Origin of the sequence: Paenibacillus nasutitermitis, from assembly GCF_014641075.1 — a bacterium.
Classification (GTDB): domain Bacteria; phylum Bacillota; class Bacilli; order Paenibacillales; family Paenibacillaceae; genus Paenibacillus_Z; species Paenibacillus_Z nasutitermitis.
The window spans coordinates 1268105-1325775 of the sequence record NZ_BMHP01000002.1; the positions used below are offsets into that span (position 1 = coordinate 1268105).

Sequence of the window (57671 nt, forward strand, 5' to 3'; positions counted from 1 at the left end):
CCTATGCAAGCGAAGTCAGCGAGCTCGACAGCCTCGAGAAATTGAATATCGACCGGTTAATGGCCTGTATCGCCAGCAACCCCGGCACGATTAAAGGAATCAAGCTTAGGGCAAGCGGTGTCATTCTGCGCGGCCTCGGAATCGAAATCGTTAAATTAGCCAAACGCGCAGCCGAAGAGGCGCAGCTCCCGCTGATGATTCATGTCGGAGAGCCTCTGCCGCTGCTGGAAGATATTCTGCCCGTTCTGGGCAAAGGCGATATCGTGACCCACTGCTATCATGGGAAGCGCTGGGGGTTGTTCAACCATCAAGGCATGATTCCGCAAGCGGAGCAAGCCTGGGACCGCGGAGTCTTGTTCGACGTCGGCCATGGAGCGGCGAGCTTCAGCTTTGACGTGGCGGAACGGGCGATAGCCCTTGGCCGCAAGCCATTTTCAATCAGCACCGACCTCCATGCCCGCAATGTCAATGGTCCGGTCTGGGATCTGGCAACCACGATGTCCAAAATGCTGGCTGTGGGACTCTCACTGGAAGAAGTCATCGATTGCGTGTCCAGTCATCCGGCAGAATTATTGGGACTTGATACATACAGGGACGGCATGATCGGCAGGCAAGCGCGTTTCACTGCTTTTACTCTCGAAAGCGAACCTGTCACCATGAAGGACTCCCAAGGCGTAAGCCGCGAGCTAAATCCCGTATTCCGCCCCTGCTATGCAGTCATCGGCTCAGAAGCTGTCCCCGCTGTCAGCCGCAGCAGCTGCCCGTCCTCGTAACAGGGCGGCTGCACTGCCTCCCTGTCCTCTCGCAATCACAAGCATCAGCAAACCTCTAATTAATAGGGTGCGGCCCGGGTTAAGGCGCGGAACTGCTAATCCACATCCGGTCGATCCCTAAGTATTTCTCCACCAAAGGCTTCACTTCATCAGAGCAGGAGCTGATAAACCGTCCTGCCGACTCGGGAAGCGGCCACACTTGCCCCGGCTGATAGTTTGTATTCCGGAAGCTCATCGCACAGCTCAACCGCGTTACGGAGCCGCAGTGTTTATAAACGCCATGATAGGTTCGTTCCGCGAAAATAATCAGATCCCCGGGCTCTGCAATAACCGGCATCGCTCCGGGCACATCGTCCATCCTGTCATGCGCGGGCAGCTCGCTGCCGATCCGGCGGAACGAGCCTTTCCTGGCCGTAAACTCGAACCCCTCGGGAGCCTCCCAATCCTCCTTATGCGAATCGGGAATAATGGCAAGTCCACCACGCTTGGCATCAATACCATTCAAATAGAACCACATCGACGAAGCCCCGGAATTGTTCAGAACCGCATCCGCCCCGTAAGGATGCGCAAGCGGCACCCAGTCGGTATGCCATGACATTGGGCGGGCTCCCGGCTTCTTATAGATCGCCGCCGACCTGTTCAAGGTGATCGGCTCGTGTCCATGAAGCTCACGGGCAATGCACATGAGCGGTTCATACGTCAATAGTGTAGCGAACACAGGCGATACCTCCATGAAATTAACGGAAACCTGCGTGTCGTCAGGCGATGAACGGGCATTATCCTCCAGAACACGACGCACCTCCGCCTTCAGCATCTCCACCATGCCTGGCGGGAGCATGTTCTTGACAATCGCAAACCCATGCTGCTCGTTACAAGCTCGTATCTCTGCCAGCTCTTCCTGATCAAACTCAAAACGGTAAGGCAGCCCATGCGCAGCGGTCATATGGATAACTCCTTTCGGATTCCTGGAATACCCTTATGTTACGAGCAATCTGCCGTTGAAACAATAACAGTAATGTCCGTTTTTTTCCCATAAACGGCTATATCATGGTTTCCCTGTTTCCTTCCGCCTATTATAATGAAAACGAGAAAGAGAAGGCAGGTGGATGCATGAATATTATTCAGACCGTCGAGGCGATCCAAATCAACCACAACACGAATCCGGAAACCGGAATCGCCTTGGTTCCCTGGACGCTCTCCACAATTCCGGAAATCCCGCACTGGCATCAAGCCTTGGAAATCTGTTACTGTCTCTCCGGCAGAGGCGTATTCTATTTTAAGGAACGGCAGTATGACATATCCCCGGGTGATCTGATCATCGTAAACAATGTGGAAAGACATACCTCCAAATCCTATCGAGGGGAAACCTGCTCCAATCTGTTTCTGTTCTTTCAAGCCTCTACCCTGGAGCAAATGGATTTTCATCTCCTTCGTCCTTTTTTCTTCGACCGCCGCCACTTTATTCACCGCATCGCTGCGGATTTGCCCGCTGCCCGGAAAATCGGAGCGTTCATTATGGAGATACAGGAAGAATTGGCAGGCAAACAGGCAGCCTATGGTCAAATGACAAAAAGCTTGTTGTATCAAATTGCCTCCCTCCTGCTGCGTCATTACCACACCGAAAGCGATAAAACATGGCAGAGCTTGTACAGTAAATATACCATCCTCCAAGCAGGACTGGCTTATATCCAGTCCCGCTACCAGGAAGACATCCGCCTGGCTGATGTTGCCCAATCCATGTCTCTGAGCGCCTCGCGGGCGCGCCATTTGTTCAAGGAGGTGATGGGCGAAGGCTTCAAAACATATCTGACGCAGTACCGTGTACAGGCTGCCCAGCGTCTATTGGCTCAAACCGACCTGACCGTCACGGAAATTTATGAGCAGTGCGGGTTCCAGAGCGCTTCTTCCTTCTACCGGGAATTCAGCAAAATAACGAATCTATCCCCGGTCTCTTATGCCAAAAAACACCCTCTTATCACTTGGGAAACGTCATAGCCGCCACTCTTGTTGCCTATAGGACAAAAGAAAGACCCGCGTGGTATCGCGGGTCTTCAAACTTTATATTCATCTATATACTGGGAACGCCATTTGGTATTTCCTTTTATTTCGCGGTTACGCCGCCATCCACGGGCAACTCGACGCCTGTAATATATGCGGACTCATCGGAAGCCAGGAACAAGACGGCTTCAGCTACTTCAGATGGACGGCCAACTCTTGGCAGTGCCGTCTGCGACAGGAACCATTGCAGCATTTGTTTGTTGTTCACAAATTCGGAGCTCATCGGTGTTTCGATAAAGCCCGGGTGAACCGAATTGACGCGGATATGATCCTTGCCGAAATCGACGGCCGCCGCTTTGCTCAGCATGCGTACTCCGCCTTTGGATGCGGTATAGGCGCCGGCACCGCTGCTGCCCGTCAGACCCGCGATGGAGGATATATTGACGATTGAGCCGCCGTTATTGGCCTGCATAGATGGAATAACGCTTTTCATTCCGAGAAAGGTACTGGTCAAATTGATGTTGATAACTTTATTCCATTGTTCAATCGTCGTATCAAGAAGCCCTGTGGCGAGAGAAATCCCTGCATTATTGACAAGAACATCGATTTTGCCGTAAGACTGAATCGTTCCCTCCACGACCTTGTTCCATTCTTCCTCCGAAACGACATTGTGCGCAAATGAGATCGCCTGCCCACCGCCTGCCTCGATTTCCTTTACCACTGCCTGAACGGCCGCCTCATTAATATCGGTTGCGACAACCTTGGCTCCTTCTCTCGCAAATAAAAGAGCTTCTTCTCGTCCCATGCCGCTTCCTGCTCCAGTAATAATGGCTACTTTATCCGTAAGACGGGTCATATTAAAATCTCCTTTGAGGTCAATTTTTTATAGATGTGATAGTGCCACTATCACTACGGTATTTATTATATCACCTCCATTCAAAAAGCTCAATCCGTCTTGATTAAAGGATAACCTGCCGATATAATATTTATGATCGCAATACCGATTTCTGAAAGGTCAATTCCCAATGGATCCGAAAACAAGATACGAGAAAGAACGGTCTGACGGCAAGCAGCAGCGGCTGCTGGTCATTCTCGATGCCGCCGAGCTTATTTTTACGGACAAAGGCATTGAGAAAACCACGATGCAGGACATCGCCGGCGAAGCGAATATCGGAATCGCCACCTTGTTCCGCTATTTCCCCAAAAAAGAAAAGCTGATTGTCGCAGTCGCGGCCAAGCTGCTGGAACCGATGCTTCATCATTTTCAATATGTCGCTGATCTGCCGCTGACCTGTCTGGAAAAACTGGAACAATTATTCGATTTTTTTATCGACGACCATCTCAATTCGAGCATCAAATTCATGGTCGACTTTGAAAGTTATGCTTCTCACTCCAAGGAACCTCTGGAAGATATCGCGCATTTCAATTCCCTGAACCGTAAGATATCCCAACAATATTCGAAAATTATCAGAAACGGCATGGAAGACGGATCGATCCGCTCCGATATTCCGGTCATGGAGACGTTAACCACAGTTATCAACACCTTCGGATTATTTTCCAAAAAACTGTCCCTGCAAAAAAACATCCTCCTCCTGGAGTCGGATCTGGATGCCGGTCTGCAGCTGTCCATTCTCAAAAAAACACTCCTTGATTATTTGCGACCCCAATAAACATGAGCAAAGGACGGCTGGAAGCCGTCCTTTGCTCATGTTTATTGGATAATCAGAAAAGTAATGCAGCGTTGTTAGCCAGTTTCTCGTATTGCGCATATATGGATTGATACCGGTCACAGTTCGCCTTATTGGGAATCACAGGGCTGTCCATCGGGATGTTCCGTTTGATATCCTCAAAGGAATGCACCTGCCCCAAAGCAACCAAAGCTGTCCACGCTGCACCCCAGGCGGCGCTATGATGGTTCTCCGAAACATAAATCTCCGCATCGAATATATCGGCCATCATTTGCAGCCATAACGGCGATCTCGCCAAACCGCCATTCACATAGATTTTGGCGGAGCTGCCGGCCAGTTTCTCCAAGGCTCTGCCGATCTGGTAGAGATTAAACGTGATCCCTTCCAGAACAGCACGTACAAAATGCGCTTTCTTATGGGTGATCGCAATGCCATGGAAATTCCCGCGGGCCCGCTGATTCCACAGGGGTGCTCTTTCGCCGTTAAGATAAGGCAGGAAGAACAGGCCCTCAGCGCCCGGGCCAACCTGCTCCGCTGCAGCAAGGAATGACTCAAAGCTTCCTTCATCCTGAAGCAGGTTCTTTAACCACTGCAGCGCAATCCCCCCATTGTTCGTGGGTCCCCCGACAATAAAAGTCTCCCCGGTAAACGAATAGCAGAACGTTTCCTGGCTGGGACTGACCCTGGCGTGATCCGTAAATTGTCTGATCGCTCCGCTTGTCCCTACCGAAACCGCAACCTCGCCCGGCAGAATGGCGCCAATGCCTAAATTCGACAACTGCCCGTCCGCCGCCCCGATGACAAAAGGAAGCTCGCCGGGAATGCCCATTTGCTGCGCAATATCCGGCCGGATTTCATATAATTTCGTGGTTGGAGGAACAATAGCGGATAGCTGCTTGGCGGATATCCCTGCCAGACTTAAGAGTTCCGGCTCCCAATCAAGCGTGGCCGGATTAAATAAACCTGTTGCCGATGCCATCGAATAATCAATCTTCCGCTCGCCAAACCAGCAGTAAATCAAATACTCCTTAATGGACATAAAAGAATCGGCATTAAGATAAGGCTCATAGCCGGTTTCTTTCATCCACAGCAGCTTTACGAAAGGCGTCATCGGATGGACCGGGGTCCCTGTTTTTTCATAAAGATGAACCCGCACAGATTTCGTTAGCTGCTCGGCTTGGTCGGAACTTCTGCCATCGGCCCATATAAGCGCAGGCGACAGCGGTCGGCCTCCTTTATCCATCACGATCAGCGAGTGCATGGCGGCCGAGAATCCAATCGAGATCAGCTCATCCACATCAATCCCCGCTTGCCGTATGGCTTCGCTGACAGCGAGAACGGCGGACCGTTCAATTTCGGCGGGATTCTGCTCGGCCCAGCCCTGATGGGGATAATAGGATGCAATCAATTCTTCCGCCGCGGCGATCAGTTTGCCTTTTGTATGAAATACACAAGCTTTCACGCTGGTCGTTCCAATATCAAGTCCAATTACATACTCTTTTGGCATTTACGAATTTTCCTTTTCCGGGGATTATATAGTCATGCTTCCAAAGCCGCCGTCCACCCGAATCAATGTGCCGGTTACAAAGCTTGAGGCTTTGTCTGAAGCCAGCCAGACCGCTGCTCCTTGCAGCTCCTCCGGCGAACCGAACCGGTTCATCGGCGTATGCTTCATAATAGAATCGATTCGTTCCGGATTCAAGATTTTGCGGTTCTGTTCCGCAGGGAAGAACCCAGGGATGATGGCATTGACCCGAATGCCGTCCGGTGCAAATTCACGCGCCAGAAACTGGGTCATACTGTTCAGGGCCGCTTTTGATGCGGAATAAGTAAACACTCTGGACAGCGGAGTGGTTGATGAAACAGATGAAATATTAATGATGCTGCCTTTTCGCTGCTGTTCGATCATTTTCTTGGCAAAGATTTGACAGACCAGCACAACTCCTTTTGCATTCACATTCATAATATCATCCCATTCTTCCATTTCAAGCTCAAAGAACGGTGTCGTGCTGTTTTTGCCGGGAGCGTTCAACAGGATATCCCAGCCTCCGGCCCAGGCTTCTATTTCAGAGGCGGCACGGATTAAAGAATCACGCGAGCTGACGTCGGCCTGGAACGCTTTTGCGCTGCCTCCCTTGCCGGATATGGCATTCGCCACATCTTCCGCTTTTTGAAGATTACGGCCCACGATCGCTACCTGGGCGCCATGCTCGGCCAATCCTGCAGCAATTGAGGATCCCAGCACGCTGTTCCCGCCAAAGGCGACAGCGGTTTTCCCTGTCAAATCAAATAAATGCGACATGTCTTATCGCTCCCTGTTTTATATTAAATTACCTTGATTATCAAAAGAAAGAGGATACAAATCGGAAATCAGCTCCATTTGCGGATGCTGCTTTACATGCTCGACCAATGCCGCTGAAACTTCCAGCTCGCTCAGCTCCAGCGTATTTTTGATGCGCACCATTTTGACCTTGTGAAAATCAAGTATATTGCTCGTTTTAATTGCCGCCTGAATCGTTTCCCGGTCGTTTGGCAAAGTGGTGGCTATCTTCGTAGGCGCGACCACCGTTGATGTCAAACCGTTGGCATAGGTCACTTCCCGATCCATCTTGTCTACCAGGCGCTGGGTCGTAAAATCCGCCGTTCCCACGCCATTGGCATTCCCTTCGGTTTGCGGGGTCAAATCCAGCACCGCGATCTTGTTGACATCCGGTCCGCCATAGGCGTAAGGAGTAGGATAACGTCCTGTAATATTCGGATCCATACCGTCTCCGCTTATGTTTTTGCCGATCTCATCAATAACGAGAACCTCCAGCTGCTCAAAATAAAGCTTGGGCAGCAGTTCCTTCGCTTTCACTTGCAGACCCTCTTCCTCTGCGAGAATTTCCCCAGGTGTAAGCACCTCGATAATCGCGACTTTGTCGAACGCATTTTCCAGCGAAGCCACGCCAAATAGCACCGGCTTCTGGTCCATAATCATCTTCGCCATGGCCGGCACATTTTCAGCCATATATTTGAACCCAAGCTGATGGCAGGCTTCTGCTCCTTTTTGCTTGCCGAGTCCTATGCTGATCATCTTCATGACTCCACTTTCAACCGGTCCTCTGAATGCTGTATGGGGCTTCACGCGGTTGATGACAACGATGCCGTCAGCCTGGGCAGCGAATTGATCCAAATAAACCGGCAGTCCGTTAGGAAGCTCCCCCAGCTTCACAACCTCCATCGACGAGCGGATCTCGCAGCCGGCGCTTTGCTCCGTTACGCCAAGATGCGCCAACACTTCGCGCTGTCCCTCCGCCGTTGCTCCGCCATGGCTTCCCATGCTGGGTACAATGAACGGCTTAGCCCCGGCTTCTTGCAGAAATTGAACCGTAACGGCCGTCATTTCCACAAGTCGGTCAAGCCCCCGGCTGCCCACGGCAATCGCGATTTCCATCCCCGGTTTAATTGCGCTGCGGATCTTGTCCCGCTGCAGCTTCTTCATTAATTCGCTTCCCAAATCTTCAATTCTATTATTTTCAAAATTCACTTTTACTCTTGCCATTTGCGGAATTGGAATATTCTTTAATAATTCCTGAAGAATCCCCATGTTTTGCTTCGCTCCTTTAATTTGTTTAGTCAGTAAACAAATTACTCACCTGTATCTTATCATTATGGCTGTTTACCGTCAATATGCCGCAGAATGCTTGAGGAAAGTTGGACGCGAAGAACGCACAGGCAGCCAGCCGCCGCACATTCCCGGTTACTGGCAGCCGCGAATGAAAAGCTTGAGCAGCTTATCTTTGCAAAAAATAACGACGGGCATTTTCGTAGCCGATATTTTTCACCATTTGCTCCAGGAAAACCATATCAGAGGGAACAAGGCCTTCTTCTGCCCAGGCTCCCAGAATATTGCATAGGATCCGGCGGAAATATTCATGACGGGCATAAGAAAGAAAACTTCGGGAATCTGTAAGCATGCCGATAAAGTGGCTGAGCAAGCCGACATTCGCCAAATCTTTCATTTGCTTCTCCATGCCGTCAATATGGTCATTAAACCACCAGCCGGAACCAAACTGAATCTTGCCCGGTATGCCTTCTTCATAGAAATTGCCCATCATTCCCGCCAGGACGGCATTATCCTTCGGGTTCAAATTAAACAGCACGGTTCTTGGCAGCGCGTTTTCCTGATCCAGCGCATCAAGAAAGCTTGACAGCCCTTCCGCCAAACTGGTCTCCCCTACGGAATCAAATCCGGTGTCCTTGCCGATAAACTGTTTCATCTTCGTATTATTATTGCGCATGGCGCCCATATGAAGCTGCATGACCCATTGCTTGGAGGCATACATTTTCCCAAGCTCTTTCAACAGGAATGAGCGGTAGGCAATCCCTTCGGCGGCAGACAGAGGCTCATTGCGCAATCTTTTCTCAAAGATAGTTGAGGCCTCTTCGATTGTAGTGGTTACATACTCCATTTTTTGGATATCATGATCAGACGCGCGGCCTCCATGGTCATGGAAGAAATCAACGCGTTGTTTCAATGCCAGCAGGAAGCTTTCCAGCGAATCGATGGTCCTGCCCGTTATTTTCATTAATTGGGCGACCCAATCTCCAAATGAAGGCGCTTCGATCACAAGTGCTCCATCAGGACGGAAAGTCGGTGCAATCGCAGCCGTAAAGGACTTGTCCTGATTCAATTGACGGTGGTATTCGAGCGTAGACAGCGGATCATCGGTTGTACCAATGAAAGCAACACGCGATTTTTCAATAAAAGCTCTTGGGCGGTATTCCGGCTGCTGCAACTTGGTGTTGCATTCCTCCCATATTTCAAGCGCCGTTTCCGGACTAAGCAGCTTATCGATTCCAAAGAAGGTTTTCAGCTCCAGATGCGTCCAGTGGTAAAGCGGATTTCCTATAAGAAAAGGAACGGTTTGCGCCCATGCTTGAAATTTGTCCCAATCCTCCGCATCGCCGGTAATCAATCGTTCCCCGATGCCATGCATGCGCATGACGCGCCATTTGTAATGATCGCCGGCGAGCCACACTTGGGTGAGATTGGCATAAGGCTTGTTTTCCCACACCTCCTGCGGGCTGAGATGACAATGAAAATCAAAGATCGGCAATTGATCGGCCGCATTTTCGTATAACCGGATTGCCGTATCGCTGTTCAGCAAAAAATCGCGGTCCAGAAAGTTTTTCATCCTTTTCTCCTCCAAATCGAATAAGATTAAGTATGTCGACGTTTCACGAAAAATTGTACCGCTATTTAATTTGTTTAGTGAACAAATTAAATATCAGAGTTAATTTATCAGTAAGCCCCTGTTTTGTCAATCTGTCGTTCGGGTTTCTTTCACGTCTGGAACATCAGAAAATGATATACTATGACTTGCCAACTATACACGCGCAAATTGGAGGATATGGATGATTACCGGAGATGCTGCATATATCAAAAAAATTAACCGATCTGTCATCATGAAGGAAATATTAAAGGCAGGCATGATTTCCCGGGCAGATCTCTCTAAAGTTACAGCATTGACAAGAGCCACGATATCCGCGCAAGCAGCGGATCTACTGGATAAGGGTCTCATCGTCGAGACACAGCTGGAGCATCACCTGGTTGGCCGTAAACCCACGATGATCTCCATTAATGCCAAAGCCGGTTACGCGCTCGGGATCGATCTTGAATTTGGCCGGATTACGTTCATGCTGACCGATCTGCTGGGCCGCCGCGTATCCTCAAAAATCATCCCCATCGAAACGACAGGCTATGCCGAAATTCTGGCCCTGCTGATAGACCATATTGCAAATTACAAGAAGGACTATACAGACAGCCGCTATGGCATTGTCGGGATTGTCATTGCGGTGCATGGCCTCGTCTCCACCGATGAAATGATTCACTATATTCCCCGATTGAAATGGAAGCAGGCTAATTTGAAGCAGGATTTGGAGCAAGCGCTTGGGATCGACATTCATCTTGAAAACAATGCGAATCTGAGCGCTTTCGCCGAACGGGTATTTATTCATCACGAAACCGATAACCTCTTATGCGCGACCCTTTATTCTGGTATTGGCATGGGGATGATTTTAAATAATAAATTTTTCCGGGGACATAACGGTTTTGCCGGTGAGATCGGCCATATGATTGTGGTTCCAGGAGGAAAACCTTGCGGGTGCGGGAATCAGGGCTGTTGGGAGAAATACGCGTCGGAAACCAGTATTTTTGAAACATTGTCGGCAAAGAAGCAGATTCCCAATGTTACCTATGAACAGATTGGGCAGTGGATAAACGAAGGCGATACAGAGGTACATGAGATCATGGAGCAGTTTATTTATTATTTGTCCATCGGCCTCAATAACATGATTAATATTTATAATCCGGACGTTGTCGTACTCGAAAGCAATTTGCTGCGGATCTATCCGGATTCCTTCCAAAAAATCAAAAAGAATCTGAATTCCCAGATCAGTCATTACCGGGACCTGTTCATATCATCGCTGGAAGAGAAATCCAGTATAATGGGGGCCTGCGCGCTGGCTATCAGGGATTTTCTGGACGTGCCGATTTTAAATTTGCCCTATAAGGATTAGCTGTTGGTAAAATATTTCCATATTTTCCGTAAAGGCGATCTTACGTTTGTCTGAAAATTGCTTAAAAAATGAACCAATCGGTGTGAGCTCATACCGATTGGTTCATTCCTCTTTTACAATGTCCATTGAGTGGGTACCATGTCACTTTTACTTCAATTCCAATTTGGTGATGCTTCATACCCTTGACGGAAGCGGTTCATTATCCGAAAACAAATCAGGGTTATGCTTTAACAGGCCTGATATAATGTCCGTCATTTTCACAGCATCGCACACCCGCATAGTGGCATCCCCGAATTGCGATTTATAGATCGCTCCTTGTTGTTCAAGCAGGTCCTCTACCTTCCAGTAATGCTCTGACCATGACAAACCGTGATGTCTGCGAGAAGGCACAGCTATTTCAGTTCCATCTGGCAGGACTGTATATAACCTCTCATGAGTATCGGTTAATCTTCCTGGAATATCAGCCCACTCTTCTATACCATGAATGAACGTATTTTTGCGCAGATCCACCCCGACTAGAAGGATCGTTGCCTTACGCTCAAGCAGCTTGCCCCAAGCAGATTTCCTATGACAAGGAGTATCGAAACGTTCATCCCCATCTACGAATAAAGCCGCATCCTTTCCCAAAGCAGCCACTGAATGGGTCGGATGGTAAGAACGAAGGACTCCTGTCCGTTTACGAAACAGCTCCGGCAGAATACCCACACAAACAGGTGAAGACTCCACATTAAATCTAGGATTTTCAGCGTTGATGTAAGACCAAGTATGTGTCGGCAAAACAAGCAGACCTTCTTGCATATACTCCGTTATGGCATCGAGAACAGTGTCAGCTCCATTCTCTACTTCTCCTATGCTTTTCATAGATGAATGCATGAGTACAGTGCCCATCCTGTTAATTCCTGCACAATCAAGATGATGGATTAAGTCCATTTTACTATACATATCTGAACCTCCTTTGCTTGTTCTCCCTATTATAAAGCTAATATTTACAGATTGTATAAGCAAGCACAACCTAACAGCTTCGATATATCCGGAGCTGGCATCCGACATTCGCGTCACAAGAAAAATCTAACCTGCAAACTGAGACTTAATTCGTCTCAGTCTTACAGATTAGATTAATAGAACATGTTTCTGGATTAAATAATACTTACTTCACATAGTCCATCATAGCCAAAATCAAAGTAACTGCCTCGGCTCTAGTTGAAGTTGTATTCGGACTAAATTTGCCATTCCCTCTCCCCTTAATTAGGCCCGCTTCTTCTGCTGCTGCAATATAAGGTCTAGCCCACGCTGGAATTTGGTTTGCATCATCAAACCCTATTGTCGCATTCGGATTTACTTCAAGCCCCAGAGCGCGGACAATGATAACAACTAACTCACTTCTGGTCAGTTCATTATTCGTACGGAATGAGCCATCCTCATATCCCGATACGAATCCGGCGTTGGCAATCGCTTGAATGAATGGCTGTGCCCATACCGGGGTTTGGTCTTGATCGGCAAAACTAAACTCAGTATTGCCAAGCTCCAATTTCAGCGCTCGGGCCAACATCGTTGAAAACTCTCCACGAGTTACTTTGCGGTCCGCTCTGAAAGTTCCATCTTCATATCCATTTACAAAACCAAGCGCAACCGCTTTTTCAATGGTTCTCTTTGCCCAATGATCACCAATATCGGAAAGCTCTACAGTTGGAGCCTCAGGCTCATCAGTCTCCACTGGTTCTGTTGGCTCAATATCCTCTTCCTGCGTCGGCGTCGGTGTTGGCGTCGGTGTTGGCGTTGGTGTTGGTGTTGGAATGCCGCCACCGCCAACATAGGTAAATGTTGCTGTAATGGTTGTTTCGTTCGCCGGCATGGTAAAGGTTGTGCTAGCGCTGTTTGCATTAGCGAATTCTCCACTGCCTGCAGATGTCCATCCGTTGAAGCTATAATACGAATTAGCTTGGGCTGCTATCGTGATGACTTGGCCTGCTTCATAATCGCCGCTTGCGCCTGCTGTAATGCGTCCGCCCGTTCCGGCCGTTATCGCTAATGTGTATGTCTCTTCGACCGGCTCTAACTTTGTTAGAACGAGATTGACTGATGTTGATTCATTCTCGATGACGTTCACATCCGTTGCGCTTGCGCTTGTGTATCCTGCTTTGGATGCCGTTACTACATAACCCGTTCCTGCCGGCACATCAGCAATGCTGTAGGTTCCGTCTTCAGCCGTTGTTGCCTGATAGCCCACTCCATCCACCATCACGCTAACACTAGCTCCTTCGACTGCACCCACGCTATCGCTTACTGTTCCGCTGATTGTGCCTGCATTTTCCACTGGCGGAATTGCAATCAACGTCACGTTTACGGTTGTTGTCTCATTCGCCTCTACGACAATATCCGTTGCGCTTGCGCTTCTGTACCCGGCTTTGGATGCCGTTACTACATAACCCGTTCCTACCGGCACATCAGCAATGCTGTAGGTTCCGTCTTCAGCCGTTGTTGCCTGATAGCCCACTCCATCCACCATCACGCTAACACTAGCTCCTTCGACTGCACCCACGCTATCGCTTACTGTTCCGCTGATTGTGCCTGCATTTTCCACTGGCGGAATTGCCGTCAACTTCACGTTTACAGTTGTTGTCTCATTCGCCTCTACGACAATATCCGTTGCGCTTGCGCTTGTGTATCCGGCTTTGGATGCCGTTACTACATAACCCGTTCCTGCCGGCACATCGGCAATGCTGTAGGTTCCGTCTTCTGCCGTTGTTGCCTGATAGCCCACTCCATCCACCATCACGCTAACACTAGCTCCTTCGACTGCATCCACGCTATCGCTTACTGTTCCGCTGATTGTGCCTTTGCCTACCGCTTCATCGTCTCGTGTAAATCGTACTTCACTTAGTCCATAATATTCTCCACTATAAGTGCCTTGCCCAACTTCCGGATCTGCCTTGATCCTTATAAACTGCGCTTCTTTATGGAAGGCCACAGGCTGGCCATTCTCCAGGTTAGTTGCGGCTTGATCCGGTTTACCGCTTGCTTTCGCCAAGGTATACGGATACGCTTTGTCTTCCGCTGCACCAGAACCTTTCAATTCAATCCACGCGTCATCCCGGTTAACCTTGTATTCAAATTTGACATCCTTCAAGCCTCTATTGGAATTTAAATTCTGGTTCAAGTTCCAAATCCACATTTCTCCAATAGGACTCACCGTGCCAAAATCAAATTCAACCCATGCATTCGCCCCGGGATATGCGGCAGTATGCCACATCGTATTCGCCGACCCCTGGTTATCATGGACGTCAAATACAGTTCCCATCGTACTCATACCAGAACCATTAATCAGATTCTGTGCAGACTTCGATTCTGCATAAGTGCTGCCCGCTATAACGCTTGCCACTGTCAGCAACTGTTTCTGTCCTGTAATTTCAACGGTATAATCATTCGAGATATCAGGATTATCAGTTGCAGTGGCAACTGCTTTAACGACACCATTGCGGCTGGCAATCAGCTTGCCGGTCTCTGTAATCACAGCCAAATTCGTAGGATTGCCGCCCTCGTCAGTGACAGACCATATCACATCCTGATAAGTGGCGTCAGATGGCTCCACCTTCGCCGACAATTGAAGACTGCCGCCATACACGGATATTTCGTTCGCGTCGTTCTCCGCGGAGATGGCAATACTCTCAACCGGAACAAGCTCAGTCAATTCCAATTGACGGGTGAATCGAAGCTCGGCCAGTCCGAAATAGCTGTCTCCCCATGAACCAATTCCTTTGGTCGGATGCGCAGTGATGCGAACATAACGCGCCTCCTTGCCGCCGAAGCTTACAGGACTGCTCTTGTCATCGTTCAGATTGGTTGCCTTCATCGCATCCAGCGCTGTACCTTGTTTCAACTGGAACGGATAATCGGGATCCGTAGCACCATTGAATATCAGACCATCAGGCGGCGATAAAGCCTTCCAGTCACTTTTGTCCGTTGAATACTCAATCTTTACATTCTTTAGCCCGCGTTGAATATTGGTGGAGCCGGATTGATTCAAATTCCAAATCCACATTTCATCCAATGGGTACACGTTGCCCAGATCAACTTCTACCCAGGCATTACCGCCAGGATTATTCGCCGTATGCCACATATCGTTAGCGCTCCCATCCACCCTATGGGTGTCCTCGAGCGAAGAAATACCCGACATGCCGCTGTTATTAATGAGATTCGCTGCAGCTTTGGTCCCGTTATATTCACTGCCCGCACTGGCAAGAGCAGCAGGGATAATAGGGGTCTGACTGGTAGCAGTAACATCATAAACCTTGGTTTTCCCATCTTTATACACTCTGATTACAATTGTGTCGCCCTCTGCTCGAATCGGAATCGGATCGGATTGGGCACCGCTCTCAACCTCAACGCCATTCACGGTGATAACGGCATCCTGATCCGCTTCACTTAAGCTTGGCGTCACGCTAACGCCTTCCAGCAGAGCAAAATTGTTGCCGAATTTCAGAGAATAATTCGTGTTATTACCGTCGAATTTTGGCGATAGTACGCCATTCGATACTTCCAAACCGGATAACGCCGTAAGCACATTCTCCGTCTTAATAGTCACTTCATTGCTTGTTGCCACATTACCACTGGTGTCCACTGCTTGCACGGTATACTTATAGGTTTGACCCGGTTTCACCGTTCGATCACGATAAGTTGTAACATGGTTATCGTCCAATCCACCAAGCTTCATACCGTCACGATAGACCACATAATTTTGGATCATCACATCGTCTGCAACCGGTGTCCAGAACAGATCAATTCTTGATACCGATCTAACCTCGGCTCCCAGAACAGGTTTCGCCGGGTCAGTTGTATCCAGAATTTGAGCTTCAGCAGGAGTTGCTGCATCGGATGCAGTACCTTTGGCTCCTGCTCCTGCCGCACGAACACGATAGTAATACGTATTCTCGGTATCGCCCGTAACTTGTGCATCGAACCAAACCGTTTGACTGGATGTACCCAAGTAATTACCGCTACCCGCTGTAAACTCAGGGGCCTTGCCACGGAAAATCTCGTAGTACAAAGCGCCATCTACGGAGTCCCAATGAAGCTGAGTACCCTGCGTTGTATTTGTCGGAACGACATCCGTCGAATGCACTTCCAGGCCTAGCAATCCGACATTCGCAGTGCTGCTGCCGCCTACGATATCAATTTTGAGCGACGTGATTGTTTTCGGTTCAGGAAGAACATACACTTGTTTCTTGCCGTCTATTGGAAGATTGTTAATCCCGTTAAACGTCGTGCCGTCATCAAAGGTGATGGTAGCGGACACGATGTTATCGTTAGTGTTGGGTCTGTCGGCAATATGAATACTCTTAACGGTAACGGGCTCTGCCCAATTATATTGAAGCCAGGCGTTCTTCTGGCCTTTAGAGGCCCACTCCAGTCCATTATCTATACTTTTTGCGTTTCCTGGTACATGACTGCTACTGAACTCGCTGGAAGCTGTCACAGCGGCAGTCATAGACAGATTCGTTTTGGCTCTGCTCATTGTCGTAACCGCTTCCAGGTTCGTTACCGCTGCCGGCGCTACACCATATCTGACACGGAACGTCTTCACCCCATAGGCTGGCAAATCAAACGAGAATGTACCGGATTCGGATACCTGAATCAAATCGTTTTCAATGATATCCGTCTCGGTCACGGAGCTTACATTCGCGAAAGGCAATGTTACTGTAACATTGGATGCTTCGCTGCCCGTAATCTCGTGGAAACGAATAATCATGCCGTCCGAATTTGCTTCTGCCGATTTCATTGTTGTCAGTTGAACATTCTCATTGTCCACTTGGATGAGATTGTCCGACATCGGCCCCGATTTGGCGTCCTGTGCCCCTGTTATTACAGTTGCTTGAAGCGGAGTGCTGGTCTCCCAGCCAAACCGGGCAATTTCGCCTGTATCAGCATCCTGATTCGTTAAGATCGAATACTTAAAGTCCACCTCGCCAGGCTGATCTCCCTGGAAGTTGGTATGCCACATATTGTTCATCACATAGCTGTAGATATATGGCTTCTCCGATTGATAGTCGAACGACCAATTTCCCGTTCTTCTCTCTCCAAACTGTAATAACGACGTGTTGGGGATGGCCAATATCATATTGTAATTGTCGTTTTTATCTTTTACGTTGACCCATTTATTAGCCGTATACCAATCGGTGGAGGTGCCATATACCTGCTCTCCCTCGGTTGTGTTGCCGATTGGCAGATCATAACGGATTTCATAGTTGCTTCCCGATGTCTTGAATGGGAAGGTATAGAAAACTTCCTCTTTCGTTTGCAGCGTTGGCAGAGATTCTCTCAAGACTTCATTCAAGATATCAATTCTTGGAATATCATTATACAGCGTGACATGCTGCCGGATATTGCTCGAGCGGAGCGTGGAGGTATTCAGACTCGCAACGGCACTGTAGCCATTAGCCTGGATGTCTAATTTGCCTGCTTCCGCTTTCGGCGTATACAGCTTCCACTTATCCGGGGAGAAGTTTGCCCCTTCATTGGAATTAGGAATGCCGTAATCATCATAGTACTGGTATTGATTAAAGCTTACAGGCGCTTGATGGTCTACAATTTCTCGATTGCCATTCTGCTTGTCGATAATGCTCGCGATCGTACCATCTTTAGCAAAAGTAACTTTATAGTAAGCATTCTCTATAAAATCATCCCCGGTAAGCACTTGAGGCGTGAAAGTCGGCGCTTCGTCCACCGCTTCAATCTCAAACGTTTTGTAGCCTAGCGCCGGCACATCGTCCGCAATAAACGTTAATACGCCGTCCTTGACGGTATAAGGAACGGAGACAGTTCCGTCTTTGATATTAAAATATTCAGGAAACTCGGTTAGATCTGTGATGGTAACAATATCATCCCTGACCCAGTTTAACGGATTATACACATAGATGCCTTTGCCTGTTGTCTGAACTTGTGATGATAACTGCTTCAAGGAATCGGCAAGCACCTTGTTCGCCAGCGATCGAGCCGCAAATGCATTGCTGCGCTTCCACTCGAACTGATTATGGTAATTGCTGTTGCCACTAAAGCTTGAAGCTCCCCATGTATGCTCGTTATAAAGCATGCTGCCCTGAACTGCATTAGACAAATCCACAAACGGATAAGCGGATCCAAGCAATGCCGATGCTAAGGAAGCAGTCGTCTCGGCGACCGGGATGATCTTCTCTCCTTCTTTGGCAATACCGGATTCATAGGCTGTCGTTCCCCATCCGTCATTCCACCAGTTCTCCTCTGTGCCTGTTTCGGTTGGTATCAGATGTCCGTATTCTTTCTCCACATCCTCAAAGAACTCTTGTGGAAAAGCGGTTTTGATCTTCGGATAAATATATTTGCCATCCTCATGCCATTTCGCATTCAATTCATTGGCCGTTATAATATGCTTCTCGTCAGGCGGACGATTATCTCCTGCGGGAACGAGCGCCATCGCAAACTTATCATACGGGAATACCGGATTGGCTCCTCTTCCTTTGCGATTCTCCAGGTCACGGATCAGATTCATAATGGTGGTGTACGCCTGGTCTACGCCTGCTCCGAGCCCGTAATCCGCCGTATACTTCTGACCATTGAAGATCAGCATCTTATTATTGGGATCCATTCCTTGCATATAATATAGATCAAACTGCCTCACCTTGTAGTACGGCGATCGGGCGAAGTTCATGGAGTGAAGCCCGTACTTGATTCCCGCTTTCACGGCCATATCCACATAACCTTTGCTAATGGAAGGGTTATCGAAGAAATACTCCGTCGTTGTCGGATCGATGCCCAGCATATCGACCATATGTCGATTCGTGTAATAAGTCGCCCTTGCCGCGCCTTCTGTACTATAGTTTTCGGGCGTATAATTAAATTGCCCGGCGCCGATAATCATTCGATCCCCTTCAATCAAGCCCTTAAGTTCCTCAATCTGATCGGCAGTCCGGTTCTTCATGTAGGCTTCACCCATCATGAATGCGCTCTCAATCGCGTATTTGAATTTCTCCAGGTCAGATTCTCGATTATCTGAGTTGGCCACATATTGCTTAACCGTATCCAAATAACCGGAAAACGATTTCTTAAGATTCTCTTGATAGTCGGTATAACCCAAGTCCGTGTGCATTTGTTGAGAAAGATAGAACTCCCAATGGCGCGTTCTCTCCCATTTGCTATTCTCATAAACCGCCTTGGCAGGTCCTTCTCCTGGCTCATTATCATACAGCTCAAGCTTCATGGTCGTCGTTTCGCCTGGCTTCAGCATTTCATTCGTATCCGTAACCGGTACAATGACATCGCTAGCTCCAGCGTTTATTGCCCCAACAGATGTTACATATGCCGGCTCACTGCCGACTGTAATCTTGGCCCATCCCGTAAATCCGTCCCCATTGTTTACTATGGAGGCTTTCGTTTCCTGCGTACCATCAGCTCTTACCATTGGTGTTTGCTCTACCTTGCCGATGGTGACATCCCCCTCAGCCGCATTTGCCGTCAATGGCGAAAAAAAAGGAAATGCCATACAAAAGCATAGCAGCAGAGGTAATATTCTTGAGATTTGCGTCGGTCGGCCGGCTCTTTTTTTCAACATGTTCTCCTCCTTAAAATTGGAAATACTAGTCAAATCTATAATATAAGACCATTAAGCTCTCCTTAATAGAATATCTATAGATTTTATGAAAGATATATAGAACTTTTAGTGGACCGATCCATTATCCGTGCTGTCAAATAAGGAGGACAAACCTAGTAGTACTGATGCATCCGGATCGCTGGCTACTGCTATTTCCACTTCTCCCCAAGGGGTCCAGCTCATCCTATTCACGTTGTCATAAAGCGCAGCGAGGAGGAATTGTTGCGATTTCATCAACCCCCCGCTCAGGATGACGATTTCCGGGTCATACGCATGGATCATATTCACGATACCGGCACTCCAATGAGCTACCAGTTCGTCCAATACGTCTATGCCTGCAACGTCCTTATTATGGGCTGCATGGATGATATCGCCGTAACCCAGGATGCCTAATTTGGACAATTCGCTATGCAGGTAATCGGGATGTCGTTTCACGGCATACGACAACGCCCAATGACCGGCTTGCGCCTCCAGGCAGCCTTTATTTCCACAATTGCATACGTTGCCGTTAATATCCGTTGAGAAATGCCCTCCCAGGATGCCTGCCTGGAAATGTTTACCTCTTATGACTTGACCATTCATCATGGCCGATGTTCCAATCCCTGTTCCAAAGGTCAAAAGTACGGCATCCTTCGCTCCGCGCGCAATCCCGTAATGAACTTCTCCAAGCAACGCTGCACGTGCATCATTTTCTATCAATAGAGGCAGTGCAAACGTCTCTTGAGCCCACTTCTCAAAATCGAAACCAACAGCATCTGCATATTTGTTATTAATCGATAAAATCGTGCGTCGTGTTGTGTCCACTATGCCAGGCGTGGCTATGCCTATTCCCGAGCATCCGGGCAGAGCCGCGTTTTGCCGTTGCAGCAGTGTATATATTTCTTGCTCAACAACGACTAATCTTGCTCTTAACCCTCGTTCGGAATACGAAGGAAGATGCGTCTGCGCCAACATCTTCCCCTCGTCTACCAATCCTATTTTAATATTTGTTCCTCCGAAATCGATAGCGATTATCATATGGCATCGCCCCCTGTATTATCGAACAAAAGCCTTAATGGTCCCATGTCTCCCCTTGCGGCTTGAATCACTCGGACGAATCGTATATTCACCTACCGAAGCAGGTATGATAAAAGTTTCCGCATAATGGACAACAAAGGGTTCAAAGGCTCCAGTTGGACTTTCAATGACCGCTTCTTCACCTTCGACGAGGTTCAGCATTTGGAAGCCGCCATGCGTATGATGCGGTGTTGTATCGCTGAACCAGTGTCGGCGGGTTTCGATAAACTGGTACTCGTGGAGCCCCGTCTTCTCTTCAATCCAATGATCGCCCGCTGCAATCTGAACGATCGGATTAATTAACTCTTGCTTCACCCATTCGGTTGTCCGATCCCATTGGATATTGCGAGCACCATGCTCGAGATGTACAGGCCGAGGCTTTCCATCTAATCCGAGGCGATCCCAATCCCATAATTTGAAGGTGAAAATGTAGGGAGTTGCGCTAATTTCCAGCACCATCCCATTTGTGCCCGAGCAATGGATAGTTCCAGCCGGGATACTAAAGTGGTCATGCTTGTCCGCAGGAAACACATTGATATATTGCTCTGCAGGGAATGAGAATCCGCCCGCTTGGGCCTTCTCCAAATCATCCAGCATGTCCTGGGGATTAATCCCTTCCTTCGTTCCTAAATATACGGTTGCTCCAGGCTCGACATCCAGCATATAATAGCTTTCATCCTGCGTATAATGCATACCGAACTTGTCGCGAATATATCCGGCAAGCGGATGGACCTGCAGGCTGAGAGGCTGTCCTCCAACGGTGTCCAGGAAGTCAAACCGGATCGGAAACTCCGCTCCGAAACGGGCATATACTTTGTTCCCTAGCAATGCTTTCGGTTCAAAAAAGACCAAGTTAACAGAAGGCATTTCTAACCGGATGCTGCCAAATTGCAAATACACGCTATTCTCTTCAGGCACACCGTCAAAGCTCCATGCGTACGGATTTTTTTGTTTTTCAAGCCCGATATTTCGCTCCATCCAAGTGCCGCCCCATACCCCCGGGTCGAAATAGGGCACTAAGCGGAACGGTTGATGAACAGCCTGCTTGATGCCATCAAATAAAGCTTCCCGGCTAACCATCTTAGGCGCATCCTTGAGATTGGTGTCCAAATAATAATGGGCCGTCGGCAGAATGGAACGCTTCAAACGGTCAGCAGCCCTCCATTCAATAAAAAATCCCCGTTTATATTTCCTAAGAATATCTTCGTCAAAGTTATCCTCCAGCCAATTCCCGAATTCGTGGCTTCGATACCTCTTTTGTATTTCCCACCGGGCCAGATCTGCGTATATAGTACAGTCCCCCTTGCCAATCAAGGAAGCTCCCGTTCCGATCATGACAACAGTGCCCTCGGTTACAGCATCCAGTTCAGCCCGAAGTTGTTCGATTCTGGACGAATGATAAAAATCTTCTATCTGAAACGGAGCCATATACCCGAATACTCGATCCTCTGTGACAAAACGCTCGATCATATCATGAATTTCAGTTTTCGATTTTGCAGCCCGTTCCGCTTTAATGACTTTAACGATGCCGCCGTTCCGCTTCAACCCGTTAACGATCTCTTGAATACGGACCGTCGTATAACATTCAACGATAATGACTGTTTTCAGCCGATTTTGGGCGAATCTATTTAATTCTTGGCCAATAGACTCATAGTTTTCCCAGCAATGATCATCCCAACCATTGATGTTAATGCGAGGTTCTTTATCATAATTTGACATCGTGCAGTTCTCCTCTATTTTGTATTTAAATTTTACGATTTCACCGTCAACAGCATGCCTTTAATGAAATTACGCTGCAGAACAAAAAATAAGATAATGGTCGGCAAGGATGTCAACACAATGCCAGCCATCAACGTAGTGACACCGGAGCGAAAGAACATGCCCTGCATGGTCGCGAGCCCTGCCATAACGGGTCGCACCGCTTCAGAGCGGCTTAATGTCATACCAAAGACCAAGTCATTCCAGATCCATGTAAACTGAAAAAGCAATAAAACAGAAATCGGCGGAAGCAGCAGCGGGAAAATGATTCTCGTAAAGATGCCGAAGCTTTTAAATCCGTCCAACTGAGCGGACTCTACGATTTCATAAGGGATTGTCGACATATAATTGCGAAGCAAGAACAGGCAGAACGGTATTGAAATCGCAACATAGAACAGAAGCATCCCACCGAATGTATCGTAAATACCAAAGCTTTGGTAAGCCTTGAACAACGGAACCAAATACATTTGGAAAGGAAAGATCGTGCCGCTATAAATGAGCAAAAACCAATAAAATCCGCCTTTTACACGCAGGATCACAATACCAAAAGCGGCAAGCGCAGCAGCGAAAATGCTTAATCCCGCACCTAAAAAGCTATACAAAAAGCTGTTAAGCATCCCCCGACCCAAGGCTCCCATCTGTAAAGCCTCACTCATATTCTTAAATAAGTGAAAGGTTGCAGGTAATTTCCATATATTCCCATACGTAAAGTCTTCCAAAGATTTTGTAGCGTTCATCAGCACTAAAATAATAGGAAGCAGCCATAACACCGCAAGAACGGCAATAAAGGTGTAAGATAAAATACGCATCGTTTGTTTCATATTAGCCCTCTTTCACCATTGTTTTTCTTAGATAGAACCACGATACAGCGATTGACGTGATCGTCAATATGATGGATATGGCAGCACCCTGTCCGAGATTGAACAGCACAAAGGACTCACGGAACATGGTGACAGCCAGCGTCTCCGAGGAGCGATAAGGCCCGCCCATCGTCATAACCCAAATAATATCGAAGATCTTAAAGCTGTTAACGAGCGCCATCCCCATAACAACAATCGTAATGGGTTTCAATAAGGGCAGTGTAATATTCCAAAATGTGCGGAAACGACCCGCTCCATCGATCGCAGCAGCTTCAAATGGGTCTTTAGGAAGAGCCCCAAGGCCGATTAAAAACAATAGCATATTGGTTCCGGTTCCTTGCCAGACTGAAGCAATGATCATCGCATAAGTATTGTATGGAGGTTTATTCAACCAATCTAACGCCAACCAATCCATACCTATATTCGTCAATATGAAATTAACCCCATTTCGAGAAAAAAACAGGACCCAGATGACCCCGACAACGGTTAGCGACATCGCATAGGGCAGATAAAATATATTTTTAAAAATGCGCTGTCCTTTCATATGCTGCAGCAGCACACTAAATAGCAAACCAAGTCCTACGGGAAAAACGAGTGTGGCAATAACCCATATTAAAGTGTTCTTCAATGAGGTAATGTACGTTAAATCTTGAAAAACTTTTACATAATTTTTAAGACCTACGAACTGCGGAGCCTTCAATCCATCATAGCTGGTGAAGCTTAAATAAAAGGTGTAAACGATCGAGGTTATAAAAAACAAAGTAATTAATAATGCGGCGGGAAGTATATAACTCAAAGCAACCCCATTTTTCCTGAAATAACTCATTTGCCTTTCCTCCTGTCATCATGATGATCTCTATACCTTATTGTAAAGTTAGGAGGTGACAGGGATAATAGACGATCTATTGATTTCTTGTAACATTTATAGCTGCCGTATTTCTATATTCATGAGGCGTTATACCACACTGACGTTTAAAAATATTGGAAAAATAGGCAGGGTCATTATAACCGACTAGTTCAGCGATTTGATACGTTTTTAATTCCGTTTCAACAAGCAATTTCTTGGCTTTTTCCATTCGAACTTCGGTAAGAAATTCGATGACGCCAATGCCGGACTTTTTCTTAAACATGACGCTGAAATAAGCCGGATTCATATGCACATGCTCTGAGATCGATACTAAATTAATCGAACGATTGTAATACTTCTGTATGTAAGCGGTTGCTTTTTCGACAGTTTGGTTTTGATGCGGACCTGCTTTCTGCTGCCTAGCTAATTGTTCGATCATTTGATGAATAGGTTCAAGTTGATCTGAATAGGAATCGGCATGACCAAGCTGTTCAAGCCATTGGGAGGAAAAAAAACCGCTCTCATGTTCAATTTGCTTCATTGGCGGTTTTTGTGTGAGGGTAAGCAATGCCACTCGCAGCTCTTGCTTGAGTTTTTCCAAAGCCTGCGGTGTATAGGCAGCTATCTTCACGGTCTCCAACCAGTGATTTAATTTCATCTGAATCTCGCTTAGTGAGTCAGAGTCTTGAAGCTCGCCTAATTGCTTTAGATGGTGGGTAACATCCTCGTTGACATAATGGATCAGTTCCTTTGAAGTGACTAGAACACTTTTCTCGCGTAATAATCGCACGCTTAATAACCGATTTGCTTCCACATAAGCTTCGGCTATTGCATGGAAAGGATAAGATGCGGATAGCGCCACTGAGAAAGACAAATGCAGGTAATGTGACAGATTCATGCGTGTTTCCTGCAGCTTTTCACAACTTTCCTCGAATGAATAGCGATTAGGCAGCAAGATCACCAATTGTTCTTGTTCATCATAAAAGCTGAGCGCGCCATCTACGATTTCACCCGTAATGTTTAAGCAGGCATATTTAAACAGCTCCCAATCCGCAGTAGAGTATTTTTGGGTTCTTTCAAATCGCTTTTCACTCCTGAGAATGGCTACTGCATAGGTGTCAGAGCCCAGGTTGATGCCCAGGCGATCCCCTTGTTCTATCCATCTTTTAGTCGATACATTATTTTTTTTAACAAGGAGTGTCCTCAGGAAATCCGTTTTCAGGAGTACTTGACTTCGATGTAGGATTTCATTTTTTTTGCTCTCTTCTATAAGCTTTTCCAACTCCAGTGAGAATTCCAGGTAGATCGAATGGAGCAATTCACTCAATTCAGTAAAGATGGGCGGTTTGACCAAATAGTCGCTGCAGCCTGATCGAAGCGCTTTTCTTGCATAATCAAAATCATCATACCCACTCAGAATGATCGTGCGGATATGATGTTGATTTTTGGCAAGATTTTCGATCAGTTCCAATCCGTCCATGTTCGGCATGCGAATGTCTGTCAGAAGGACATGAGGTTCATGTACAGCTATCATATCCAGCGCTTGTAATCCATCGCTTGCCGTACCTACCACAACGACCGGCAGCTCCATCCGCTCGATCATTTTAGTTAATCCGGTACGCAGGAGTTCCTCATCATCTGCGATCAACACTTTCATCGTCCATTTTGGGAATTTTGATGTTAAAGGTTGTTCCATTGCCAACTTGGCTTTCGATATCAAAGCTAATCCCGCCTTTCGTGTAAGTGAGGAGAATTCTTTCATAAACATTCCTAATGCCCATACTATCTTTATCCTGTTCCTCTATAGTAAATGCTTTGAGTTTCTTAAGCTGCTCTGGTTCCATACCGATTCCATTGTCATGAATTTGAATGAAGAGCATATTTCCTCCCATCTCCTGGATGCTCTTAATTTCAATTCGAATGGTTCCTTCCTGGCCGCTGGGTACAATCCCATGAATGATTGAATTCTCCACAATGGGTTGAAGCAATAATTTGATGATTCGCCATTCCATGACTCGATCTTCAATTTGCAAGTCTAGTTTTAATCCTGGATACCGATACTTCATAACCTCAATGTACAATTTTATATATTCGCATTCTTTCTGGACATTGACCCATTCCTTCTCCCTGCCGATCGAATAACGAAGTAATTTGCCTAATTTAGCAGCCATGGTAGCAATGTTGTAATTTCCATCTATTTCAGCTTGCATCACAATCGCGCTTAAGGAGTTATACAAAAAATGAGGATTAATCTGTGCCTGTAAGGATGCTATTTCTGATTTTTTTCGTCGTTGTTCTATGGACAGGATTTCATCAATCAATGTATGGATATGTCCTATCATATTTCTAAAGCTGGTCGTTATGATGCCAATTTCATCTGTCCGTTTAGTCTCAGGTATGTCAATATGAAATTGATACTTCGGTGCAGTGAGCATCATTCGGCTTAAACGTTTTAAAGGGGATGAAATACGATAACTGACCATTACAACGATCATGATCGCAATAACGAAGAATAATAAATTGATAAACAGGAACGACCGTAGAATTTCATTAATTTTTAGAAATAACTGTTCTTGCGGCATTGCCGTAATGAGAGTCCAGTTCGTTATATCTGATTTGAAATGGCTTTGAAATTTTTGGGCACCAGCGCACTGGGACCATTGTTTATTTAGGCATTGTTGCAGGACGTCGAAGATGACTTGTCCTTGCTCGTTCACCAGAAACAAATTTCCATCACGGCTTAATAATTCTTTTCCCGTTTCCAGGGCAAAATCCAGACGATAAAACAGCCGAACAATACTAATCTCATGGAAGGTCTGCGGGTTATACAACAAGCGCGAAACGGCAAACAGCGGTCGGCCGTCGTCTCCAATCATTGGAGGCAGCAAATAAGCCGCACCTTTGGCAGCTTCCGTTTTCTCTATCCAATTCATATCGATGTATGTAATGGATTCGCCAAGTTTAAATTGATTGCCGTTGCGATCGAATAATTCAACCGATACAATATTTTTCCGATTGGTTGCAAGCATCATAGATAACCATCCGTTGATTTGAGCCGTTTCCTCAAAGGAGTAACCCAATATCCCTTCACGGTTGTCGAGATGATTTTCCAATATATTATTAAGCGTATAATCATAAGCTGGATTTTTGGTAATCCCATTCAATAATTGAATATAGCTGTCCATTGTTTCCCCGGTATTCTGGGTTAGACCGCTGAGCCAGGACGAGGCATCCGCTTGCATTTCTTTTTTGATATAACTAAAGGTGACCAGGTTAATGACAAGGGTAGGCAGCAGATAGGTCAGCATAAAGATGATGATGAGTCGATTGGGAAATGAAATGGACATATACGCCTCCAAAAAATAGAGAACTGTGCCTGGCTTGGCCAGGCGCGCAGAAGGGAACCCTCCGAAGACGGCTCCCTGTCTATCATCTTTATATTAATGCTCCGCCCAGTATTGATCGGCTTTCTTTTGAATATTCTCTAACACGAGCTGAAGCTGATCCGGATTAAGCATGAACCGGACAAACTCACTAGATGCATATTCGGCCAGCTCGGAAGGCGTAGCTTCCCAGAAGCGAGTTATTGTGGTGTAGCCATTGGTATTGATTTCGGAAGCCAAATCTTTAATGATCGGATCTTGGGATTCAATATCCTTACGGATCGGAACACCTCCATAGAGTGAAAGCACTTTTTCATTCGCTTCTTTCTTTGTTAATGCCACCAATGCTTTAATCGAACTTTCCTTATCTTTAGATTTCTCGGAAACCAGGAAAGGAGTAACCTCGGAAATCACTACATTTCCTGCTTTCGAATTAATGGCTGGCAGGACAAATGCTCCAAAGTCTTTTCCCCCCTCCATGCCGGCACCTTTGAAGTAATCGGCAAACCAACTTCCTTTCATGTACATCGCAAATTCGCCCTTGGCAAATGCAGGCGCAATTTCATTATTCCAATCCAGCGGTTGTGAGAAATAACCTTTTTCATAAAACGACGCCCAAACTTTCATAATTTCAACCATTTCGGGATCGGTATATTTGGCGTCGCCCACTACCAGCTTGCTGTAGAATTCAGGATAGGAATGAATCATAAACTCCTCGAACCAAATGAAGCCATTCCATACATCCGTCGTTGTAGTTCCTATAGGTGTAATACCTTTGGATTTTAATGTCTCATTAATCTTCATGAATTCATCCCATGTTGTTGGAGGCTGCAATCCGTTTTCTTCAAATATTTTTTTGTTATAAAACATGACCCAATAATGAACACCTGCTGGAATACCGTAAGTCTTCCCGTCAAAGGTCAATGTATCAGCCATAGAGGGGTCTACGCCGTCTGCGACCATGTCCTTCCACTGCTCTGTCATATCGGCTAGATGACCTGCATCAACAAGCTCCTTCATTTGGTATCCATTCCACCACTTGAATATATCTGCAGCATCATCTGTTGTAAATCCTACACGAACAGCCGTCTGATAGGAAGTGGGTTCATTGTATGGCACACCTTGCAGTTCCGTATTGCTATTCTTCAAAGTGATAGGGTTGATTTCCTTCAGATAGTCTGTCCATGATGCATTATCAAAGAAGAAATCAGCCCTTACAACTTCCTCTTGTGCATTCTCTGAATTTTTTTCGGTTGCGCCCTTTTCATTTTGAGTTTTGGTACCCTCTCCTGTATTATTGCCGCCACAAGCAGCAAGTACAGATACAAACAAAGCGATAATTACTATTAATAACCCACTTTTTCTCATAAGCAACCTCCTCGTTATATGCAGGTAAATGTTTTGTTAACGCTTACCTTGCTATAAGTATAAAAAAGATAAAAGGGGTGAGATATAGATTATCTATGGAAATCTTGTAGATTATTTAGATCATCCTAATTTACGAAAACCCATAAAAACAAGCACATGAAATGAGGGAATCAGGAAACTATGAGAAGGTTGGAGGATATTAGCCCGGAGCTTCGTACAAGCGAAGAACTGAAACTAGAGCTGGAGTTGGAATCGATCAGCGAGTTCACCGGGAATCCGGCTTCCAGAAGGGAACGGCAGCTACGGGGCGGGATTTATCACAGCTTCCGTCTCGTGAGCACATCCATTAGTCGAGTGGCGTTATATCTGAAATAGCGGGAGCAACAGAAAAGCTGTCGCCAACTGGAACAAAGATCGAAAACATACTCCCTTTGCCCATTTCCGAGCTTACCTTCATATAGCCACCTTGCTCCGTAATGATTTTCCTGGCCAAATATAGACCAACTCCCACTCCGTGTGTATCAATCGCATCGGCTCCGCGATAGAATCGTTTGAAGATTTGGCTTAATTCATGCTCCGGTATGCCCTTACCATTATCTTCAATATCAATTCTCGCGAACATCTCGTATTTGTGAATCGAAACTTTGATGACACCCGCTTCATCCGTATATTTCACAGCGTTGTCCAGCACATTTAGGATTGCTTCTCCGGTCCATTTTACATCATGCTGCAGCTCGATACTCTGCTCACCGCTAAATTGAATTTCTACGTTCTTCCTCTCTGCGTGAGGGTACATTTGCTTGATCGCGGTAAAAACCGTTTTTCCAATATCGTGCTTCCCCGTTTGGATCATAATAATGCCGCTCTCAAGCCGGGACATCTTGATCAGATTATCCATTAGCCACGTCAGTTTTTCCGTCTGGCTTAGCAGAATACGAGTAAATTCCTGACGCTTATCCGTAGTTAACCCGCTGTCCATTAACAAGCCATTATAGATGGTCAGGTTGGCTAGCGGTGTTTTCAACTGGTGGGCGATATCTGAGATGAGCGATTTCACTTCTTCGCTTTCCTCTTTATACCGCTGCTTCTGCATCCTTAAGATTCCCGATAACTTAAGTACTTGCTCCTGCAGCTTGGACAGCATGTTGTCCTCTGAAACGGAGAACCATTCACTGCCTTGTCTATCGATAATAGATTGAATAGTCAACGAGAGCTTAGATAAGATCGAGGACATTTGATTTCGAATAGCCAGCATAAAGCCAGTAAATATCCCAGCCGCCGCCACAGCGAATAGAACCGAAATCGTAATCACGGTCCGACTAGCTTCATATTGAATTAAGAAAAAAATAAATAAGCCGCATGTGATTGCATACAGCGCCGCGCTAACAAGGATAATTCGAGTAAAGGAGCTTCTCACCCTTCACTCCCCCAGGTATATCCGATGCCAAAAACGGTCTTAATATAGACGTTTTGTTTCGGATCGTCTTCAATTTTATTTCGTAATCTCTTGATATTTACGCTTAATGTATTCTCATCCACGAAGATCCCATCCAAATCCCATAGCTTTTCGAGAATCATCTGCCGGGTCAGCACCATCTTATTATTTCGAGTAAGGATCGTTAATAGCTTGAATTCCGTAGTCGTTAACTTAATCTCTTGGTTATGCTTATATACCTTCATCTTATCATAGTGAACAGTTAAATCCTTATAGGAAAACAACTGCGGGCTATCATCTCCCCCACCTCTGCGGAGAATCGCCTTAAGACGCTGGCTTAACACCGCCATGCTGAATGGCTTGGCCATATAATCATCCGCCCCTGATTCGAAGCCCACGACCATATCCTGCTCCGTATCTTTGGCCGTCAGGAATAGAATGGGGACATCCGAGACTTGGCGAATTTCCTTACACAGCTCAATCCCGCTTCTGTCAGGCAGGTTAATATCAAGAATAATGAGGTGAACCTCATGGCTTCGAAATGCGATTAGCCCCTCTTCACTCGAGAAGGCAGATACAATATCGTAATTTTCATTCCCAAGTGCATAAGAAAGCCCCTCGTTTAATAGCCGATCATCCTCGACAATGAGAATCCTAGCCATGATGTACACCTCCCCATCCTTTGTCCCTAATCCTCCAACCTATAACTAACCCCGATAGCCGCTTTAAACCGCTTCTCTCAAACGTTCCACAATACTCATCTTCTTCGATCTATTATAAGCGATAATTGGAACACTTAGACAAGAAGCGAACACAAGCACGAATGCGATCAGTAAAGGAATGGTTGGAAACGTGTAGATCGCATAATCGGCTTCCTGACTAAACACATGGTACGCGCCATAGCTGATCAGAGTTCCAAGCGAGGAGATCAGCAAAGTCGATATGACGGCATATCCCATACCCTCAAGCAGTAGCATTTTGCGCAATTGACGCCTCGTCATGCCGATGCTTTCCATCACTGCAAACTCATGCTTGCGCACCACAACACTTGTAAACATCGTGCTAATGAAGTTGAGAATACCAATAGCGGCAAGAATAAGCGTAATGGCACCACCCAGAAGGTAGAAAATGATCTTGGCAGACTCCAATTTCTCCGCCCATTGCAGCTTGGACGTCAGCTCAATCTCACGGTCACCTGCAATCAACGTCTCCAACTGCTCCTGAATCCGCGGTTGATCCTTCTTATTTGCTTGAATGTTCATTTTATACAAAATCGGATCCTTAATGATTTGCTTCATAGCATTATGACTGACATACACATTAGGTGCCATCCCGCCGAATGAAACCTGGAATTGCGGGCTCACAAAGCCTCCAATCTCAAGCTCCCGGTCAACGCCACCCTCCTTAAAGTTAAACTGGAAACGATCCCCCCTGTTAACAACCTCTTCGCTTGAGCTCAGTAAGGCAATCTCGCCTTTCTCGAATCGCTCTACGTCAATTGGTGTTTCAAGACTCTTGTTCATCTCGGTTACATATTTGGTGTCAATCCCAATTAGCACTGACCAGAACATACCCGAATCCTTCAATTGCTCGTCCGTGGGTCGTTCCATATTGTATCTTGTAACCCTATCATCGACGTACTTTCCAAACACTTCATTTGTATAACCGATGCTTCCCTCCTTATCGATATACGTTTTCCTGACGTCCGTTACCCCGCTCATTTGCTGAACGGCCTCCGCCATCTCCTCCGTCAATTTCTGTTTTTGTTCCCCTTGATAGCCGAAATCGACCGTCTTGTTCATTAAATCAAAATCATTATCAATATAGCTGGCTATAAAATTATCTGTGTTCATGCTTAGAACAAGTGTATTGATCGTCAGGAAAGTAGTGAGACCTATGAACAGCGATAGGAATACGGTTAATGCCCGCTTCTTATCTCGAAACATATTACGTAATGCCATTCGATAAAGCTTGGAGCCATGTCTACTCTTCTTCGTTGTCGTCCTCACATACTTCGCAGCTTCAACTGGGGAAATCTTCGCTGCAATTCGGGCTGGCTTCCTGCATCCTGCCATTGTCGTCAACCAGGCAAATAACACCGCTCCCGCATAGATAATGGGGTGAAAAGAAATCTCAACATCCGTATCCAAAGTGAATGCTTCAATTGCTAACGGCACAGCAACTAATGATGTGATCACACCTGCTGCAACACCTATCGGTATCCCGATCCCCGCCAATCGGACAGCTTGGCCATTCACCATTCTTATAATCTGTTTCCTCGTCATACCAATCGTCTTTAATAACCCGTAAAATTTAGTATCTGTAGCTACGGAAATATAAAGCACATTATAAATGAGCAAATATCCACTAAACATGACAAATACAATAATTCCAGCGATACCCAACATGGTTGTCATTTTCGAGCTGTTCTGGTCTTCTATTGTTGAGTAACTCGTCAATTTCTGATCCTCATTCAGCTTCAGATCCTGTTCTAGCTGGCTCATGTTTTGATCTATGCTGCTTCCACCTTTGAATGCAATGGATGCTACTGTACTCTTGCCGCTAGAGTCCGCGCCCACGGATTCCGCAAATTCACGTGATACAATAATCACCCCAGCATTACCTGAGCGCAATTGAGAATAATCCGTATACCAGCCGCTTAGAATGAAGGATTCCTTGCGCTCCCCCGCTTCACTTTGATACGTTAGAGGCAAAGTCATCCCGATTGCCGGCTCCGTGATATTTAGCTTGTCCAATATCCATGTCGGGACAATCACTTCGTTGCGCTTCTCAGGATAAGCATTGACTTTGTTTCCTAGGAGAGGCGCTCTCATATTATCCCATTCAGACGCATCGTACCCGTGCATACTGACTTCCAGATCACCCATCTCTTGGGTTGGGATCACTTGCGCCACTTGAGTATCGAGTCCTACATGACTCACATACGGAAGCTGTTTCAGCCTTTCAATCTGTTCTTGAGAGGGATTGTATAGTGCCACATCCGCTGTCGTACCAATCATTCTTATCTGCTGCATGTCGAAGGTTTTCATAAAACTCATTCCAATAGTAAATACAGATGTTAGCAACCAGGTAGTTAAAATGACGGCTAAGATGACATAACGGTTCCTTGTCCGGTTTGCTCTCAAGCTTCTGCGAATCAGTTTTTTAATGATTCCTTTATTCGAATTGGGAAACATCATCATTGTTTCCCTCCAACAACCTTACCATCACCAATGCGGATGATCGTATCGGCAAGTTGAGCAATTTCTTCGCTATGCGTGATCATCACCATCGTCTGATTGAATTGTTTACTCGTTACTTTGAGTAGTCCGATGACCTCCTGGCCTGTACGACTATCCAAGTTACCAGTAGGCTCGTCCGCGAGAATAATAGAGGGCTTCGTGGCCAGTGCCCGGGCAATAGCAACCCTCTGCTGCTGTCCGCCGGACAAATGACTAGGCAAGTTATCTAGCTTCTCCGCCAAACCTAACGTTTTAACAATATGCTCCACATACGATTTATCGATTGTATTCCCGTCCAGTTCAATCGGCAGCACAATATTCTCATATACATTAAGGATCGGAACAAGGTTATAATGTTGAAAAACAAACCCGATCTTCCTTCTTCTGAATACCGTTAGCTCGTCGTCATTCATATCGAATATAGACTTCCCGTCTACGATAACCTGTCCACTAGTCGCCCGATCCAGACCACCAAGCATGTGCAATAACGTGGATTTGCCGCTCCCGGAAGTACCAACGATAGCCGCGAACTCGCCCTCTTTGATTTCTATATTCACACCATCCAGTGCCTTCACCTGATTAGGCCCCTTGCCATATATCTTCCTTAAATCAACCGTTCGCAATATACACATCATGATCCGCTCCATCCTGCATGTTGAAACTACAGTCTGAATTATACTCGCCACTTCTTACATTCTCGTGACAGTGATTTATTCGCACAAGAACAGATCAAGAAGAATACCCTTCCTTCAAAGGAGGGATATTCTTCTTGATCAATAGGTTCCTTCCCCACATCAGGCACCACCCCATTAAGCACAATTCGGGTGAAGAAGGCGGGCTGGAGGATTGGACCGTTTGAAAAAGTAGAGAAGACTGAGAAACCGCAGCAAAAGAAAGATGCGGACTATCAAATCCGTGTCTTTGAAACATAAGTGAGCTAACTTCTGACTAAGGACTTTTTTTGAAACCGCCCGCGTCTCTTGCCATTATGATGGCTTCGGCACGGCTAGCAACCTGGAGTTTGCTGAAGATCGACGAAACATGATTTCTAACCGTCTTCGGACTGAGCACAAAACGCTCAGCAATCGTTGAGTTGGTATACCCTTGTGCAATCAGCGTCAGAACCTCCCTCTCTCGTGGCGTTAGATCGGGGAATGGCTCCACCGAACGAGAAAAAAGCTTTTGTTTCGTTGAGTCAAAGTATCCGAATAAACGGCTCGCGATCGACGGGCTGAATATAGCTTCTCCCTTGCTCACTGCTGTGATGGCCCGTATCGCTTCATCACCTTCCGCACCTTTGAGCAGATACCCTCTCGCTCCAGCTTTCATAGCGGCAAGAACGGATTCATCGTCCTCAAACATGGTCAGCACCAAAATTCCTGTATGCGGGGATTTCGCAAGTATTTGGCGAGTTGCCTCAATCCCATTCAACCCCGGCATGTTCAAATCCATAAGGACGACATCCGGTACACATTCGAATGTTAAGGAGACCGCTTCCGTTCCCGTAGCGGCCTCGCCGACAACCTCAATCATGGTTGCCTCCGCCAGCAACAGGGCGCGAAGCCCATATCGAAATACCGGATGATCATCCGCAATAAGGACACGAATACGGCTCATAGTAATTTTCCTGCTTTCCTGAATGGATGGGGGCTTTCATGCTGGTCTTGGGGTAGCGGGATGTTGGCGATCACCCTTGTTCCCCTGTCCGATATATTCTCAATGCGGCATGTCCCTCCTAATTCCTCCGCACGTTCATGCATGGATGAAAAGCCGACACCGCCGCGGGTGCTTGGCGGCAGTCCTTGCCCGTTATCGGTCACTTCCAACGTCACACCATCCTTCACACGCAGTCGAATATTCGCTGAGGTAGCATGAGCGTGATTCACGATATTAGTCAGCGCCTCCTGAACGATTCGGTAACATGCCATTTCTGCTGCCGCAGGCAAAGGGGGAAGCGTTTCCGGTACGTCCACCATGATTTTTATGCCGCTTGCATGATACCGTGACACTTGCTCCCGTAAAACTGCAAGCAGACCCAGGTCATCAAGTGCAGGCGGGCGGAGTGCATACACAAGCCGGCGAATATCCGTTATAGCCTCTTTCGCATGATCGATGGCATCCGCAAGCAGTTTTTCCGCAGTGTCCGGATCCTGCCGCAATTGCTTTTTGACCGCGGACAGTGTCAAAGTCTGACTGGACAAAAGCGGCCCAAGACCATCATGCAAGTCTCTGCGCATGCGGCGCCGTTCTTCCTCACGTGCTGTCACCAAACGCTCGCGTGATCGTTGCAGGTCGATCGTCATCCGCTGCAAATCCGCGGTCAACCGGACTGAATGGACCGCAATACTGATCTGGGGCGCAAGATCCCGCACCAATCGCAAATCGGCTGGCGTTAGCTCTTCCCCCTGTTGACGCGGCGAAAGAACAAGATCGCCGACACGCTCTCCTTGATGGATTAGCGGAAGCCTCACCTTGTCTCCGCTATTTAGGGGACTGCCATACGTTACTTCCATCTGCGAATGTTCGCCGCCAACTAACCTTTGTTCCCTGTCCCATACAATGGCTGCATAAGGCAGTCGAAGCGCTTGGGCAACACTTTTAACGATTGTCTGCAATAAATTATCAGCAGGTAACGACTCTTCGAGCCGCCTCCCCAGATTGGCAAGAGCGCGGTAAGGATCGATCCGATCACCGAACATAAGGCGATTGACCCCTCGTTGTAAACGAAGGCGCAGCGGTTGTATGATGACAGCGGTCAGCGCGGTAGCGAACAGGGAGATAAACAAGCTGTTATATACTTGGAAAAGTGCACTCATCCCGAATACGACAAGCACATACACAACCAGAATATTGGTCGACAATGCTAAGTAGACGAGAGCACGATTGATAACGATATCTATATCCCATAACCGGTAACGAAGCAAAGCAATTCCGATCCCCACCGGAATCGGAAGATAAGATAGCGCCGTGCTCACCGGACCTAACAAATGGTAGAAAGATTCCGGTCTGTCGAAGCTAGAGAAAAACAAAGGGAGTAAATTGATTGTAATGACCAGTAACAGGGTTGTACCGAACCCGAATGCCAGCCATTTGATCTGTTGTTTTTGCAGCGGCGTGGCTACAGCAAAAAAGCGATACAAAAGCGCGGCAGTCACGCTGCCATACACCAAAAGCATTTCCAATATAGCAAAATGCGACGGCCAGTTCTCAATATTATAGGGGTGAGGCAGCATAAAGAGGACCAACTGGATGACAAAAAGCAAAATGAGCATCCAAGACCAGCGTGGAACAAACTTGCCATCCGGGAACGTGCAGAACAGGAAACCGAGAGCCGGCCACTTCAGAATGACGAACATTAAATAGACCAGTTCAAACCAGCGAGACGGGGTCAGTATTGCGTGTGATTCGTTCATTCCGAATGCTCCGAAGACAATCAGCAGCAACGATACGAATTGGCACATCCGATCGGCTGGTTTTCGCCAAACGATGAGTATACCTACCCCGATCATGAATATCGTGACGATCATATCGCTACTGATGGCATAGAGCGCATACCCTTGAAGCGAGACACCATACCTCTCAAGCGCCGGCATCTGATCAACATGAATTTGCAAACGGTTGCAGCCTACGCCGGAAGGTTCCGAGCATGGGCTATACAGGGAGGACACAAACCCCGGATACCCGGAAATCAAAACATACACAGCGAAGAGTACACCCAGAAGCCACAATGTACGTAATCCTATGGATTTCCATTGAAGTTGATCCGTCCCCACCCTCACAAGATCCCCCTCTTCGGACCGCTGCTATTTACCAGGCTCCATCTCGGTTGAGCCATCCATTGTTTTCCAGTACTGCGATAATAATAACCCACGATATAAACTTAGTAAAGGTAATCGAATAAGATTCACCCGCGACGTTCGAAGGAAGAAGCACTAGACCAGATGGCATATCCGTGCAGAATCCATGTGACGCTCCAGAACCCGAGTAGTATTGGCGAAGGTTCTCCGTTAGGGATAATAAAGAAGACGATTTGGAACGGAATCATCGCTACGTAGTACAGCCCAACGAAAAGCGGTGCCATCCGACGCCATCCCGCCATCCATCGCGCAACGAACACCGCAATCCCCAGCGTTATCATACCGACTCCAACCAGTAATGCACCTATGGGATAAAAAAACTCCACCTCATCCCCTACAACGTATTGTGACAAGGTAGCTGCCAGGTAAGAACATACCCCCAGTAGGCTGATAGATGTGCCGATGAATCCGACCCGCCTCATCCGGCCACTCCCGCTGGCACGGAGAATGAGCAGGCCCAGCGGCCCGCACGCCATGCCCAGCAACATGGGAATGGGTATCAGTAAATCGCTGACTAGTGAAGGTACCGCCTTAAATTGTTCGACACTAACAAGCACTACCCACAGCAACCCGCCGATGAAGCACGCCAGGCCAGTGAAGCGAATGCGCCCCGCCGATACTGCCAGACTTGCTTGGTTGGATGGCTGTACCTTACTAATCATAAAAATCACTCCTTCGTTTTGTTGTGGGGAAACGTATCGGTTATGCCATTATTATATCGAGCGGTCAGAATATAATCATGTGATCGGTGCCCTAACTTTGCCAGGACGAAAAATCACGACCACAACGCAGTATCAGGGACATTTAGTCCCGATAAATGGGCTGCGAATGACCTGTTATTTCTGATACTACTTAGGTCCCCAAATAATTTGGGGACCTAAGTAGTATCAGCTTTTTCAGCCTATTCATTTTGAGCAATACTGTCACATCTTACACAACGGATAGAATCAACTCAATTTCTTAATCAGTTTCTCCACTCGCTTTCGTTTTGTGTCCTTTTCAATTTCATTGAGTCGTGAGGAAAGCGTCTTTATGAAAAGGGCTTTGTTTTTATCGTTAACGATGGATATTGCATTCTCCGCATACATTGGAAGTTGATTTGTCGGACATTTCTTAAGCTGTTCGATGAGTAATCTGAATGCATGATCAGCATATTGTTTGAAAGAACAAAGTTTAATCAGAATATTTACCCCGTGATCTTTGGTGATTACCGAACCTTTGTCAGTAATAACTACAATTTTTTCAAGTGCTAAATATATGACTTCCGGACTTTCAAGAGTTATCGCATCTAGTGCGGTCATAGCCCCCCAAACAAGTCGATTGTTTCCATGATCAAGCAATGTTACGAACTCTTTGCTGTATTCAGCAATTAAAGACGGCTTGAGATCTCCAATCTCATAGAGAACTTTAATGCAATCGCTTTGAATGTTCTTGTCATTGTTATGCAAGTTATCAACAAGTTCTATCACAGCACCTTTATCATCTCGATCGGCAATATATTTCGCCAACTCCTGAATAGGACCTTCGTCTTTGCGGTTAAGTGAAGTTGCTAATTTGTCGATTATGGTCATCTGTTTTTCTCCTTGAAACGATTCGATGTGAGCGTTCTTATTTGGCGTCTTTGGGGGTATGCGCACGTGTTTGAGCTGCGGGATCTCAACCGTATGACGGAACACTGTGAAGACGTAAGTATGTGGAGTCGGTTGGTTTGTCCTATCACCCCTTTTTATTCAAATTCCGCATAAGCCTTTGTTCCTTTTCCTGCAGGACCCGCTAGATTGAGTTGACCTAAACCGTATACCGCTTCGTGAGTGCCGTCTAGGGCAGGATCGACATAATGGACAAACCAGTTCTCCAGTTTAGACTTCATTTCCATCCTTATTTCACTGCAAGCAGGATCATCGAATACATTGTTCTTCTCATCGGGGTCAATCGCCACATGATAGAGCTCATGAGGACCATATGGATAACGGTGAATATATTTCCATTCCCTCGTTCGAATCATTCTAACAGGACCATATTCGTCATAAATCACAACGTGATCATGCACATTCTTTTCCTTACCCAGCAGCAGCGGAAGGAAGCTTCTCCCCGGCAAATTGTCCATTACCGGATGGTGCAGGCCCGCATATTCAAGAATGGTCGGCATAAAATCATAGCCGCTTACCAGCTCATCGCATACTTGACCTTGGGGAATGCGCCCAGGCTGAGAAAAAATAGCCGGCACCTTTACAGAGGTATCAAACATGTTGAGTGGAAACGTCCCATTGCCCTTGCCCCATATTCCATGATGTCCGCAGTTAAAACCGTTATCGCTAAGAAAGCAAATCAATGTTTGTTCGCGTACACCCATCTCCTCTAATTTGTCGATGATTCTGCCGATATTCTGATCCATTGCAGTAACAGCTGCATAATATCCTTTTAAATTTTCCTTGCGATTGTCCCAATATGGCTCATTTCGAAGCTGCCAAGGGTGTAAGGGCTCCTGTGGACAAGACTCAAATAAACAATCGTCATAGGAATCCACAATTTCTTGCGGATGGCTATCGATCCAAGGTGTATGTGGCGATGTATAATGTACACTTAAATAAAAGGGCTCTTCATGCTTTTGTTTATCTAAGAAATTCAATGCATCATCCGTAATGACATCCGTCAAATAGCCCGATTCCGTAACGAGCTCGCCTTCTCTAATCATTGGAGCATTATAATAATAACCGCCGCCTGATTGGTGTGTATACCAATGGGTCAATCCTTTTTGAGGGTTGATGCTATCGCCCAAATGCCACTTGCCGCTTATCCCGCAATTATAGTCGTGATTAGCCAAAACTTCGGTATAGGAGGTTTGGCCCTGCAAATATTCAATGGCGTTTTCTCCAACGTTGCCCTCGCGGATCCAGTCATGAACACCATGCTGTGAAGGCATTCTTCCCGTTAATAAGGATGCTCTGGCAGGAGAGCAAACAGGCGATGTGCAGAAAAAGCTGGAGTACCGCATTCCTTCGGCTGCCAGTCGATCCAAATTCGGTGTACGAATTTCTTTATTGCCTGCACATCCCATCGCCCAAGCACCCTGATCATCACTCAAAATAACAATGATATTTGGTTTATCCGTATCATGCTCTCGCAAATGTATGCACTCCCACTATAAGTTAATGTTTACACCCTGCTCGATCTCCTGTTCACGGGCTCGCTGCGTTCCATGTCATTCAGAAGCTCCATCATCAGCTCTAATTTTATGGACTGATATTCCGGCAAGTGGAATAAGTTGTGCTTCTCGCCTGGATCTTCCTGCAAATGGTAAAGCTCTCCGAATATTTCTCCCAAATATACAGCCAGCTTCCACTCAGCCTTTACCCAGCATTTATAGCGAATCCGGTCTGGCTCCTCCTTATACTCGATACGGACCCCACTTCGCGATAACAGCTCTCCATCCGCTAAACGGGGCTTTAAGCTAATCCCGTCTCGCTTCACATGATCCTCAATGGCTGCAAAATCCAGAATCGTAGGCAATAGATCGACCAGTGATACCACCTCCTCCACCTCGCAAGGAGCGAATCCATTGGGATATCGGACCAACAGTGGAATATGAGTAACGCCTTCGTATACGAGAGGTCCCTTTTGGCCAATCCTGTGATCGCCCAGCATTTCACCGTGGTCGCTTGTGAAGATGATTAGAGTATCATCAGCCAAGCCCAGTGAATCCAAAGCGTCCAGTATACGGCCCAGCTGCTCATCTATCAGCTGTACCATCGAATAATAATAAGCACGGGTTAACCTGGTTTTCTCTTCATCTTCAAAATAAGTCTTCCAGGCAACAGCTCCATTGCCAGCTATCACGTGAGGTCCGTTAAATCGACTCTCCACAATTCGGCCATTATGAAATAACGGAATATGATCTGCGTAGTCCGTCTCTGTGTCATTCGTATTATCCGGCAATGGAATTGCTGCGGGATCAACTCGATTGGTAAATTGTACAGGCAGCACATGAGGGTGATGCGGATCTTGAATGCCCAAATTAAGAAAGAATGGGCGATCTCCCTCCTGACTTTTCATAAAATCTATCGCGGATTCAGCAATCCAATTTCCCTGATGAACCTCGAGTGGTATATTCCAATCACCGGTATCATTGGCATCCTCATCGAACATACGGCTATTCGCAAAACTCTTCGGATCAAAGCCTTTTTGGTTCACCCAATGAGCATAATGACTGGTTACGCCATACGTATTGTGGCCTAAGCTTAGCTCTGCCGTTTCAAACCCGCTGAAATCATAAAATGGTGTTCCGCGATCATCCACTTCCATCGTCTCTGGACTCTCCGATCCCCATGGATGCCAATGCGCTTTGCCTACATGATGTGTCCGATAGCCATGCTCTCGTAAAATTGTACTTATCCATGTGGAATAATGACTCGTAGTCGTTCCAATGTTATAGGATCCATGTCGTGAAAGATGCATACCGCTCATTATCGAAACTCTCGACGGTGTACAAATCGTATTCGGACAATAGGCTCTGCGAAATGAAACCCCTTCCTTCGCAAGACGATCCATATGGGGTGTATTCATAAACGAGCTGCCATTCGCCTTAATACTGTCATAGCGCTGCTGATCTGTCGTAATCAGAATGATGTTTGGCTGCTTGGTATCCATAAGCTTTAACCTCTTTTCTGATCAATGCATATAGGCTAATTCATAGGGCTCGGCTTATTATCGCAAGAGGCCGCCCCACCTGCAGAAGAACACTCTGTTTTGGGGACAGCCTCAAGCCTCGTTTACCCTTTACTTTGCTTGAGCCTCATAGGCTTTGCTAACAGCCTCCAACACTTTAGTTCCACCTTGATCGCGCCATTTTTTGGCGAGCTCTGCTAAACCGGAATCGATGTCTCTCTTACCTGAAATCATTTCGAGGTAATACTGATTCGTTAATTCTCCTAATACGCCGCCACTGAATACGCCACCCAATTCAATCTCTTCGGCAGTCGTAGCATTCACAAGATTTGGCACCATATTTGCTGTTCCAATCTCAACCGATTCCTTGGCACGATCGACCTGAGCCTCTGTTTGAGGCAAGAAGTTTCTAGTCAGCGGCCAAACGACGTTCCCCCATGCCAGAGCATGAGACCAGCCGTTAGATGCGAAACCATCTTTCTCCCGCTCTACTTCGTTATAGGTAATTTTATCGCCATCTTTTGTGTAATGAATGCCTTCAATACCTAACTCCAAAAGCTCGCGTCCTTCCGGAGAGAGCATGAACTCAATAAATTGAGCTGCTTTTGCCGGGTCCTTCGCTTCTTTCGTAACCGCTGTAAACATGCCACCCTTGTTAGATGCAGATAAGCCGTGTTTACCTTCAGGCCCAACTGGTGGAGCTGAAAACCCAAGCTTACCAGCCGGATTTACTTTCTGCAAACTAGTCTCTAGACGGTTCACGTGACGGAATAGCGGTGTAACCATAAAGCCGATTCGGCCTTGGAAAAACTTGTTTTCCCGCTGTTGGTTATCATTGATCAAGAACTCTGTATCAATGAGCTTTTCTTCCCATAGTGAACGTAAATATTGCAAGCCCTGCTTAAACGCAGGATGTTCAAAGGCAGGCGCTACTTTTCCTGCATCATCCAGCACCCAATCGCCATGAGGCAAGCCGTATGCATAAAAGACAAAGTTAAAGGAGCCATTAAAGCCTGTACTTTTGGAAGCAGACAATCCTTGTGTATCCGCTTTTCCGTTTTTATCCGGATCCTGCGTCACTATTGCTTTCAGCGCCGCATGGAATTCCTCCAGTGTTTTTGGAGGCTCGATACCGAGCGTTTCCAGCCAGTCGGCACGGAAAGCCATCCCCATATTTGATTTCTCTTCAATGAACGGATACCCGTAAAATTTACCATCCACAGCAGTCCATGACAAGCTATTTTCCAGCTTTTCTTTTACCGTTGGCATGTCTGGCAAGTAATCATTCAAAGGTACAAGCAAGTCTTCCTCGATCCATTGGCTTAATGAAGGAGAAGGGAATTGTGCGGTAACGACATCTGGAAAATCTCCCGTCGCCATAGCAACGTTAATCTTCTCAAATCCACCTTCTGGAACGAGCTTCACCTCCAGGTCAATCCCCAGCCTTTTATTGATCTCAGCAATAATTCTGTCCCCTGCTACAATCGGCTTGGCGGCAGAATCACCAGGCGTTAGATAGACCACCTTAACAGGCGCACTATCTTTTTCGCCAGTATTCCCTCCAGCAGGTTCATTTTTTTTGTTATTCGAGCATCCGACCATTGTAGTGGCTGCAATTACAATACTAAGTAAAAGTGTAATCCCTTTTTTTTGAATCATCATAGATAGACCTCCCATTTTTAGGCAAACCTTATTCTTTGACTGCTCCAAGCGTAGCCCCTTGCACGAAATAACGTTGGAAGAAGGGGTAGATCATCATAACTGGAATCGTAGAAATCATAATCGCTGCCATCTTGATCGCGGGCCCGAGCAGAAACGGGCTGTCTCCACCCGATTGGTATACGGCTTCATTATCAAGAAGCATAGCGCGAAGAAACAACTGCAGCGGCCAGATATCTTTATCGGTCACATACATAACAGCTGTAAAAAACTCATTCCATTTGGCAACAGCGTAAAATAAAGAAATCGTAGCAATTGCAGGCATGGATAAAGGTATAACGATACGCATAAGAATCCCGACATCGTTGCATCCGTCAATTCGCGCGGACTCCTCTAAACTTTCTGGAACGGAACTAAAGAAGGTGCGCATAATAATTAAATTATAGGTCTGGACCATAAGTGGCACCATCATCGCCCAAACTGAATTCATCAAGCCTAAATCTTTTACAACCAAATAGGTTGGAATTATGCCGCCGCTGAACATCATCGTAAAAACGACTAGAAACATCATGATCCTTGAGCCTGGGAGATAACTTTTGGATAGCGCGTAAGCCGCTAAAGTCGTTACGACCATACTCATCAAGGTTCCAACTACCGTGACGAAGATACTGACACCGTAGGATTGCCAAAGCTGTTTCATTTTGAAAATATAGTCATACGCCTCGAATGTAATCGTTCTCGGAAACAGATGTAAGTTAGAAGCAAGACTATCCTGGAGAGGCATAACCGAGACAACAAGTGAATCCCAGAATGGGTAAAGCGTGATCAAAGTGATCAAAGTTAGTAATAAATAATTACATGCATTGAATAGTTTTCCACCTAAATCGGTATGATGCATCACTCTTACCTCCTGCATTTCTTAGAAGATACCTCGCTCGCCCATCCTTCGAGCCAGACGGTTAGCGAAGACCAGCAAAGTGAAGTTAATGGCGGATTTAAACAACCCTACCGTAGCAGCAAGACTGAATCGACCATCGACCAAACCGATTCGATAAACATAGGTATCGATAATGTCCGAAGTCCGGTAGACTCCCGGGTGGTATAGCACAAAAATTTGTTCAAAGCCTGCTTCCATCATATTTCCGATTCTTAAAATCAAGAGAATAATAATGGTTGTTCGAATACATGGAATAGTTACATGCCAGATACGCTTCCAGCGATTGGCTCCGTCCATCCATGCTGCTTCATATAACTGTGGATTCACTCCAGCTAGAGCAGCCATATAAATAATCGTGTTCCAACCAAATTCCTTCCAGATCATCGAACCGACAAGCGTACTGCGAAAGTAGGACTCATCCGTTAAAAATCCAATGGGCTCTCCACCAAGTGCTGCAATGGCCTGATTGACTACTCCGTTCTCCATCGATAACAAGTTAATCAGTAAGCCGCCCATGATGACCCACGAAATAAAATGAGGCAGGTAAATAACGGTTTGAACAAAACGCTTAAATACGATTTTTCGCACTTCATTCAATAGAATGGCCGCAATTAACGGCAATGGGAAACCAAATATAAGTCTGTAGAAGCTGATCACAATCGTGTTCCAAAACACCTGCCAAAACTTATCGAGCTTAAATAATGTCTCGAAATGCTGAAATCCGACCCATGGACTTCCGTTGATCCCCTTCATAATGCTGAACTGTTTGAACGCGATCATGGCTCCGTACATGGGGTAATAATGAAACACGGCATAATATACGGCTGCAGGCAGAAGCATCAGATATAGATAACGGAATCGAATGATGCGCCTGAACAGACCAGCTCTATTACGACTTGCCTTCGGTCTTAACAACGATGTGGGTACTTCCAATCGTTCTTCCTCCCTTCCCGATTTCAATGCCATTGCTTGTGTGAAAGCACTTTCATCGTAGCCGCCAGCAATCGGTGCCTTCAAGCTTCAATCGGTAACAATGGCGTCACTATGCGGTTTGGGAGGGTATCAATTATTCATATTGTAATCATTTGTTCGTATTTAATAGATCCAGACGTTTTTGAACCTCCTGACTGCGATATTCCGTAGGCGTTAAACCTGTCATTTTTTTGAAGGTACGATTCAAATTTTGTTTGTTTCCAAACCCCGTCATCTCAGCGATATCATTCATGGTATGATCCGTTTCTTTTAATAACCGGCTTGCTTCCCGGTAGCGAATATCCGTTAAGAAATCAATAAATGTCGTTCCGGTTGTATTTTTGAATAGCTTGGATACATAGTGGCTGTTCATAAACACCATATCGGAAATCATCTGCAGACTGAGTGGTTCCCTATAATGCTCACGCACATACTGGGCCAGCTTCATCATGACTTCTGAGTTCTTATAATGGCGACGGCTTTCCATATTTCTAGCAATATCCATCATAAGGCGATCGAATAAAGCACTGATTTGTTCAAAATTTTGCAGCTTCGCAAATTCGTGATGCCAGTTATTCTCTTTCTCGTCCTGTTCCTCCTCAGTTGAAGCCGCAAGCTCCATCCGAACGGTCACCAGCGCATTTAATAAATGAAACAAAATGACGTTTTTAAAATAGATGCCAAATTGGTTGTCGTGCTGAACTTGATTCAACATCTGATTTTTAGTACCCACTGCTTTATCCGTATGTCCTGACTTGAGCTCCCCAATCAGCTTATCCACTTGTTGCTGGCAAATAATAAAGAGACTTCTATTTGTATGATTAACGTCCAGATCATAAATGGATAAAATACTTCCTACCCCAGCGATCCTCTCAAGCAGTAAGACTTCCATAGACTCATTATAGGAAAGATGGATATCGGTCAAATGCTTATAATGTCCGCCGATGCCAAAGGTAACCGCTACATGATCCAGCTCCTCAGCTAATTTATGTTTAATTTGGAAAGCAAGCTGTTTGGCACTGGCGATGACCGGAGTGCTTGTATCCCAATTTTTCGTATTAAGAATAAGCACATCGTGTTTATGAAACCCGCTGACATAAGCAATTTTGCTGTCAGAACCAACTACCTCTTCACAAATGGTACGAATACGGAAATAGATCAGATGTCTAAGCTTTTCGTCAATTGGCGGTAGAATCAGCTCAACAAAATGAACCCTCATGCTCATAACTAAAAAGTTATCCGTATCCAAATCAAGATTGAAATACGTTAATTGATTCAGGGTTTCTTGATCATCGATTAATTTTCCGGATAATAAGTTCAGAAGCAAATGATCCCGGAGAACGATTTCTTGCCCTTGAAATTTAGACTTAAAGGTTTCATTTTCAAGCTGCATCCGGTCGATAGACGCGCTAATGAAGCTAAATTCATCCTGATTTTTTTGGGGAAACGGATTCTCCATTTGAGCAGTTAGAGCCTGCACCATATCGCGAACCGGACGATAATGCCTTCTGGAAATGATAATAATCAGCAATAATCCAACAACCAGTCCGATCCCGGATATGATTAACGTCATAATGATGACTTCATAGGATCGTTGAAACAGCTCATTGTAGGAGTTCGTTGTAATGTAAATCCAATTATTGAACGGTGATTTCAGAAAAGAAACAAACATCTTTTGACCTGAAATCTCTTGTACAAAATAACCCTCTTTCTGCTCTTTGATTTTTGCAATGTCAGCCCGCACAAATGGTGTGAGCAGCAAGCTTTTATCCTTGTAAGAAAGCACGTCACCATCCTTATTAAGAATGGCGACGTTTCCGAGCTTCCTGTTGTTCGTATTGACGACTGCATTATAGAGAACATCCTCTTTTAAATTAATGAGCAGTGTTCCAATTTTCTTCTGATTTCGAAGAGGTACACTGACCAAAAGTGTCAGGATATTTTCACTTCCCCCGTCTCGCGACGCTATTTTACCTGCTTCCCATGCAACAGTGCTCTTGCTTTGAATAAATTGTTCCAGCAATTGTTTATTGGAGAAGTCGGACAATTCGGTAATTCCAAAATTTGATACCAGCTTCTGGTTGTTAGAGCTATAAAGAAAGATAGAGTGTATATAGTTGGACGATGCTAGCCGATTGTCAAAAAGGTCCGCTGTTGCTTTTAAGAATCGGTACTCTTCATCCAAATTCCAAGGCATCCAAACCGATTTTAGAACATCAGGGCTAAGGCTGATTGTAGTCGCAATTTGCTGCACCTCGTTAAGTGACTGATCGACGATTTTACTCGTTTGAAGCAGCAACTCATTATTAGCGCTTACAATTTCATCTTTTAACAGATCGGACGTGTAATTATAAAGCAGTGCGCCAATCAAGCAAGTACTAATCACGATTACAACCACCAATTGAAGCAATAAGCGAAGAAACGCGGAACGTTTCATAAAAAGCACCTCACTATCGTGCCTTTCGACACAAAATTTTAGATAAGACAGAAAAGAGACTAAATTTTATTTTACATGATTATTAATTTTTTGTATTTATTCGTACCCTTATTAATTATCATTTTTTTGGGCGAGCCACGCTCATCTCCTGATTTAATAAAAATAAACCGACTTTATTCAGCCGGTTTGGAAGGTAATTTTTTAAATATATATCGAATTGCAAGATAGCAAATATAAATAAGGGAAATCGAATATCTCCACAATTTAAAAGTTGATTCGATGTTCGTTTGTTGAATATTTCCCTGATCGAGCTAGATAACGGAAAGTTTTCTCATGAGCCTACATAAAATGCTAAGAAATGGAGATATGAAGGAGGCGACCGAAGTCGATGTATTGGAATTACTACCAGGGGTATGGGTGGTACCGTACTGCCTTCCAGCCCGTCTGGGCCACGAGTTACAATGAAGCACTGGATTTAATGAGGCAATCGGTTCAAGGAGAAAAATCCGATGAGTTATTCTACGACCAACTCATCCGTCTCGCTCCGAACAAGGAGCAGGCTGGCATCATCGCTTCGATCCGGGATGACGAGAGAAGTCATAATAAGATGTTCCGTGAGATGCTGCTTGAACTTACAGGACAGCAGATCGGACCAGGAAACGCCGAAGAAATGGAATCGAAGCCGATTAATTACGCGCAAGGTTTGAGGACTGCGTTGTTCGGTGAACTCTCCGCAGTGGAACGTTATCGCAAGATGTGGTTCGGTTTGCCACCCGGGATCTATAAAGATACTGTGTACGGGATAATACTCGACGAGCTCAAACATGCAGACAAATATAATTACCTTATTGGAGAGACAGAAGCGACTCGCTGAATAGAACAGTGGCATCAGGCGATGAATACACAGCCTAAGAAGTGAGCGTTTCTTTCGACCCAAAGAATCGCTCACTTCTTATTGAATTTTTTTGATGATGCGGACATGACATAATGTCACATTTAGTTCCGGTGCTCATCCCGATACAAGCCGATACGTTCAAAGGGAAGGGATTCAAAACCCGGTATCGTGCGGTATACAGCCGATTCGGGCCTCAGAGCGAAGTTTTCTCCTGCTTCGTCCACGAATGACAAATCCTCGCTTGTAGCCCAATTATCCCTGATCGTACCGAATTCGCGTCCGGTCGGATCAATCCACATCGTATCCTCGTGCTTGGACATCAGACCGCCGTGATACCAGCTTCGGCCGGTTTTGTAGATGACATTGTGCTCTACGACATTGTACTTCGCATAAGAAGGCGTATCCTCCCACAACGTTAACAGAGCGGGATACTTGCTGCGCCAAGGTTCGCTCTGTACCGGCATGGCCAGCAGACGCCTATGCATCACTTGCCCTTCCTTTGCGTGCTGCTCGGCCCATTCACCCGGCTTGGAACGGGCATCCAGCTGCAGTGATCTGTTGCAGTTCAGAATTAAATTGTCGCGCAGCACGTTGCTGCGACCGCCGCCGATCATAACAGCAAGATCGATATCATGCAGCACGTTTCCGTACATCTCCACGCCCGAAGCCATATCGTCGAGGTAAATGCCGATATGCAGCTTGGACACATTGTTATGGATACGGTGGATATAGTTATATCGAACAATATTGCCCTGTTCCGTCCAATCGCGTCCAATATAAACAGCGCCTGCGTCCCCCGTCTCCGTAAGCACGTTATAAATGTGATTATATTCAGTGATATGGTCGTTCCCATAGATTAACACGCCAACATGCGGCGCATCGTGAATATAGTTGTTGGCCGCGATATTGCCCACGCCATTGAACTGCACTGCCGCGCTATATGTAAGCTTAAGCCGGCTGTACTGCGAAATGTCATTATTGCGTGCATAATTTCCGGCGGCATTAAGCGTCTTGCGTTCGCCTCCGGCAAGTATGATGCCGCCGATGCCGGTATCGTATATATCACACCCAACAACACCGTTCCTCATGCCGGCGCGTACGAACGGGTCTTCACGTTCGCCCGTCGCCGCGGATGCTGGCGCATCGCTCTCCGCTCCGATCAGCACACCGAATCCGGCCAGCCGGCGAAGGGTGCAGCCAGCGACGAGATTGTCGGTTCCGTCAATGATTTGCACGCCGGACCCGCGGGAAACCTCGAATGTCAGATTGCGGAAGACGATATGGGAAGCTCCGTTTAATAGCGCCAGCGGGTCACCCAGCAGGGAAAGCTGAATGGATCCGGCTTCGAGCGGACCTGGCGGGTAGAAGTAGAGCATGCCATTCATGCGGTCCAAGTACCATTCACCCGGCTCATCCAGCTCCTCCAGCACGTTGTAATAGTAATACCGCTGCCCTTCCCGGATGCTGTAATAGCTGGCGCCGTCTGTCGTAACTTGGCCTTCGGCCGCATTGATCGATGCGATCCGCAGATTGCCGTCAGCCCAATCCCAATACCAATAACCGTACATCCAGATATCGCCGTCGTTGAGCCAGTGAGAGGGCCTATCATCCGTGTATGCGAACGTAGCATCCTTGCGCATCTCCCCGGCAACCTTGTCACGGTCGCCTTCGACATCGCGCGGATTGCCTCCGGGATCCACTACTTCTTCTACCTTAACATAACCCTCGCTCGGGTAGCGGGCCAGAGTCATTGCTTTCCCGTCATAGAACAACTCGGGAGGGCTGACATGATTTGCATTCGCGGATATTCCGAAGCCGCTCTTCACAATGCCGCCGAATTCGGTAATGCCGAGCGCCGACAGATCGATCTGCACGACACGGTCACGCACCCGCTCCTGCAGACGCGCTCTGACGGAGTCGTCTTTCACCGGAGTGAAGCGATCAACGGGCAAGTCAATGCCGCCGCTGATCCGCACCTCCTCCCCGTCTTCCGCGCAATAGACAATCGGCGCTGCCGCCGTTCCCGAGTCCTGTTCAACCAGAACGAACGATTCGGTCAGCTTGTATTGGCCGCCCATCAGACGAACCGTCACACCGCCATCATGCAAACCCGCCTTCCGTTTCAGTCTGCGGATCGCCTCGCGTGCACCCACGAGTGTCGCGAGCGGCTCATCGGCTGCGCCAGAGTTGTCGTCGTTACCTTGTGGAGCGACATACAATACTGCCTTACTCATAGTCGTGTTCCTCCCTTAAACGTATTAGATATGTATGATTGAAAGCGATTCCAAATGTTAACATCCGTGCCAGCCATCTCAGCACCTCTTGTCGTTTTGTATTTATACCCGCTTCTTGCGACATAGAAAGTATAGGGGAATATGGCTGTCTATTCAATTTCAACTTTAATCAATTCGTTATAATTCCTACCGATTCCGGTGCTAACGCTAGAATTCAGGACCTCACTTATAAGGAAATAAGGTTATCCTGCACGCTGATGAGCACGTACAGGATAACCTCAAGATAGCGGATATTTATCCTACTGATACTGAAATGCATCCACAAGAACATAATAGCCAGAGGATGAGGGATTCTTATCCGATCGTACAACCACTTTGATGGTGTGTGAACCAGGGGATAATCCCGTTTTGGTATACAATACCTGCTGCAATTGTCCGCTCGAGGCATATAAATCAATTGCCGAAGTATCCAGAACCCCATCAATATACACATCAGCTTTCCCTTCGTTGATTCCTCTAGGACCAACCCAGCTTATACTCGTTCCCGTGAAAGTATACTGTGCATAATCATTTGCCGTATTGGAGGCATGGTAATCACTATTGTAGTATCCGTCATAAGCACTGGATGACCAACTGCCGGAATACGTGATACCCGGATCGGTATCATTTGCTATTGTGTTGGAAGCTTCTCCTTCCGAGCTCCAGCTCGTTCCGTTTACTTCCATATTGTATATCATGGCTTTATTCACATCTGAATCAAGTACAGTTTCCCTGATATAGCGGTAACTGCCCGAAACATCAACTGACAGTTCTGAACTTACCATCTTTACACTATCGATACTGAATGTCCCACTTGTTGCACTCTCAACAGGGTCGATACGAAGCTGTTTGAGCGTACCCGAAGCATTTGGAGCGTAATCAAGGTCGAGTTCATAGTCGGTATAGCCTGTATCGTTTGCAACAAGGTAAATCGGTATGCTCTTCGCTCCATTAAAGGTTGGATCAGCGGTTGTTGTGTAATATAAAGTACCCAAGGTATCGGAAGTCCCATTCTTCATCCGAATGACAATGTGCTTATCACTTACACCATTTAGCGATACATTCAAATTATCCGGTGAGTATATTTGTGGGTCGGCTGAGGTTATGGTTCCTCCTATATATCCTCCGCTCTTCCAACCAAAACCACTCATATTGGAGCCGGTCCAACCTTCAGTGCTGCTGGTAAATTTGTGTTTTAAGTTGTTCACATCCAATAAAGTGGTCCAGTTTGTACCGTCGTTTGAAGCTTCAATTTTGCTCTTCCACGCATCTTTTAAATAGAAGCCACTTCTAACGGATGATACTTGGCGGGAACTACCAAAATCATACGTCAGTGTCTGCGGAAAACTGCCCGTAGATGCACTCCAGTAGCTTGTGTTGCGATGGTCAAGTGCTTTTTCGGGACCGTGACTTGTATCCAAAGAAGAGCTTGCAGAGGCTGTCGCCAATTCACTGATATTTTGAGAATACCCGATACTTATATTATCCATGGAGAACGAACCGCTGCCTGCATCTCTTGCCGGAAATATCATCAACTGAGATAGTAACCCGTTATACGCCGGTGCTTTAAAGTAATAATCGGTAAATCCCGTATCATTCGGTTTAATTGCAAAATACATCGCTTGACCGTAATACCACTCCGCATCGGCAGCTTGCCTGAATATGACAAGCGCACTAGTGGAAGCTGTGCTATTTTTTAATCTAACTTTGAATGTCGGCGATCTGGAAATATCAATGTTCAAGTTGCTTGGCGATAGAAGATAACCACCATTATTAATCGTTATGTCCCCGCCCATCATTCCCCCTGTCTGCCATCCAAAATTGGAAATTCCCGAAGAAGCTGTCCAATCCTCCACATTCGTCGAAAAATTCCATTTTTTCAAAACCAATGGTACGGTCTGTAATCGGATATAATCCACACTGAAAGTACCGCTCGAACCAGCCGAAACCGGATCGATTCGGATCTGTTTGATGGTGCCCGTCCAACTCGAAACGCTAGACAAGTCTATGGTATATTCGCTAAACACGCCGTCGCTCGGAATTATGCTGAATTCCTTAACCTTAGTCCCACCCCAGGTCGTGTCTGTATCGGTAATAAAATACAATCTCGCTTTTGCACTTGTTGTGGCATTCTTCATTTTTATGCGGAGGGTTTTATAGCTTCCAGCCGACAAATTAAGATTATCGGGCGAGAAAAACTGAGGGCCGCTTGCACTCACTGCAGCTCCTATATAACCTCCACGCTGCCATCCAAAGCCGGTCGTATGAACGGCATTCCCCCAACCTTCGGCATCATTCGTAAAGTCCCAACCGCTTTTTGCCGCACTTGCAGGCGTACCAGGATTAGCCGTATTAAATGCCTTTATTTCATAGATTGCGGGTTTTGTGCCAGTCTGCATGGAATTCACGGTAAGCTTTATCAAATGAGTACTCACTGCTGTAAACGTATCGATCTGCTCATCTGCCATGGAAGTTCCTGTTTTTGCCGTACTCCATGCCCCAGTAGATTCATTCCAGTAAGAGAGTGTGTAGCTTCCGATCCTGGAGCTTGTCGTGTTTTGCAACGTCTCTATCCTGTCAATCGTCACAGGTCTGCCGAAGTCCAGCCATATACTGCCCGTACCCGTTCCTTGCCAGTATGAGCTGTTATCCTTATCATTTACCTGTCCTGGATTTAAAGGATAAAATTTGGCCACATCAAAGGTGTCCGCATAAGCACTCGACTTTAAAGCCAAATTCTCTCCAGGTACAGGAGATGGTATTGCAGCACTTCCAACCCTATATTCCATTGCATCATTATACAGAGATCCGCTTTCGAATTGCCATTGAATCCGCATCTCATGGAATCCATCTGACAGACCGTATTTTTCAAAGGCTACGATCTGTTTTTGAACGGTTACGCTGCTTAAATCAACGATGCCTTGCGACAAACCGTCTATGAATATCTCCGCCCGGGTGGCATCCGGAGATTTCGTTGTGATCCACCGCACCCCATTGCCATGGAAGCCGACCGTGCGGGTGCTTGTGCCGAATTTGAATTCCGACTGGTCGGTAAAGTAATTCGTTGTCGTCGCAACCGTCCCCCCTGAAGAACCCGTGTCCGATTCTGTCCACCAGTTTTCATAGGGAAAGGTATTAAAATAATCCCAAACAGGAGCGTTGTCCTCAATCTTATAATATCCACTTGGGACGGGTGCAGGAGCAGGTAAAGTCACCACTTCTGTCGTCTGATCGACACGCCCCGTATAGGCTGCAGTGCTATATAAGTAATTAAATCTTGCATCGGGTGCGGCATCACCGTATTTGTAGAAGTCCATAATATTGTCATTGTTTTGCCAGTTGTCAACCCATTTAAACTCTATATTTACAGGATCCGCAATATTACCCAGTGAACTTCTGGGTATCTTAAGCATGATTTGATTACCTGACACACTATAGCTGATATTGGTTGCAACCGCTGTCCAATTCCAACCGCCTGTGCTTTTTTCCAGCGTACTTGTCGTACTTGCGGCGGGGGTGCGATTAATGACATAATCATAGCCCTTCCAACCGTTTGTACCGTTTCCGTCTACATTCAGATACAGTGTCATCCAATTAGAATCTGTATAAGGCGTTATAGGATTAACTGTTTTTGCATAGAAATAGATGTTGCTTGCATCCCTTGCTATCTTCGTTATATCGAAGTCATTTCTTCCCGTAGTATCCTTGTATACTTGATTGTCCACACCTGGGTAATTCCTCGCCATCGTGTCACCTGTGAAATCCTTGAAAGAAGGATTAACATCGGTCCATTGGCTAAAGTCTGTGTTTATGGTGATGGTCTTGACAGCACTTGGTTCGGCAGGTGCTTCTGCACCCTTGAATCTTCTTATATTATTCGCCAGCTGCATATAATAGTTATCGCCAAATCCTCCCTCCATCGGTTCCAAATCTTTGCTGTACCGATCGTCAAAATCATCGTAAAGGATATATTTATCCGTTTGTGTCGTTTTCTGCCAATTTCCCGTAATCCAATCATTCCATGCTATTACATTGATCATTAAAGGATCCTGCGAGATGGCATAGTCCCACTGCTCTTGGGCAAAATATCCATAATTTTGAGATCCGGACGTAAGATCGTCTGCCCCGTTATGGTAAGCTCTGCTCTTGCTATAGGGCTTTTCGTTATAGATATACGGTATAGATAAGGAGAAAATATTATTTTTCCCAAAACTCTGAGACGTATTTACCGATATATTCTCCTTTTCGCCTAAATCATTGTAGCTGATATGTTGTGGAAGGGCATAATCTGCTCCAATCTCAAAACCATTGGTATAATATTCACCTGGCCATTGTATGATCCGAAGGGTAAAAAAGTCTTTTACGGTAGCGCTTGCATTTTGGTCTCCAACAATCAGCGGCTTGCCTTTCCAATAAAACCATGTCGTTGGGTGATAGTACGGTGCATCGGGCGCATAAAAGGTTTGGTACAACTTATCCATCATACTTACTGAATTCGTATGGGTAAGCATTACAATTTTCGGCGCTTGAACACCTGATCGCTGCAAATCTTCTATGGTTCTCATGAGCAGATCTATTTGCGGCTGGAAATTTTGATTATTCGTCACATCGATTTCTAAAAAATCAACTCCTGCCAAGGCCAACATTTGCAAATGCTTGCGGATAACCCATTGATCGTTAGAGGAATAATAGCCAAACAGAGGTTTGTTCCAGTGAATAAAATCCCCATTTGGGCGCGGCATTAAAGGGTTATTATATTCTCCTGAAGCATTCGGTTGAAAAATGTTCGGATTGTCATTCAGCAGTTTTTGATTATTGTAAACATTATTGTACTGATGGATCTGCTCTCCGCCGTGCCAAGGCTCGTAAAACATACCTACAACTCTATTTTCTCTTGGTTGTACGATTCCCGTATCTCCTATCTGAGATAGTTTACGTCCAAGATCGTCTGTTGCTGCCAGCGAGCCCCATGATACCCTGTTCTTCGCCACAAGCTTTACATAGTCTATGCTGAAAGTGCCTGCACTTGTCGTTCCATTGTCTACAGGGTCAATCCTCAATTGCTTGATTGTGCCTGTCCAGCCTGCAAAGCTTGAAAAATCAATGGTATACTCTGTATAGCCGGTATCATTGGGAATGGTCGTAAAGGATAGATTGTTTGATCCCCAATTGGGATTGGCGGCTGTAGTGAAGAATACTCTTGCTAGATTGCTGCTTGAGCTGTTTTTCATTCTGATTTTTAAGACAGGCTTTGAACCTGCACTTAAGCCCAGATGGTCAGGCGAATAAAATTGCGAGTCGGTCCCTGAGATCGTGCCGCCTAAGTAACCGCCCGTTTGCCATCCAAAGCCGGTAATATTACCTGCGTTTCCCCAGCTTTCTGCGTCCTTGGTGAAATCCCAACCGTCGCCTGTTCGAATGTAATCTATACGGAATGAACCCGTGTTTGTAGTTCCATCATCTACAGGGTCAATCCTGAACTGCTTGATCCAGCCTTTCCAGCCTGATACATCCGACAAGTCAATGGTATATTCTCTGTAGCCGGTATCATTGGCAACCAGAGTAATTGCCTTGTTATTCGATCCCCAACTGGTATTGTCGCTTGTCGTGAAGAATATTCTTGCCAATGTAGCAGATGTGCTGTTTTTCATTTTGATTCTGATCAGACTGTTTTTCGAAGCATCCAGACCGAGATTATCAGCTGAGTAAAATTGAGAGTCGGATCCTGAGATCGTCCCCCCCAAGTACCCGCCTGCCTGCCACCCGAAACCGGATATATTTCCTGCACTCCCCCAGCCCTGAGTATCGCCGGTAAACTCCCATCCCTGTTCTGCTGCTAATACCGTTACTGGATTAACAAGGCTTCCGGGGCCTGCAAATAGGATTCCCAGCAAAAAAACAACCGCCGTCCAAACCAAATGCCTGCGATTGGCTTGTTTGTTTTTCAACATAAAAACACCTCCATTTTTTTCTTCCTCGGCTAGAAAGATTTACTCTTTGACGCTGCCCAGTACAATCCCGGCCATAAAATATTTTTGCAAAAACGGATAGATAAGCAATATCGGAACCGACGCCATAAAAATTTGCGCAGCTTTTACGGTCCGATCCGATATTTCACTAAGTAATTTGGCTTGGACCGGATCGATATTAGCGAAGGCGGAAGTATCCAATTTCACAACGACGGTTTGCAAATAGCTTTGCAAGGGATAATGCGTCGGCGAATTCATCAGGATCAGGCCATCAAACCAGGAATTCCAATGCCCCACTATTGTAAAGAGCGTAACTGTCGCTAAAGCAGGAGCAGAAAGGGGAACAAAAATTCGCCAAATGATCGTCCAATGGCTGGCGCCGTCTACAAACGCCGCTTCTTCAAGCGCTTTCGGC

38 protein-coding genes (2 of these 38 running past the window's edge) are annotated in these 57671 nt (G+C 46.2%); 6 read left to right on the forward strand and 32 right to left on the reverse strand.

Going from position 1 to position 57671, the window contains the following annotated elements:
• Positions 1-773, forward strand: partial view of an amidohydrolase/deacetylase family metallohydrolase gene (locus tag IEY46_RS16085; protein WP_188992981.1) — the 3' portion only. The gene continues 382 nt to the left of window position 1, outside the view; the window shows 773 of its 1155 coding nt (coding positions 383-1155); the start codon falls outside the window, past its left edge; it ends in the stop codon at positions 771-773.
• Between the two features lie 79 nt (positions 774-852).
• Here IEY46_RS16085 and IEY46_RS16090 read toward each other — a convergent pair whose 3' ends face one another.
• A complete protein-coding gene (locus IEY46_RS16090) occupies positions 853-1716 on the reverse strand; it encodes a phytanoyl-CoA dioxygenase family protein (protein WP_188992982.1) in 864 nt (287 codons plus the stop codon).
• Positions 1717-1883: 167 nt separating this feature from the next.
• Between IEY46_RS16090 and IEY46_RS16095 the strand changes: the two genes are divergently transcribed.
• Positions 1884-2768: a helix-turn-helix transcriptional regulator gene (locus IEY46_RS16095; protein WP_188992983.1), complete on the forward strand. Its 885-nt coding sequence runs from the start codon at positions 1884-1886 to the stop codon at positions 2766-2768.
• Positions 2769-2874: 106 nt separating this feature from the next.
• Here the strand turns inward: IEY46_RS16095 and IEY46_RS16100 are convergent, their stop codons facing one another.
• The gene (locus tag IEY46_RS16100) at positions 2875-3627 is read right to left on the reverse strand and encodes an SDR family NAD(P)-dependent oxidoreductase (RefSeq protein ID WP_188992984.1); all 753 of its coding nucleotides are present in this window, start codon (positions 3625-3627) and stop codon (positions 2875-2877) included.
• 169 nt (positions 3628-3796) lie between these two features.
• Here IEY46_RS16100 and IEY46_RS16105 point away from each other — a divergent pair, with 169 nt between their 5' ends.
• Positions 3797-4441 (forward strand): TetR/AcrR family transcriptional regulator, encoded by a 645-nt coding sequence (locus tag IEY46_RS16105; protein ID WP_188992985.1) that lies wholly within the window; start codon positions 3797-3799, stop codon positions 4439-4441.
• Between the two features lie 52 nt (positions 4442-4493).
• Here the strand turns inward: IEY46_RS16105 and IEY46_RS16110 are convergent, their stop codons facing one another.
• From IEY46_RS16110 to uxaC, 4 genes are all read right to left on the reverse strand, one after another.
• Positions 4494-5966, reverse strand: a complete 1473-nt coding sequence (locus IEY46_RS16110) for a gluconokinase (protein WP_188992986.1) — start codon at positions 5964-5966, stop codon at positions 4494-4496.
• A gap of 24 nt (positions 5967-5990) precedes the next feature.
• Complete coding sequence (locus IEY46_RS16115; protein ID WP_188992987.1) at positions 5991-6761, reverse strand: SDR family oxidoreductase; 771 nt, start codon at positions 6759-6761, stop codon at positions 5991-5993.
• Positions 6762-6779: 18 nt separating this feature from the next.
• The gene (locus tag IEY46_RS16120) at positions 6780-8048 is read right to left on the reverse strand and encodes a nickel pincer cofactor-dependent isomerase, group 22 (RefSeq protein ID WP_188992988.1); all 1269 of its coding nucleotides are present in this window, start codon (positions 8046-8048) and stop codon (positions 6780-6782) included.
• A 187-nt stretch (positions 8049-8235) separates the two neighbouring features.
• Positions 8236-9639: a glucuronate isomerase gene (uxaC, locus tag IEY46_RS16125; RefSeq protein WP_188992989.1), complete on the reverse strand. Its 1404-nt coding sequence runs from the start codon at positions 9637-9639 to the stop codon at positions 8236-8238.
• A gap of 220 nt (positions 9640-9859) precedes the next feature.
• On the opposite strand from uxaC, the gene IEY46_RS16130 reads away from it, so the two are divergent.
• Positions 9860-11023 carry an ROK family transcriptional regulator gene (locus IEY46_RS16130; protein ID WP_188992990.1) on the forward strand — a complete coding sequence of 388 codons (1164 nt, stop codon included), beginning with the start codon at positions 9860-9862 and terminating at the stop codon, positions 11021-11023.
• A gap of 174 nt (positions 11024-11197) precedes the next feature.
• Here IEY46_RS16130 and IEY46_RS16135 read toward each other — a convergent pair whose 3' ends face one another.
• From IEY46_RS16135 to IEY46_RS16175, 9 genes are all read right to left on the reverse strand, one after another.
• Entirely contained in the window at positions 11198-11965 is a 768-nt protein-coding gene (locus tag IEY46_RS16135) for an AAC(3) family N-acetyltransferase (RefSeq protein WP_188992991.1), read from the reverse strand.
• Between the two features lie 205 nt (positions 11966-12170).
• Positions 12171-19604 (reverse strand): carboxypeptidase regulatory-like domain-containing protein, encoded by a 7434-nt coding sequence (locus tag IEY46_RS16140; protein ID WP_188992992.1) that lies wholly within the window; start codon positions 19602-19604, stop codon positions 12171-12173.
• A 105-nt stretch (positions 19605-19709) separates the two neighbouring features.
• Positions 19710-20660, reverse strand: a complete 951-nt coding sequence (locus IEY46_RS16145) for an ROK family protein (RefSeq protein WP_188992993.1) — start codon at positions 20658-20660, stop codon at positions 19710-19712.
• A gap of 18 nt (positions 20661-20678) precedes the next feature.
• Positions 20679-22418 carry a class I mannose-6-phosphate isomerase gene (locus tag IEY46_RS16150; RefSeq protein WP_188992994.1) on the reverse strand — a complete coding sequence of 580 codons (1740 nt, stop codon included), beginning with the start codon at positions 22416-22418 and terminating at the stop codon, positions 20679-20681.
• A 32-nt stretch (positions 22419-22450) separates the two neighbouring features.
• On the reverse strand, positions 22451-23278 hold the full coding sequence (locus IEY46_RS16155; protein WP_188992995.1) for a carbohydrate ABC transporter permease: 828 nt from the start codon (positions 23276-23278) through the stop codon (positions 22451-22453).
• A gap of 1 nt (position 23279) precedes the next feature.
• On the reverse strand, positions 23280-24143 hold the full coding sequence (locus IEY46_RS16160) for a carbohydrate ABC transporter permease (protein WP_188992996.1): 864 nt from the start codon (positions 24141-24143) through the stop codon (positions 23280-23282).
• A gap of 76 nt (positions 24144-24219) precedes the next feature.
• On the reverse strand, positions 24220-25884 hold the full coding sequence (locus IEY46_RS16165; protein ID WP_229750321.1) for a response regulator transcription factor: 1665 nt from the start codon (positions 25882-25884) through the stop codon (positions 24220-24222).
• Positions 25799-27511, reverse strand: a complete 1713-nt coding sequence (locus IEY46_RS16170) for a cache domain-containing sensor histidine kinase (RefSeq protein ID WP_188992998.1) — start codon at positions 27509-27511, stop codon at positions 25799-25801. Before IEY46_RS16170 ends, IEY46_RS16165 begins: the two co-directional genes overlap by 86 nt.
• Before the next feature lie 93 nt (positions 27512-27604).
• Positions 27605-28915 carry an ABC transporter substrate-binding protein gene (locus IEY46_RS16175; protein ID WP_188992999.1) on the reverse strand — a complete coding sequence of 437 codons (1311 nt, stop codon included), beginning with the start codon at positions 28913-28915 and terminating at the stop codon, positions 27605-27607.
• Positions 28916-29095: 180 nt separating this feature from the next.
• On the opposite strand from IEY46_RS16175, the gene IEY46_RS16180 reads away from it, so the two are divergent.
• Positions 29096-29290, forward strand: a complete 195-nt coding sequence (locus tag IEY46_RS16180; protein ID WP_188993000.1) for a hypothetical protein — start codon at positions 29096-29098, stop codon at positions 29288-29290.
• On the opposite strand, the gene IEY46_RS16185 is transcribed toward IEY46_RS16180, so the two are convergent.
• From IEY46_RS16185 to IEY46_RS16250, 14 genes are all read right to left on the reverse strand, one after another.
• Complete coding sequence (locus tag IEY46_RS16185) at positions 29262-30332, reverse strand: sensor histidine kinase (protein ID WP_188993001.1); 1071 nt, start codon at positions 30330-30332, stop codon at positions 29262-29264. The genes IEY46_RS16180 and IEY46_RS16185 overlap by 29 nt on opposite strands.
• Positions 30329-31012: a response regulator transcription factor gene (locus IEY46_RS16190; RefSeq protein ID WP_188993002.1), complete on the reverse strand. Its 684-nt coding sequence runs from the start codon at positions 31010-31012 to the stop codon at positions 30329-30331. Before IEY46_RS16190 ends, IEY46_RS16185 begins: the two co-directional genes overlap by 4 nt.
• Before the next feature lie 63 nt (positions 31013-31075).
• Entirely contained in the window at positions 31076-33553 is a 2478-nt protein-coding gene (locus IEY46_RS16195) for an FtsX-like permease family protein (RefSeq protein ID WP_188993003.1), read from the reverse strand.
• On the reverse strand, positions 33550-34224 hold the full coding sequence (locus IEY46_RS16200; RefSeq protein ID WP_188993911.1) for an ABC transporter ATP-binding protein: 675 nt from the start codon (positions 34222-34224) through the stop codon (positions 33550-33552). The genes IEY46_RS16195 and IEY46_RS16200 overlap by 4 nt, the downstream gene beginning before the upstream one ends.
• Before the next feature lie 316 nt (positions 34225-34540).
• Positions 34541-35209, reverse strand: a complete 669-nt coding sequence (locus tag IEY46_RS16205) for a response regulator (RefSeq protein WP_188993004.1) — start codon at positions 35207-35209, stop codon at positions 34541-34543.
• A complete protein-coding gene (locus IEY46_RS16210; protein ID WP_188993005.1) occupies positions 35206-37365 on the reverse strand; it encodes a sensor histidine kinase in 2160 nt (719 codons plus the stop codon). Before IEY46_RS16210 ends, IEY46_RS16205 begins: the two co-directional genes overlap by 4 nt.
• 131 nt (positions 37366-37496) lie before the next feature.
• Positions 37497-38006: a DUF418 domain-containing protein gene (locus IEY46_RS16215; RefSeq protein ID WP_188993006.1), complete on the reverse strand. Its 510-nt coding sequence runs from the start codon at positions 38004-38006 to the stop codon at positions 37497-37499.
• Between the two features lie 390 nt (positions 38007-38396).
• Positions 38397-39020 carry a hypothetical protein gene (locus IEY46_RS16220; RefSeq protein ID WP_188993007.1) on the reverse strand — a complete coding sequence of 208 codons (624 nt, stop codon included), beginning with the start codon at positions 39018-39020 and terminating at the stop codon, positions 38397-38399.
• A gap of 155 nt (positions 39021-39175) precedes the next feature.
• On the reverse strand, positions 39176-40576 hold the full coding sequence (locus IEY46_RS16225) for a sulfatase family protein (protein ID WP_229750322.1): 1401 nt from the start codon (positions 40574-40576) through the stop codon (positions 39176-39178).
• Between the two features lie 29 nt (positions 40577-40605).
• Positions 40606-42096 (reverse strand): sulfatase family protein, encoded by a 1491-nt coding sequence (locus IEY46_RS16230; RefSeq protein ID WP_188993008.1) that lies wholly within the window; start codon positions 42094-42096, stop codon positions 40606-40608.
• Between the two features lie 129 nt (positions 42097-42225).
• Positions 42226-43776, reverse strand: a complete 1551-nt coding sequence (locus IEY46_RS16235; RefSeq protein ID WP_188993009.1) for an extracellular solute-binding protein — start codon at positions 43774-43776, stop codon at positions 42226-42228.
• Positions 43777-43804: 28 nt separating this feature from the next.
• Entirely contained in the window at positions 43805-44671 is an 867-nt protein-coding gene (locus IEY46_RS16240) for a carbohydrate ABC transporter permease (RefSeq protein ID WP_188993010.1), read from the reverse strand.
• A gap of 21 nt (positions 44672-44692) precedes the next feature.
• Complete coding sequence (locus IEY46_RS16245; RefSeq protein ID WP_229750323.1) at positions 44693-45643, reverse strand: ABC transporter permease; 951 nt, start codon at positions 45641-45643, stop codon at positions 44693-44695.
• A gap of 148 nt (positions 45644-45791) precedes the next feature.
• A complete protein-coding gene (locus tag IEY46_RS16250; protein WP_188993011.1) occupies positions 45792-48119 on the reverse strand; it encodes a helix-turn-helix domain-containing protein in 2328 nt (775 codons plus the stop codon).
• Positions 48120-48507: 388 nt separating this feature from the next.
• Here IEY46_RS16250 and IEY46_RS16255 point away from each other — a divergent pair, with 388 nt between their 5' ends.
• Positions 48508-48993 carry a ferritin-like domain-containing protein gene (locus IEY46_RS16255; protein ID WP_188993012.1) on the forward strand — a complete coding sequence of 162 codons (486 nt, stop codon included), beginning with the start codon at positions 48508-48510 and terminating at the stop codon, positions 48991-48993.
• Between the two features lie 122 nt (positions 48994-49115).
• On the opposite strand, the gene IEY46_RS16260 is transcribed toward IEY46_RS16255, so the two are convergent.
• From IEY46_RS16260 to IEY46_RS16270, 3 genes are all read right to left on the reverse strand, one after another.
• The gene (locus IEY46_RS16260) at positions 49116-51248 is read right to left on the reverse strand and encodes a right-handed parallel beta-helix repeat-containing protein (RefSeq protein WP_188993013.1); all 2133 of its coding nucleotides are present in this window, start codon (positions 51246-51248) and stop codon (positions 49116-49118) included.
• Positions 51249-51547: 299 nt separating this feature from the next.
• On the reverse strand, positions 51548-57238 hold the full coding sequence (locus tag IEY46_RS16265; protein WP_188993014.1) for a discoidin domain-containing protein: 5691 nt from the start codon (positions 57236-57238) through the stop codon (positions 51548-51550).
• A 39-nt stretch (positions 57239-57277) separates the two neighbouring features.
• Positions 57278-57671, reverse strand: partial view of a carbohydrate ABC transporter permease gene (locus IEY46_RS16270; protein ID WP_188993015.1) — the end only. The gene runs 500 nt beyond the window's last position; only the last 394 of its 894 coding nucleotides appear in the window; its start codon lies off the right edge, out of view — the gene reads right to left on this strand; its stop codon occupies positions 57278-57280.

What these genes read in the sequence shown, in the direction of transcription:
- IEY46_RS16175 (WP_188992999.1), bottom strand. Translation starts at nt 28,915, where the DNA reads ATGAGAAAAAGTGGGTTATTAATAGTAATTATCGCTTTGTTTGTATCT.
- IEY46_RS16145 (WP_188992993.1), bottom strand. Translation starts at nt 20,660, where the DNA reads ATGATAATCGCTATCGATTTCGGAGGAACAAATATTAAAATAGGATTG.
- IEY46_RS16115 (WP_188992987.1), bottom strand. Translation starts at nt 6,761, where the DNA reads ATGTCGCATTTATTTGATTTGACAGGGAAAACCGCTGTCGCCTTTGGC.
- IEY46_RS16255 (WP_188993012.1), top strand. Translation starts at nt 48,508, where the DNA reads ATGTATTGGAATTACTACCAGGGGTATGGGTGGTACCGTACTGCCTTC.
- IEY46_RS16195 (WP_188993003.1), bottom strand. Translation starts at nt 33,553, where the DNA reads ATGATGATGTTTCCCAATTCGAATAAAGGAATCATTAAAAAACTGATT.
- IEY46_RS16260 (WP_188993013.1), bottom strand. Translation starts at nt 51,248, where the DNA reads ATGAGTAAGGCAGTATTGTATGTCGCTCCACAAGGTAACGACGACAAC.
- IEY46_RS16235 (WP_188993009.1), bottom strand. Translation starts at nt 43,776, where the DNA reads ATGATGATTCAAAAAAAAGGGATTACACTTTTACTTAGTATTGTAATT.
- IEY46_RS16140 (WP_188992992.1), bottom strand. Translation starts at nt 19,604, where the DNA reads ATGTTGAAAAAAAGAGCCGGCCGACCGACGCAAATCTCAAGAATATTA.
- IEY46_RS16200 (WP_188993911.1), bottom strand. Translation starts at nt 34,224, where the DNA reads ATGTGTATATTGCGAACGGTTGATTTAAGGAAGATATATGGCAAGGGG.
- IEY46_RS16095 (WP_188992983.1), top strand. Translation starts at nt 1,884, where the DNA reads ATGAATATTATTCAGACCGTCGAGGCGATCCAAATCAACCACAACACG.
- IEY46_RS16150 (WP_188992994.1), bottom strand. Translation starts at nt 22,418, where the DNA reads ATGTCAAATTATGATAAAGAACCTCGCATTAACATCAATGGTTGGGAT.
- IEY46_RS16105 (WP_188992985.1), top strand. Translation starts at nt 3,797, where the DNA reads ATGGATCCGAAAACAAGATACGAGAAAGAACGGTCTGACGGCAAGCAG.
- IEY46_RS16110 (WP_188992986.1), bottom strand. Translation starts at nt 5,966, where the DNA reads ATGCCAAAAGAGTATGTAATTGGACTTGATATTGGAACGACCAGCGTG.
- IEY46_RS16230 (WP_188993008.1), bottom strand. Translation starts at nt 42,096, where the DNA reads ATGGATACCAAGCAGCCAAACATCATTCTGATTACGACAGATCAGCAG.
- IEY46_RS16120 (WP_188992988.1), bottom strand. Translation starts at nt 8,048, where the DNA reads ATGGGGATTCTTCAGGAATTATTAAAGAATATTCCAATTCCGCAAATG.
- IEY46_RS16130 (WP_188992990.1), top strand. Translation starts at nt 9,860, where the DNA reads ATGATTACCGGAGATGCTGCATATATCAAAAAAATTAACCGATCTGTC.
- IEY46_RS16220 (WP_188993007.1), bottom strand. Translation starts at nt 39,020, where the DNA reads ATGACCATAATCGACAAATTAGCAACTTCACTTAACCGCAAAGACGAA.
- IEY46_RS16205 (WP_188993004.1), bottom strand. Translation starts at nt 35,209, where the DNA reads ATGAGCCGTATTCGTGTCCTTATTGCGGATGATCATCCGGTATTTCGA.
- IEY46_RS16250 (WP_188993011.1), bottom strand. Translation starts at nt 48,119, where the DNA reads ATGAAACGTTCCGCGTTTCTTCGCTTATTGCTTCAATTGGTGGTTGTA.
- IEY46_RS16240 (WP_188993010.1), bottom strand. Translation starts at nt 44,671, where the DNA reads ATGCATCATACCGATTTAGGTGGAAAACTATTCAATGCATGTAATTAT.
- IEY46_RS16265 (WP_188993014.1), bottom strand. Translation starts at nt 57,238, where the DNA reads ATGTTGAAAAACAAACAAGCCAATCGCAGGCATTTGGTTTGGACGGCG.
- uxaC (WP_188992989.1), bottom strand. Translation starts at nt 9,639, where the DNA reads ATGAAAAACTTTCTGGACCGCGATTTTTTGCTGAACAGCGATACGGCA.
- IEY46_RS16160 (WP_188992996.1), bottom strand. Translation starts at nt 24,143, where the DNA reads ATGAGTTATTTCAGGAAAAATGGGGTTGCTTTGAGTTATATACTTCCC.
- IEY46_RS16090 (WP_188992982.1), bottom strand. Translation starts at nt 1,716, where the DNA reads ATGACCGCTGCGCATGGGCTGCCTTACCGTTTTGAGTTTGATCAGGAA.
- IEY46_RS16190 (WP_188993002.1), bottom strand. Translation starts at nt 31,012, where the DNA reads ATGGCTAGGATTCTCATTGTCGAGGATGATCGGCTATTAAACGAGGGG.
- IEY46_RS16135 (WP_188992991.1), bottom strand. Translation starts at nt 11,965, where the DNA reads ATGTATAGTAAAATGGACTTAATCCATCATCTTGATTGTGCAGGAATT.
- IEY46_RS16180 (WP_188993000.1), top strand. Translation starts at nt 29,096, where the DNA reads ATGAGAAGGTTGGAGGATATTAGCCCGGAGCTTCGTACAAGCGAAGAA.
- IEY46_RS16100 (WP_188992984.1), bottom strand. Translation starts at nt 3,627, where the DNA reads ATGACCCGTCTTACGGATAAAGTAGCCATTATTACTGGAGCAGGAAGC.
- IEY46_RS16155 (WP_188992995.1), bottom strand. Translation starts at nt 23,278, where the DNA reads ATGAAACAAACGATGCGTATTTTATCTTACACCTTTATTGCCGTTCTT.
- IEY46_RS16170 (WP_188992998.1), bottom strand. Translation starts at nt 27,511, where the DNA reads ATGTCCATTTCATTTCCCAATCGACTCATCATCATCTTTATGCTGACC.